49 protein-coding genes (2 of these 49 running past the window's edge) are annotated in these 56676 nt (G+C 65.2%); 29 read left to right on the top strand and 20 right to left on the bottom strand.

Annotation, left to right across the window (positions count from 1 at the left end):
- From AB7G19_RS37785 to AB7G19_RS37775, 3 genes are all read right to left on the bottom strand, one after another.
- Positions 1 to 233, bottom strand: partial view of a DUF2147 domain-containing protein gene (locus AB7G19_RS37785; RefSeq protein WP_085398981.1) — the 5' portion only. It extends 202 nt beyond the left edge of the window; 233 of the gene's 435 nt are visible here — the first part of the coding sequence; it begins with the start codon at positions 231 to 233; the stop codon falls past the left edge of the window.
- Positions 234 to 339: 106 nt separating this feature from the next.
- Positions 340 to 1725, bottom strand: a complete 1386-nt coding sequence (locus tag AB7G19_RS37780) for an MATE family efflux transporter (protein ID WP_085398982.1) — start codon at positions 1723 to 1725, stop codon at positions 340 to 342.
- Between the two features lie 82 nt (positions 1726 to 1807).
- Positions 1808 to 2335: a GNAT family N-acetyltransferase gene (locus AB7G19_RS37775; RefSeq protein ID WP_063985731.1), complete on the bottom strand. Its 528-nt coding sequence runs from the start codon at positions 2333 to 2335 to the stop codon at positions 1808 to 1810.
- Positions 2336 to 2567: 232 nt separating this feature from the next.
- Between AB7G19_RS37775 and AB7G19_RS37770 the strand changes: the two genes are divergently transcribed.
- The 14 genes from AB7G19_RS37770 to AB7G19_RS37705 all read left to right on the top strand — a co-directional run bounded on the left by AB7G19_RS37770 (position 2568) and on the right by AB7G19_RS37705 (position 18702).
- On the top strand, positions 2568 to 3164 hold the full coding sequence (locus tag AB7G19_RS37770) for a superoxide dismutase (protein ID WP_063985730.1): 597 nt from the start codon (positions 2568 to 2570) through the stop codon (positions 3162 to 3164).
- Positions 3165 to 3379: 215 nt separating this feature from the next.
- Complete coding sequence (locus AB7G19_RS37765) at positions 3380 to 3991, top strand: permease (protein WP_085398983.1); 612 nt, start codon at positions 3380 to 3382, stop codon at positions 3989 to 3991.
- Positions 3988 to 4488, top strand: a complete 501-nt coding sequence (locus AB7G19_RS37760) for a hypothetical protein (protein WP_008138982.1) — start codon at positions 3988 to 3990, stop codon at positions 4486 to 4488. The genes AB7G19_RS37765 and AB7G19_RS37760 overlap by 4 nt, the downstream gene beginning before the upstream one ends.
- Positions 4489 to 4532: 44 nt before the next feature.
- The gene (locus tag AB7G19_RS37755; RefSeq protein WP_085398984.1) at positions 4533 to 4769 is read left to right on the top strand and encodes a hypothetical protein; all 237 of its coding nucleotides are present in this window, start codon (positions 4533 to 4535) and stop codon (positions 4767 to 4769) included.
- A 2-nt stretch (positions 4770 to 4771) separates the two neighbouring features.
- Positions 4772 to 5524 (top strand): metal ABC transporter ATP-binding protein, encoded by a 753-nt coding sequence (locus AB7G19_RS37750; protein WP_071909401.1) that lies wholly within the window; start codon positions 4772 to 4774, stop codon positions 5522 to 5524.
- Positions 5525 to 5530: 6 nt separating this feature from the next.
- A complete protein-coding gene (locus AB7G19_RS37745; RefSeq protein WP_085398985.1) occupies positions 5531 to 6400 on the top strand; it encodes a metal ABC transporter permease in 870 nt (289 codons plus the stop codon).
- Positions 6401 to 6402: 2 nt separating this feature from the next.
- The gene (locus tag AB7G19_RS37740) at positions 6403 to 7266 is read left to right on the top strand and encodes a metal ABC transporter solute-binding protein, Zn/Mn family (protein ID WP_085398986.1); all 864 of its coding nucleotides are present in this window, start codon (positions 6403 to 6405) and stop codon (positions 7264 to 7266) included.
- A 54-nt stretch (positions 7267 to 7320) separates the two neighbouring features.
- Positions 7321 to 8364, top strand: a complete 1044-nt coding sequence (locus AB7G19_RS37735) for a CobW family GTP-binding protein (protein ID WP_014491771.1) — start codon at positions 7321 to 7323, stop codon at positions 8362 to 8364.
- On the top strand, positions 8364 to 9383 hold the full coding sequence (locus AB7G19_RS37730; RefSeq protein WP_085398987.1) for a WD40 repeat domain-containing protein: 1020 nt from the start codon (positions 8364 to 8366) through the stop codon (positions 9381 to 9383). Before AB7G19_RS37735 ends, AB7G19_RS37730 begins: the two co-directional genes overlap by 1 nt.
- A gap of 211 nt (positions 9384 to 9594) precedes the next feature.
- Complete coding sequence (locus AB7G19_RS37725) at positions 9595 to 13137, top strand: FG-GAP-like repeat-containing protein (protein WP_135214790.1); 3543 nt, start codon at positions 9595 to 9597, stop codon at positions 13135 to 13137.
- A gap of 321 nt (positions 13138 to 13458) precedes the next feature.
- On the top strand, positions 13459 to 16608 hold the full coding sequence (locus AB7G19_RS37720) for an FG-GAP-like repeat-containing protein (RefSeq protein ID WP_441268776.1): 3150 nt from the start codon (positions 13459 to 13461) through the stop codon (positions 16606 to 16608).
- 108 nt (positions 16609 to 16716) lie between these two features.
- Complete coding sequence (locus AB7G19_RS37715; RefSeq protein ID WP_085398474.1) at positions 16717 to 17433, top strand: MgtC/SapB family protein; 717 nt, start codon at positions 16717 to 16719, stop codon at positions 17431 to 17433.
- 101 nt (positions 17434 to 17534) lie between these two features.
- Positions 17535 to 17867 (top strand): hypothetical protein, encoded by a 333-nt coding sequence (locus AB7G19_RS37710; RefSeq protein ID WP_085398476.1) that lies wholly within the window; start codon positions 17535 to 17537, stop codon positions 17865 to 17867.
- A gap of 94 nt (positions 17868 to 17961) precedes the next feature.
- Complete coding sequence (locus tag AB7G19_RS37705) at positions 17962 to 18702, top strand: acetoacetate decarboxylase (protein ID WP_071909407.1); 741 nt, start codon at positions 17962 to 17964, stop codon at positions 18700 to 18702.
- A 63-nt stretch (positions 18703 to 18765) separates the two neighbouring features.
- Here the strand turns inward: AB7G19_RS37705 and AB7G19_RS37700 are convergent, their stop codons facing one another.
- From AB7G19_RS37700 to AB7G19_RS37680, 5 genes are all read right to left on the bottom strand, one after another.
- Positions 18766 to 20208 carry a homospermidine synthase gene (locus tag AB7G19_RS37700; protein ID WP_041954184.1) on the bottom strand — a complete coding sequence of 481 codons (1443 nt, stop codon included), beginning with the start codon at positions 20206 to 20208 and terminating at the stop codon, positions 18766 to 18768.
- A 48-nt stretch (positions 20209 to 20256) separates the two neighbouring features.
- Entirely contained in the window at positions 20257 to 20646 is a 390-nt protein-coding gene (locus AB7G19_RS37695; RefSeq protein WP_085398473.1) for a RidA family protein, read from the bottom strand.
- Positions 20647 to 20781: 135 nt separating this feature from the next.
- The gene (locus tag AB7G19_RS37690; protein ID WP_085398472.1) at positions 20782 to 21369 is read right to left on the bottom strand and encodes a GNAT family N-acetyltransferase; all 588 of its coding nucleotides are present in this window, start codon (positions 21367 to 21369) and stop codon (positions 20782 to 20784) included.
- A 145-nt stretch (positions 21370 to 21514) separates the two neighbouring features.
- On the bottom strand, positions 21515 to 22657 hold the full coding sequence (locus AB7G19_RS37685; RefSeq protein WP_085398471.1) for a type III PLP-dependent enzyme: 1143 nt from the start codon (positions 22655 to 22657) through the stop codon (positions 21515 to 21517).
- A gap of 675 nt (positions 22658 to 23332) precedes the next feature.
- On the bottom strand, positions 23333 to 23587 hold the full coding sequence (locus tag AB7G19_RS37680) for a hypothetical protein (RefSeq protein ID WP_041954176.1): 255 nt from the start codon (positions 23585 to 23587) through the stop codon (positions 23333 to 23335).
- A 137-nt stretch (positions 23588 to 23724) separates the two neighbouring features.
- Here AB7G19_RS37680 and AB7G19_RS37675 point away from each other — a divergent pair, with 137 nt between their 5' ends.
- From AB7G19_RS37675 to AB7G19_RS37665, 3 genes are read left to right on the top strand one after another with little or no spacing between them, the layout of a single operon-like run.
- Positions 23725 to 25806, top strand: a complete 2082-nt coding sequence (locus AB7G19_RS37675; RefSeq protein WP_441268775.1) for a M3 family metallopeptidase — start codon at positions 23725 to 23727, stop codon at positions 25804 to 25806.
- Positions 25806 to 26444 carry a DUF1007 family protein gene (locus AB7G19_RS37670; protein WP_085398469.1) on the top strand — a complete coding sequence of 213 codons (639 nt, stop codon included), beginning with the start codon at positions 25806 to 25808 and terminating at the stop codon, positions 26442 to 26444. The genes AB7G19_RS37675 and AB7G19_RS37670 overlap by 1 nt, the downstream gene beginning before the upstream one ends.
- The gene (locus tag AB7G19_RS37665; protein ID WP_085398468.1) at positions 26435 to 27574 is read left to right on the top strand and encodes a nickel/cobalt transporter; all 1140 of its coding nucleotides are present in this window, start codon (positions 26435 to 26437) and stop codon (positions 27572 to 27574) included. Before AB7G19_RS37670 ends, AB7G19_RS37665 begins: the two co-directional genes overlap by 10 nt.
- Positions 27575 to 27749: 175 nt before the next feature.
- On the opposite strand, the gene AB7G19_RS37660 is transcribed toward AB7G19_RS37665, so the two are convergent.
- Positions 27750 to 28148, bottom strand: a complete 399-nt coding sequence (locus tag AB7G19_RS37660; RefSeq protein ID WP_085398393.1) for an MAPEG family protein — start codon at positions 28146 to 28148, stop codon at positions 27750 to 27752.
- 82 nt (positions 28149 to 28230) lie between these two features.
- Between AB7G19_RS37660 and hemH the strand changes: the two genes are divergently transcribed.
- From hemH to AB7G19_RS37635, 5 genes are all read left to right on the top strand, one after another.
- Positions 28231 to 29268 carry a ferrochelatase gene (hemH, locus tag AB7G19_RS37655; RefSeq protein WP_085398394.1) on the top strand — a complete coding sequence of 346 codons (1038 nt, stop codon included), beginning with the start codon at positions 28231 to 28233 and terminating at the stop codon, positions 29266 to 29268.
- 11 nt (positions 29269 to 29279) lie between these two features.
- Entirely contained in the window at positions 29280 to 30257 is a 978-nt protein-coding gene (locus AB7G19_RS37650) for an ABC transporter substrate-binding protein (protein ID WP_085398395.1), read from the top strand.
- A gap of 76 nt (positions 30258 to 30333) precedes the next feature.
- Positions 30334 to 30891, top strand: a complete 558-nt coding sequence (locus tag AB7G19_RS37645; protein ID WP_441268774.1) for a hypothetical protein — start codon at positions 30334 to 30336, stop codon at positions 30889 to 30891.
- Positions 30892 to 31086: 195 nt separating this feature from the next.
- Positions 31087 to 32091: an SPFH domain-containing protein gene (locus AB7G19_RS37640; RefSeq protein ID WP_071909416.1), complete on the top strand. Its 1005-nt coding sequence runs from the start codon at positions 31087 to 31089 to the stop codon at positions 32089 to 32091.
- Positions 32092 to 32203: 112 nt separating this feature from the next.
- Positions 32204 to 32647, top strand: a complete 444-nt coding sequence (locus tag AB7G19_RS37635; RefSeq protein ID WP_028148102.1) for an NfeD family protein — start codon at positions 32204 to 32206, stop codon at positions 32645 to 32647.
- A 126-nt stretch (positions 32648 to 32773) separates the two neighbouring features.
- On the opposite strand, the gene AB7G19_RS37630 is transcribed toward AB7G19_RS37635, so the two are convergent.
- The gene (locus tag AB7G19_RS37630) at positions 32774 to 33100 is read right to left on the bottom strand and encodes a winged helix-turn-helix transcriptional regulator (protein WP_085398396.1); all 327 of its coding nucleotides are present in this window, start codon (positions 33098 to 33100) and stop codon (positions 32774 to 32776) included.
- Between the two features lie 72 nt (positions 33101 to 33172).
- On the opposite strand from AB7G19_RS37630, the gene AB7G19_RS37625 reads away from it, so the two are divergent.
- Entirely contained in the window at positions 33173 to 33730 is a 558-nt protein-coding gene (locus tag AB7G19_RS37625) for a carboxymuconolactone decarboxylase family protein (protein ID WP_085398397.1), read from the top strand.
- Positions 33731 to 33839: 109 nt separating this feature from the next.
- Here the strand turns inward: AB7G19_RS37625 and AB7G19_RS37620 are convergent, their stop codons facing one another.
- Positions 33840 to 34847, bottom strand: coding sequence for a KpsF/GutQ family sugar-phosphate isomerase (locus AB7G19_RS37620; RefSeq protein ID WP_085398398.1), 1008 nt, complete (start codon positions 34845 to 34847; stop codon positions 33840 to 33842).
- Between the two features lie 191 nt (positions 34848 to 35038).
- On the opposite strand from AB7G19_RS37620, the gene AB7G19_RS37615 reads away from it, so the two are divergent.
- Entirely contained in the window at positions 35039 to 36781 is a 1743-nt protein-coding gene (locus AB7G19_RS37615) for an outer membrane beta-barrel protein (protein WP_135214792.1), read from the top strand.
- A 180-nt stretch (positions 36782 to 36961) separates the two neighbouring features.
- On the opposite strand, the gene AB7G19_RS37610 is transcribed toward AB7G19_RS37615, so the two are convergent.
- The gene (locus AB7G19_RS37610; RefSeq protein WP_085398400.1) at positions 36962 to 38413 is read right to left on the bottom strand and encodes a glutamate synthase subunit beta; all 1452 of its coding nucleotides are present in this window, start codon (positions 38411 to 38413) and stop codon (positions 36962 to 36964) included.
- A 163-nt stretch (positions 38414 to 38576) separates the two neighbouring features.
- Positions 38577 to 43310, bottom strand: a complete 4734-nt coding sequence (gene gltB / locus AB7G19_RS37605; protein WP_439035598.1) for a glutamate synthase large subunit — start codon at positions 43308 to 43310, stop codon at positions 38577 to 38579.
- 491 nt (positions 43311 to 43801) lie between these two features.
- Between gltB and AB7G19_RS37600 the strand changes: the two genes are divergently transcribed.
- On the top strand, positions 43802 to 44572 hold the full coding sequence (locus AB7G19_RS37600) for a hypothetical protein (RefSeq protein ID WP_085398756.1): 771 nt from the start codon (positions 43802 to 43804) through the stop codon (positions 44570 to 44572).
- Between the two features lie 105 nt (positions 44573 to 44677).
- Here AB7G19_RS37600 and AB7G19_RS37595 read toward each other — a convergent pair whose 3' ends face one another.
- Both AB7G19_RS37595 and AB7G19_RS37590 read right to left on the bottom strand, forming a co-directional pair.
- The gene (locus AB7G19_RS37595) at positions 44678 to 45448 is read right to left on the bottom strand and encodes an alpha/beta fold hydrolase (RefSeq protein WP_085398757.1); all 771 of its coding nucleotides are present in this window, start codon (positions 45446 to 45448) and stop codon (positions 44678 to 44680) included.
- Between the two features lie 154 nt (positions 45449 to 45602).
- Entirely contained in the window at positions 45603 to 46064 is a 462-nt protein-coding gene (locus tag AB7G19_RS37590; protein WP_063985698.1) for an Hsp20 family protein, read from the bottom strand.
- A gap of 207 nt (positions 46065 to 46271) precedes the next feature.
- Between AB7G19_RS37590 and AB7G19_RS37585 the strand changes: the two genes are divergently transcribed.
- A complete protein-coding gene (locus AB7G19_RS37585) occupies positions 46272 to 47219 on the top strand; it encodes an alpha/beta fold hydrolase (RefSeq protein WP_028148092.1) in 948 nt (315 codons plus the stop codon).
- Positions 47220 to 47364: 145 nt separating this feature from the next.
- On the opposite strand, the gene AB7G19_RS37580 is transcribed toward AB7G19_RS37585, so the two are convergent.
- Both AB7G19_RS37580 and AB7G19_RS37575 read right to left on the bottom strand, forming a co-directional pair.
- Complete coding sequence (locus AB7G19_RS37580) at positions 47365 to 50175, bottom strand: di-heme-cytochrome C peroxidase (protein WP_085398758.1); 2811 nt, start codon at positions 50173 to 50175, stop codon at positions 47365 to 47367.
- Between the two features lie 191 nt (positions 50176 to 50366).
- The gene (locus AB7G19_RS37575; protein WP_063985696.1) at positions 50367 to 52163 is read right to left on the bottom strand and encodes an adenylate/guanylate cyclase domain-containing protein; all 1797 of its coding nucleotides are present in this window, start codon (positions 52161 to 52163) and stop codon (positions 50367 to 50369) included.
- 214 nt (positions 52164 to 52377) lie between these two features.
- Between AB7G19_RS37575 and AB7G19_RS37570 the strand changes: the two genes are divergently transcribed.
- Both AB7G19_RS37570 and AB7G19_RS37565 read left to right on the top strand, forming a co-directional pair.
- A complete protein-coding gene (locus tag AB7G19_RS37570; RefSeq protein ID WP_071909427.1) occupies positions 52378 to 53010 on the top strand; it encodes a LysE family translocator in 633 nt (210 codons plus the stop codon).
- A 66-nt stretch (positions 53011 to 53076) separates the two neighbouring features.
- Positions 53077 to 53487 carry a GFA family protein gene (locus AB7G19_RS37565; protein WP_014491803.1) on the top strand — a complete coding sequence of 137 codons (411 nt, stop codon included), beginning with the start codon at positions 53077 to 53079 and terminating at the stop codon, positions 53485 to 53487.
- Positions 53488 to 53490: 3 nt separating this feature from the next.
- Here the strand turns inward: AB7G19_RS37565 and AB7G19_RS37560 are convergent, their stop codons facing one another.
- Positions 53491 to 54243 carry a sulfite exporter TauE/SafE family protein gene (locus tag AB7G19_RS37560; RefSeq protein ID WP_085398759.1) on the bottom strand — a complete coding sequence of 251 codons (753 nt, stop codon included), beginning with the start codon at positions 54241 to 54243 and terminating at the stop codon, positions 53491 to 53493.
- A 92-nt stretch (positions 54244 to 54335) separates the two neighbouring features.
- On the opposite strand from AB7G19_RS37560, the gene AB7G19_RS37555 reads away from it, so the two are divergent.
- A complete protein-coding gene (locus tag AB7G19_RS37555) occupies positions 54336 to 55226 on the top strand; it encodes a LysR substrate-binding domain-containing protein (protein ID WP_135214795.1) in 891 nt (296 codons plus the stop codon).
- Positions 55227 to 55449: 223 nt separating this feature from the next.
- On the opposite strand, the gene AB7G19_RS37550 is transcribed toward AB7G19_RS37555, so the two are convergent.
- Together AB7G19_RS37550 and hisN are read right to left on the bottom strand one after the other, a co-directional pair.
- Entirely contained in the window at positions 55450 to 56415 is a 966-nt protein-coding gene (locus tag AB7G19_RS37550; protein WP_085398761.1) for a Bug family tripartite tricarboxylate transporter substrate binding protein, read from the bottom strand.
- A 33-nt stretch (positions 56416 to 56448) separates the two neighbouring features.
- Positions 56449 to 56676: the 3' end of a histidinol-phosphatase gene (hisN, locus tag AB7G19_RS37545; protein ID WP_014491808.1), read on the bottom strand. 555 nt of this gene lie beyond the right edge of the window; only the last 228 of its 783 coding nucleotides appear in the window; its start codon lies off the right edge, out of view; the stop codon is at positions 56449 to 56451.

The raw sequence follows: 56676 nt of genomic DNA, 5'->3' as shown, positions 1-56676 counted from the left end.
GCGAGCGCGGGATTGGGATTCTTGCTGTCGGTCGCAGGCTGGCCAGTCGCGGTGTCATAGGGCTCGCGCAGCCAGACGATATGGCCGCAGATGCCGCCGCCGCATTTGCTGATCTTGACGCGCGCATCGCCGGCCTGAGTCAGCCAGGTCCCATCGGCGCTCTGCGCGTGGGCGGCAGTCGCACCAAACAGCGTAGTCAGGATGACGGAAAGGATGGCGAATCTGCCGAACATAGAGAGCCCCCGAAAATGGAGGCGCCTCCATAGCAGTCCGGCAGGATAGTGCAACGCTGGATGGAATCACATTCCTGCGTTTATCTGCCCGCTTATTTGCCTGCGCTCATTTGCCCCAGCGGGCGAAGGCGACCGAGGCTGCGGTCGAAAGTCCGAACACGACCATGGCGCCGCCGACCAGTGCGAACAAGGTCCAGGCCGGCGCCTGCGCAGTCATTAGACCGACGCCGCCGATCGCGACGATCAGCAGCCTCGCCGTGGAAGCCAGCACCGGACCGCCGACGCGCGCCGCGCCTTGCGAGGAGAAGTACAGCGACACGCCCATGCCGAAGAACGCGAAGGCCGGGCCGGCCCAGTGGAAATAGCTGTGCGCCGCCGCGGCGACGCCGGGATCCCCGGTGAAGAGCGATACCCACAGCGCCGGATCAAGCGCGATGACGAGGCCGATCAGGCCGACGGTCAATCCCGAAGCCGCGGCTGCGGTCCAGGCGACACGCCGCGCGCGTTTCACATGTCCGGCGCCCATCGCCATGCCGACCATCGGCACCGAGGCGATGCCGAAGGCGAAGGTGATCGGGATCAGCAGGAATTCCAGCCGCGAGCCGATGCCGTAGCCGGCCAGCATCTCGGTGCCGAAGGTCGCGAGGATTTTTGTGAAGATCAGAATCGTGAGCACGGTCTGGAGCGGCGACAGACAGGCGACCGCGCCGACCTTGAGGATGTCCAGGAACATCGCGCGTTCGAAATGGAAGGCGCGGACCTTCAGCGGCAGCCGGCTGCGGCCGGACAGGAGATACCAGAGGAAGAAGATCGCCGCGCAGGTGAAGGCGATCAGCTGGCCGGCGGCGACACCGGGCATGCCGAATTGCTTCACGCCGAACAGGCCGAGCCCCAGCGTGCCGCCGAGCGCGATCTGGAGCGCGCTCGCCCCGATCAGCGTCATTGAAGGCAGGCGCATGTCGCCGGTGCCGCGGATCACCGAGGCCAGCGTGTTGACGAGCCAGATCGCGACCGCGCCGGAGAACAGCATTTGCGAATAGCCGCTGGCTTCCTCGAGCACGCGCTCGCGTCCGCCGAGCAGCGTGAAGAAGCTGCGGCCGAAAGCTAGCATCATCACCGTGAAGAACAGCCCGCCGCAGAGGCCGATGATGGCGGCATGCAGCGCCAGCGTCGCGGCGCGGTCACGATCGCCTGCGCCGAGCGCGCGGCTGATCGCGGACGAAACGCCACCGCCCATTGCGCCCGCGCTCATCATCTGCGTCAGCATCGCGAACGGAAACACTAGCGCGATCGCCGCCAGCGGAATGGTGCCGAGCCGGCCGATATAGGAGGTCTCGGCAATCGCAACCAGCGTGCTGCCGACCATCGCGATCATGTTGGGGATCGCGAGCCGCAGCAGTGTCGGCAGGATCGGCGCCGTCAGCAGGCTCGCAATGGGGGAAGCGACCGGTGCACGTGGCGGCGCGGCGTCTGCGGAGGCGTCGATCGTCATGTTCACCGGGCGGAATATTGGATGACGATCGACATCTTATCGGGCGCAGCATCTTCGCGCCAGTCCTCCCCTCACGCAGGGCTCACCAGGGCAGGCCGCATAGGTCGATGGTGCCCAGCGTCGGCGCGCGGACGATGTTGAAGACGTAGGGCGCCATGTAGTCGAAGCGGATCCGACCCTCCGGCTGCTCGCAATAGACCTCGCCCTTGAAGGGCAGCCAGCTGCGGGCCTCGTAGAACGCAAAATTGTTCGATTCGGAGAACAGCAGCCCGAAACGGACCGCCTCGTTGGCGCGCATGGTGTGGATGGCTGCGTCGATCGCCATGGTCGCGTAGCCGCGGCCGCGCCGGTCCTCGCGGGTGCAGACCCCGCCGATGCCGCCGATGTGAACCTTCTGTCCATTCCAGGTGACGGTACGGAAGTAGATGCCGACGTGGCAGACGAGGCCGTCCTCGGGCGTCTCGATCAGCACGCGAAGGTCGGCATTGGCCCATTTAACGTGGCTCCACGACGGCTTCTCGGCGGCGTCGCGTCCCCAGACCGCACTGAGCAGGGGCTGTGCGATCCGCCACGAAGCGTCGCCGTTCAGGATGTCGATCTCGATGCTCATTGCCTTCTCTTTCGCATCTCCGCGCCGTGGTGCGTTCGTTCTGCCATAAGCGCCTCAAAGGCAATGATATTTTACGGCCTGTCGAAGCGCGCCCCACGATGCGTCGATTTTATGCAATCCGGCCAATCGGCCGCATCACGCAATTTCGCAAATTGGCGGTATTTAACGGCGGTGGAACCTTCTATAAGAGTCCCCGTTAAGCCAGTTCCCCATCAGTCGCGGACAACAACCCATGACCTTTACGCTGCCCCCACTCCCTTACGCCTATGACGCCCTCGGCCAGTTCATGTCGAAGGAGACGCTGGAATTCCACCACGACAAGCATCATCAGGCCTACGTCACCAACGGCAACAACGCGCTTAAGGGCACCGAATGGGAAGGCAAGTCCCTTGAGGAGATCGTCAAGGGCTCGTTCGGCAAGAACCCGGCCGTGTTCAACAATGCCGGCCAGCACTACAACCACATCCACTTCTGGAGCTGGATGAAGCCCAATGGCGGCGGCACCAAGCTGCCGGGCAAGCTCGAGAAGAAGATCAACGAGGACCTCGGCGGCTTCGAGAAGTTCAAGACGGACTTCCAGGCGGCCGGCGTTGGCCAGTTCGGCTCCGGCTGGGCTTGGCTGCAGGTCAAGAACGGCAAGCTCGAGATCGCCAAGACCCCGAACGGCGAGAATCCGCTGGTGCACGGCGCTACCCCGATCCTCGGCGTGGACGTCTGGGAGCACTCCTACTACATCGACTATCGCAACCGCCGTCCGGACTATCTGAAGGCTTTCGTCGAGAACCTCGTGAACTGGGAATACGTCGAGTCCCTGTTCGACAAGGCCTGAGCCATCACACTTTCCGGGTGCGGCGTCGCCGCTCCGGGATGACGAACTCGAAGAGGCGGTCGCATGCGCGGCCGCCTTTTTGCTGTGCGGAATTCGACTGCTGCTTCGCATGGCCCTGCGCGAGATGCGCATCGCTTCCCATCATCGTACTGTTTGCATCGCATGGGCGGCGCCCTTAATCAGGATGGGCATCACCCTCGAGCCCACCGAGCCCGTTGTCAGAGCCTTCCCCGAACAATCCGGCGCCTGCCGAGGACGCGGAGTCCGAGCCGCGGCCGGGGCGTGTGCGCAAGCCGATCGGCTGGTCGACCATCATCATCGCGGTGCTGGTGGCGGTGAGCGCGGGCCTGGTCTGGCGGCGTGATGGCACAGACGGTGTCCTGGAGATTCTCACGCACGACCTCTCGCTGTTCGGCGGCATCCTGCCGCGCGTGCTGGCGGGCTGCCTGCTCGGGGCCTTCATCTCCGAAATCCTGCCGCACGAAAAAGTCTCGCGCTCGCTCGGGCCGAAATCGGGCCTGATGGGCCTTTTGATCGGCACCGCCTTCGGCGCGATCCTGCCGGGCGGACCCTTCACCGCCTATCCGGTGGCGAGCGCGCTGCTCGCTGTCGGCGCCGATTTCGGCGCCACCATCGCCATGGTCGTGAGCTGGACCCTGATCGGGTACGGCCGCGCGGTGGCCTGGGAAATCCCGATCATGGGCACCGACTTCACACTGTGGCGGATCCTGATCTCGCTGCCGCTGCCGGTGCTCGCCGGCGCGCTCGGCCGCTTCGTCTATGTCCGGATCTATCCGCAGCCGGCCGCGAAGGACGACGAGACTTGAGCGCGGCGCTTCTGATCGACATCCTGCTGTGGGGCTCGGTGTTCGGCGTCGGCCTGATCGCCTTCCGCCGCGGCCCACCGGTGTTCAAGGCCTCGCTCCGCGAAGGCTCCATGGACTTCATCAACATCGTGCCGCGCATTGCGCTCGGAGTGATCGGCTCCGGCTACATCGCCGCCATCATCCCGCAGGAGGTGATCACCGGCTGGCTCGGGCCGGACAGCGGCTGGCTCGGGGTTGCGACCGCCGTGGTCGCCGGCGCCGCCACCCCCGGCGGACCCGTGATCGGCTTTTCCATCGGCACGGTAGCGCTGAAGTCGGGCGGTGGGGTGCCGCAGGTGGTCGCCTATGTCGTGGCCTGGGCCCTGTTCGCCTTCCAGCGGGTGATTTTATGGGAAATCCCGTTCATGCCGGCCCGGTTCGTCTGGTTCCGCTGCGCCGTCTCGGTGCCGTTCCCGTTCGTCGCCGCCGCCATCGCGATGGTGATCGGCAAGCCCTGAGCCGGCCGTGGACAGGGGTAATGTTATAATATAACGTCGCTGGCATGGTTCCCGCCGCGTCCCACGCCCATCACCACGACCACGTTCATGACCATTCTCATGGCGACGGGCATTCGCATGGGCACGACCATACCCACGCCCATGTCCATGATGCGGCCTCGCCCCATCCGGCCCAGGACGCGCCTTGGTCGATCCTGCGCATGACCATGGCCGGCCGCCTCGCGGCCGCGCTTGCCGTCTGCGCCGTGCTCTGGGGCGTGGTCTTCCTGGCGATGAGGTGACCATGGCGGCCGTGCACTTCCATAATGTCACGCTCGGCTACGACCGGCATCCGGCCGTGCATCATCTCAACGGCGAGGTCGCCTCCGGTGCGCTGGTCGCCGTGATCGGCCCGAACGGCGCCGGCAAGTCGACGCTGTTGCGCGGCATCGTCGGCATCCTCCGGCCGCTCGACGGCAGCATCCATCTCGGCGGGCTCGATAGCCGCGATATCGCCTATCTGCCGCAGAGCGCGGAGATCGACCGCAGCTTCCCGATCTCGGTGTTCGACTTCGTCGGCACCGGGCTGTGGCGCGACGCGGGCCTGTTCGGGGGCATCGGCAAGGCTGCGCGGGAGAAGATCCTGCGCGCGATCGCCTCCGTCGGCCTCAACGGCTTTGAGAACCGCCCCATCGGCACGCTCTCGGGCGGGCAGATGCAGCGCATCTTGTTCGCGCGCGTGCTGCTCCAGGACGCGCGCCTGATCGTGCTCGACGAGCCCTTCAACGCCATCGACAGCAAGACCACGGCCGATCTGCTCGCGCTGGTGAAGCACTGGCACGGCGAAGGCCGCACCGTGCTCGCCGCGCTGCACGACATGGAAATGGTGCGCAACCATTTCACCGAAACACTGGTGCTGGCGCGCGGCCCCGTGGCCTGGGGACCGACGGCGGAGGTGCTGACGCCGGAAAACCTGCTGGTCGCGATGCGGATGTGCGAGGCTTTTGACGATAGTGCCACGGCTTGCGCCGAGGACGGACACTCGCGGGCGGCGTGATCGCAGATGATCTATGACGCGCTGATCGGCCCGTTCACCGAATTCGAGTTCATGCGGCGCGCGCTCGCCGCCGTGATCGCGCTGTCGCTGGCGGGCGCGCCGATCGGCGTGTTCCTGATGCTGCGGCGGATGAGCCTCGTCGGCGATGCCATGGCGCATGCGATCCTGCCTGGCGCGGCCGTCGGCTTCCTGCTCTCCGGCCTCAATCTGTTCGCGATGACGGCCGGCGGCCTGGTTGCAGGCTTTGCGGTTGCGATCCTCGCCGGCGTGGTCGCGCGTTCGACCGGGCTGAAGGAGGACGCCTCGCTTGCGACCTTCTATCTGGCCTCGCTGGCGCTGGGCGTCACCATCGTCTCGATCAAGGGCACCAACATCGACCTGTTGCACGTGCTGTTCGGCAACATTCTCGCGATGGACGACCAGACCCTGCTGGTGGTGGCCTTCAACGCCACGGTGACGCTGCTGGTGCTCGCGGTGATCTATCGCCCGCTGGTGATCGAGAGCGTCGATCCCCTGTTCCTGCGCACCGTCAGCCGCGCCGGCGGTCCCGCGCATCTCGCCTTCCTCGCGCTCGTCGTGATCAACCTCGTCAATGGCTTTCAGGCGCTGGGCACGCTGCTCGCGGTGGGCCTGATGATCCTGCCGGCGGGCATTGCCCGGTTCTGGTCGCGCGATCTCACTGTGATGATCTGCATCGCCGTCGTCGCTGCCGCCGTCTCGGGCTATGCGGGCCTTGTGCTGTCGTTCCAGACCCGCGTGCCGTCGGGCCCTGCGATCATTCTGCTGGCGACGGTGCTTTACATCGTCTCGGTGCTGTTCGGCCGCGTCGGTGGTATCGTCCGGCAGATGTTTCCCGGCCGGCATCTGGAAGCGTGACGATGCGGCGTCTCCTGCTTTGTGTGCTCCTGCTGATCGCCTCGCCGCTGCATGCGGCCGAGCGGCTCAACGTCGTCGCGAGCTTCTCGATCCTCGGCGATTTCGTCCGGACCGTTGGCGGCGATCGGGTCGACGTCACGACGCTGGTCGGCCCCGACAGCGACGTCCACGTCTACACGCCCGCGCCAAGCGATGCGAAGCGGATTGCGGATGCAAACCTCGTCATCGTCAACGGGCTCGGCCTCGAAGGCTGGCTGCCCCGTCTGGTGCAGTCCGCAGGAAGCAAGGCGCAGGTGGTCACCGTGAGTGCCGGCATCGTACCGCTGAAGCTCGGCTCGGCCGCGGACCCGCATGCCTGGCAGTCCGTCCCCAACGCCAGGATCTATGTGAGCGACATCGCCAATGCGCTGGCCGCGGCCGACCCTGACGACGCCGAGTTCTTCCGCGCCCGGGCAAAGGCCTATCTGGACAAGCTCGAAGCGCTCGACCGCGAGGTGCGGGAGGCCGTGGCGAAAATCCCGCCGGAGCGGCGCAAGGTGATCTCCACCCACGACGCCTTCGGCTATTTCGCCGCCGAATACGGTGTCCAGTTCGTGGCCCCCTTGGGGGTCTCCACGGAGACCGAGCCCAGCGCGCGGGACATCGCCGCCATCATCGGCCAGATCAAGGCCCAAAAGATCCCGGCTGTGTTCCTGGAAAACATCAGTGATGACCGTCTGATCCGGCGGATCGCGGCCGAGACCGGGGCCAAGGTCGGCGGGACCCTGATTTCGGACGGTTTGACCGGCGAAAAGGGGCTTGCACCCACTTACATTGATATGGTCAGGCACAATATAAAGGCCCTGACCAGCGCGCTTGACCACTAGGGCAGGGGGCCACCCCGCCTCGCGTCGCGCGGAAAAGCCCGACCCGGAGTTGTCATGTCTGAAGCGTCCCAAAAAATTCCCGTGACCGTGCTGACCGGCTATCTCGGCGCCGGCAAGACCACGCTGTTGAACCGCATCCTGTCGGAAAACCACGGCAAGAAATACGCCGTCATCGTCAACGAATTCGGCGAGATCGGCATCGACAACGATCTCATCATCGGCGCCGATGAGGAAGTGTTCGAGATGAACAACGGCTGCATCTGCTGCACCGTGCGCGGCGACCTCGTGCGCATCATGGACGGCCTGATGAAGCGCAAGGGCAAGTTCGACGCCATCATCGTCGAGACCACCGGCCTTGCCGATCCCGCGCCTGTCGCCCAGACCTTCTTCGTCGACGAGGACGTGCAGAAGAACGCGCGGCTCGACGCGGTCGTCACGGTCGCCGACGCCAAATGGCTGTCCGACCGGCTCAAGGATGCGCCCGAGGCCAAGAACCAGATCGCGTTCGCCGACGTCATCGTGCTGAACAAGACCGATCTCGTCACCAAGCCGGAGCTTGCCGAGGTCGAGGCCCGCATCCGCGCCATCAACCCCTATGCCAAGCTGCATCGCACCGAGCGCTGCTCGGTCGCCCTGGCGGACGTGCTCGACCGCGGCGCCTTCGACCTCGACCGCATCCTCGACATCGAGCCGGATTTCCTGGAGGCCGATGATCATGACCACGACCATGATCATCACCACCATGGCCACGACCATCACCACCATGATCACGGCCACGGCCTGAAGCACTATCACGACGAGGACATGCAGTCGCTGTCGCTCAAGACCGACAAGCCGCTCGATCCGAACGTGTTCATGCCCTGGCTCCAGAACCTGGTGCAGGTCGAGGGCGGCAAGATCCTGCGCTCGAAGGGGATCCTCGCCTTCCACGACGATGATGACCGCTATGTCTTCCAGGGCGTCCACATGATGCTGGAGGGCAACCACCAGCGGAAGTGGAAGGACGGCGAGCCGCGCGAGAGCCGCCTCGTCTTCATCGGTCGCGAATTGCCGGAAAAGGCCATTCGCGAGGGTTTTGAGAGCTGCATCGTCTCGTGATGAAAGAATTTACGCCGGCCCCCGATTCCGCCTCGATCGTCTCCGTCACCGATCGCGTCAAGCCTGTTACGCTCGGCATGGGCGTGACCTCGGTGTATTTCCTCGGGCCCCGCGCCGCCTTCGTCAGCGGCGAGGAGAATGTCGCGTTCGTCGACGCCAAGGGCGAGATCACGACGGTCGCCGTGCATGGCGGCGGCATTCTGTCGACCGCCTCCGATGGCAAGCGCCTCATCATGGGCGGCGACGACGGCAAGGTCGTGTCGCTCGACGCCAAGGGTGAGGTGACGCTGCTCGCCACCGACCCCAAGCGGCGCTGGATCGACGCGGTGGCGCTGCATCCCGACGGGGCCTATGCCTGGTCGGCCGGCAAGACGGCCACCGTCAAGAGCGGCAAGACCGAGGAGAAGTCGCTCGAGGTGCCCTCGACCGTCGGCGGCCTCGCCTTCGCGCCGAAGGGCCTGCGGCTCGCGATCGCGCATTACAACGGCGCGACGCTGTGGTTTCCGAACATGGAAGGATCCGCCGAATTCCTGCCCTGGGCCGGCTCGCATCTCGGCGTCACCTTCAGCCCCGACAACAAGTTCCTGGTCACCACGATGCACGAGGCGGCGCTGCACGGCTGGCGGCTTGCCGACAACAGGCACATGCGCATGACCGGCTATCCCGGCCGCGTCCGTTCGATGTCCTGGAGCGCGGGCGGCAAAGGGTTGGCGACTTCGGGTGCCGACACCATCATCATCTGGCCGTTCGGCAGCAAGGACGGCCCGATGGGCAAGGAGCCCGCGATGCTCGCGCCGCTGCAGGCGCGCGTGTCGGTGGTCGCCTGCCATCCGAAGAACGACATCCTCGCCGCCGGTTACAGCGACGGCACCGTGCTGATGGTGCGGCTCGAGGACGGCGCCGAGATCCTGGTCCGCCGCAATGGCACCCCTCCGGTCGCAGCGATTGCCTGGAACGCCAAGGGCACGCTGCTGGCCTTCGCCGACGAAAATGGGGACGGCGGTCTGCTGGAGCTATGAGGCCGACTATCCACAGCCTCTCCCTGTTATGTTATTTTTGTTATCATGTAACATAACCGACAAGCAGCCTCTGTAGGGTCGCAGATGTAGAGAGCACGGCGTGCAATTTCGAATTGCTGCCGTGCGATCGAATGTGCCTGGCGCCGGTTTTTCCGGGGCCAGTGTGCATTTCGAATCCTCGCATCAACACGCGCCACCGCAGGGAATTCAGATGCCCGTCATCCCCGATCTTCCGACCATCACCAGCATCACAGCGACCGATCCGACCCAGACCGACGCCGGAACGGTGCACTACACCGTCACGTTCTCGAAGCCTGTTCTTGGCGTCACGATTGATCAGTTCAGCCTTGCAACGAGTGGCAGCATCGGCGGCGCGGGCATCACCGACGTGACACCGGTCGCCGGCAGCAATCTTTCGAGCTATACGGTCACGGTGAATACCGGATTCGGCTCCGGCTCGGTGGCGCTCCAGTTCACGGGAAGCAACGTCCACGATACCAATGGTTACTATGTCGGACCGTACCAATCCGAATCGAAGCTGACCGTAAACAGCCCGACGTCCTTCGCGATCGGCGACGTCAACGGAGACGGGAAGCTGGACGTCGTGATGGGGACAAACTTTTTCGTCAACCCGAGCTACGTCAGCGTGGCGCTGAACGACGGCACCGGTCACTTCTCCTCAGCCTCGAACACCTCGAGCCCAGGCCTATTGCCCTTGCTGGCGCTTGCCGATCTGAATGGCGACGGCAAGCTGGACATCGCACAGGTCACCCTCGACGGTACCGTGACTGTTCGTCTCGGCAACGGTAACGGCACGTTCGGGGCCAACACGAGCTATTCCGCCGGCAGCGGCGTCTATCAAACACCTAAAGTGATCGACGTGACCGGCGATGGCGTGCTCGACATCGTCGTCGGCAGTACGGTCCTGCCAGGAAATGGCAACGGTACGTTTGGGACTGCCATCACCACGAATCTCGGGGTCAGCTCCATCGCCTATGGTGACTTCAATGGAGACGGCAAGCTCGACCTCGTGACGAGGAATTCGACCAATCTGGCAATAGCGCTGAGCTTCGGCAATGGTGACGGCACGTTCCAGGCTCCGTCGTCCCCGGTCGGGACGGCGACATCTGTCCTCACCGGCGATTTCAACGGTGACGGCAAGCTCGACATGGCGGCCGTCAGCAGCGCCACAATCTCGATCCTGCTCGGCAACGGCGACGGCACTTTCACCTCGTCCGGGACGACTCTTCAGGCGGCGGGTACGATCGGATCCGGCGCGGTCGCCGACATCAACGGCGATGGCGTGGCTGATCTCGTGGTCGTCGGAACCAACAACACGCTCTCGACCTTCTTCGGTCACGGCGACGGCACGTTCGGGCAAGTGAGGATCTCGCCGCTCGACAAGACCGCCGGGCAGATCGGCGCCGGTGACCTGAACGGCGACGGCAAGGCCGACGTTCTGGTCGGATATCAATTCGGCACCAATCCTTTCACTCAAAGTTCGGGCACCGATATCCTGCTGACCGGTTCATCCAGCGAGACGGGACCGGCGTACACGATCGTACGGACGTCGCCGGCTCTGACCATCACCGACGGGGACGTCACCCTCGGCGCCGACGGCAACAATTACATCAACGCGGCGCATTTCCATGGTGGGGCGACGACGTTGGCCGGCACCGGCAATGCCGGCGACACCATCTCGGTCACCGACGCCATGACTCACGCAGTCGTCGGCACGGCCACGGTCGGCCAGAACGGCACGTGGAGCCTCGGCGTGTCCGGCCTGCAGGACGGCACCACTTACAGCTATGTCGCGGCTGCGACCGACTCCCACGGCAACAGCAGCGTCGGCCCGGCGTTCACCTTCACGGTCGATGCGACCGCATCGCTCGGGATCACGGGCATCAATTTGTCGGCCGACTCGTCGGTGTCAAACCCGAAGGTCACCCTGCAGGGGACGACCGACGTGCCGGCGCAGGTGACCGTCTCGATCGGAGGGACCGACGTGATCGTCTCCAGCGCGACCGGATCGTGGCAGTTCAATAGCCAGGTCGTGCCATACGGATTGACGACGATCGTGGCTAGATTCTCGGATGCCGCAGGCAATGTCGGCGCCTCGCCGACCTATACGCTCATCAGGGGCAACTATACGCTTGTCTCCAGCACGCAGCTCGCCAACGCGGTGGTTGTCGACAGTTTCTTCACCGTGGATTCCAACGCCGCGGAGACCGGCGCGATCGTTCTCTCTGGCGCGGGCGAAATCGTCCGCGGGACCTCGACCGGGGCAACGATATACAATGGTGGGAGCCAAGGGCTCGAATACGGCACGGCGACCGGGACCCTGGTGCAGGCTGGCGCCACTCAGCTCGTGAGCTTCCAGGGGACCGCCAAGGACACGGTGCTTTATGGCACGCAAACGGTCGGCAACACGGCGATCCACACCACGATCAAGTCGGGCGGACTCCAGAACATCTACGTCAACGGCAGCACCTACGGCACCGTCATCGAGGCTCTTGGCACCCAAAGCACGGCCGGCGCCGACCACGATGCGACTGTCTTCGGTACGCAATATGTGACGGGCAGCAGCGCGAATGCCACGATCGGCTCGGGTGGCAATCAATACGATTACGGCACAGCGACCGGCGCAATGGTCCAGAGCGGCGGCTCCCAACACGTCTATCAGGGCGGCAGTGCCAGCGGCACCACCGTTGCTGCGGGCGGCTATCAGGACGTCTACCAGGGGACGGCCACCAACACCGTGCTCGCCGGCAATCAGCAGGTGCTTGCCGGTGGCCAGGCTGCCGGCACCGTCATCAATGCCGGTGGCCGGCAATATGTCGGCTCCGGTGGCGCGACCACCAATACGACCATCGCGATCGGCGGCTTCCAGTATGTCGACGCCGGCGCCACCGACAGCGGTGCGACCATCGCTGGTGGCCGGCAGTACATCGTCGGGTCAACGACGAGCGCGACCGTTGGCGCAGGCGGCGTTCAGTACGACTACGGGACGTCTATCGCGGTTCTTGTCGAGAGCGGCGGCATCCAGCATGTCTATCAGGGCGGCAGTGCGGATGGCACGACCGTTGCGGCGGGCGGCTATCAGGACGTTTCCCAGGGGACAGTCACCAACACCGTGCTCGACGGTGAGCAGCAGGTGCTCACGGACGGCCATGCCACCGGCACCACCATCAATGCCGGCGGGCGGCAATATGTCGGTTCGGGCGGCGCAACCACCGCCACGACCATCGAGACCGGCGGCTTCCAGTATGTGGACTCCGGCGCCACCGACGGCAGTGCCACGATCAGCGGCGGCTACCAGTTCGTGGCGGGCACGGCGACCGGCGCCACCGTCAGCGGCGGCGGCGAGCAGGATGTCGGCGCAACCGGCATCGCTGCGAATTCGCATCTCGACGGCGGTAGCGAGCATGTCTACGCTGGCGGCCTGCTCCAGAACGTCGATTTCGGCGGCTCGAACGGCGCAACGCTGGTGCTCGACGCGCCGACGGGCCTGTCTGGCGCGATCGCCAATTTCGGCGCTGACGACACCATCGACTTCCGCAACACGGTGGTCAGTAGTGTCGATGTCGACAGCGCGAACAATCTGACGGTCACGACCGACGGCGGCCAGAGCTACTCCTGGGCGCTGCTGGCGCAGTACGCAGCTTCGTCCTTCGTGCTCGCGGCCGACGGCAACGGCGGAACGATGCTGAGCTATGTGCCGCCACAGCAGACCTTGCTCGCGGCCGCTCACTAAGGCAGGCAAAACCAAGACGGACGGGCATTGGCTTCCATAGCGCCGATGCCCGTTCAAATTGACCGCGGCGCAACTCTCGCATGGATCGTCTGTCGATCTTGCGAGGGACCGGTTTCTGCGAGGCACAGGCTCCCTGCGTTATGTTGTTTATCGTTAATGTGTAACATAACCGACAAGCAGTCCCTGTAGGGTCGCAGATGTAGAGAGCACGGCGTGCAATTTCGAATTGCTGCCGCGCGATCAGTTGCGCTTGGCGTCGGCCTGTCCGGAGCCGGCGTGCAATTCGAATCCTCGCATCAAGCGCCACGCCAGGGAATCCCCATGCCACTCATCCCCGTTCTTCCGACGCTCGTCAGCATCACAGGCACCGATCCGTCGTCGACCGACGCGTCCGTCGTGCACTACACCGTCACCTTTCCGAAGCCGGTGTCCGGCGTCACGGTCGATCAGTTCACCCTCGCCACGACGGGGAGCATCAATGGTGCCGGCATCACGGACATCACGCCGGTGGCTGGCAGCAACGGCGCGAGCTACACGGTCACGGTCAACACCGGCTCGGGCAGCGGTTCGCTGGGGCTGCAACTGACCGGCACCAATGTGCACGATTCCAGCGGCTATTATGTCGGGCCGTTCCAGTCCGAAACGCAGATGAGCGGTCCGCGCTTCAGCATCATCAACACGGCGGCGGTCGGCGACGTCAACGGCGATGGCAAGCAGGATATGGTGTACATCCGAACCGTCAGCGCTTCCGCATACTTTCTTGATGTCAGGAACAATGACGGCACGGGCCAGTTCACGCAAACCTCGCTGACCGGCGCCTCGGAGCTGGAATCGTCGATTCGACTCGGCGACGTCAACGGCGACGGCAAGCTGGACGTCCTGATGGGCAACATCTTCACCGGGACCCTGGACGTCAGGCTGGGCAATGGCGACGGCACGTTCGCGGCGGCGACGAAGTATGCGACGGGTGGCAGCACTGGCGGCAATATCAGGGCGTTTGCCGACTTCAACGGCGACGGCAGGGCCGACGTGATCATGTCGAACAACATCGGCACGTCGCTGCTGCTCGGTAACGGCGATGGTTCTTTCGGATCGCCCATTGCCACGAATGCCTCCAACGCCTTCGCGAGCGGAGATTTCAACGGCGATGGAAAGATCGATCTGCTTGTGCAGGACTCGTCAAGTTCGCCGGTTGCCGTGCGGCTTGGCAACGGGGATGGCACGTTCCAATCCCCGATCACGGCCGGCACCTCATCCAGAACGATCAGCGGCGACTTCAACGGCGACGGCAAGCTTGATCTTGCACTCGGAACCAACAACTCGATTGCGATCCTGCTCGGCAACGGCGACGGCACCTTCGCGTCGCCACAGACCTTCCTGACACCGGCGCCCATCTGGAACTTGGCGGCCGCGGACTTCAATGGCGACGGTAAAACGGACCTCGCCGTGGTCGCTAGCAGCAACAATACGCTTTCGACCTTCTACAGTCGCGGTGACGGCACGTTCGGCCCGGCGGTGACGTTGCCGCTCGCTTCGGGCGCCAACGGAATCACCGTCGGTGACCTCAATGGAGACGGAAAAGCCGACGTGGTGGTGGAGTGGACAACGAGCAACTCCTCGACCGGCGAGGATGTTTTCCTCACCGCGCCGAATTCGACCACCACGCAATATACGATCAGCCGCACGCCTCCGGCCCTGACGATCGTCGATGCGGACGTGACGCCGGGTGCGGACGGCAACAATTACATCAACGCGGCGCACTTCCATGGCGGGATGACGACCCTGTCCGGCTCCGGCAATGCCGGAGACACCGTCACGGTCACGAATGCCGGCGACAATTCCGTCGTTGGCGTCACCACGGTTGGCAGCGACGGCAGCTGGAGCCTCGGCGTGTCCGGCCTCCAGGACGGCTCGACCTACAGCTACGCCGCGACCGCCACGGATAGCCTGGGCAACCATAGCAACCCCGGGCCCGCATTCACCTTTACGGTCGATGCGACCGCCCCCGTCCTCGCGATCACGAGCATCGAAAATTCCGATGCAACGCCCTTTTCGATCACCGTCCGGGGCACGCTCGACCTGGCTGACGCGACCTCCGCGCTCACCTTGTCGTTTGGTCCAACGGATCACGCAGTCACCAGCGCCGCCGACGGCACCTGGCGGCTGGACAATCTGTCTCCGGCAACCGGACTTTCCTATGTGACGGCCCGTCTGCGCGACGCCGCCGGCAATACCGGCGTGTCGCAATCGATCCCTCTCGCCTTTGGCTACACGCTAGCGAGCGGCGCCTCACTTGAGAACGCGATCGTCGCGGCGGCCTCCTCGTCCTTCAACCCGAGCCTTGTTGTCCGCGGCACCTCGGTCGGGGCGACCGTCTTGCGCAACGGAATCGAAGAAGACTACGGCATCTCGACCGGATCGGTGGTCAAGAACGGCGGCCAGCAGCATGTTTTTGGCACCGGCACGACCGGCGCGATGATCGAAGCCGGCGGCTATCAGGACATCCGCGCCGGTGGGCGTGCGACAGATACCCTGTTGTACGGTTTCGGGCAGGTCTACGCTAACGGCACCTCGGCCCACACCACGATCAAGGCTGGCGGACAGCAGTCCGTTGCCGCCGGCGGCCGCGACGTCAACTCGACGATCGACGGCGGAACGCAATATCTGAGCGGAACGGCGACGGGCACGACGGTGGGCGCCGGCGGCAATCAATACGATTACGGCACGGCGAATGGCGTCCTCGTCGCGAGTGGCGGCTCCCAACACGTCTATCAGGGCGGTAGCGCCGCCGGAACGACGGTCGCGGCGGGTGGCTACCAGGATGTTTACCAAGGTACCGTCACCGACACCGTGCTCGACGGCAATCAGCAGGTGCTCGGCAATGGCCACGCTGCCGGCACCGTCATCAATGCCGGTGGGCGGCAATATGTCGGCTCCGGTGGCGCGACAACGGGCACGACGATCGCAGCCGGCGGCTTCCAGTACGTGGACGCCGGCGCTACCGACGGCAGCGCGACGATCAATGGCGGCTATCAGTTCGTCGCAGGCGCTGCGACCGCAACGACGGTCAGCGGCGGTGGCGAGCAGGATGTGGGGGCGGGCGGCAACGTCTCAAACGCGCATCTGGATGGCGGCAGCGAGCATGTCTACGCTGGCGGCCTGCTCCAGAACGTCGATTTCGGTGGCTCCGGCGGCGCAACGCTGGTGCTGGACATGCCGGCGGGCCTGGCCGGCTCGATCGCCAATTTCGGCGGCGATGACACCATCGACTTCCGCAACACGGTGGTCAGTAGTGTCGATGTCGACAGCGCGAACAATCTGACGGTCACGACCGACGGCGGCCAGAGCTACTCCTGGGCTCTGCTGGCGCAATACTCGGCCTCGTCCTTCGTGCTCGCCTCCGACGGCAACGGCGGCACCGTGCTGAACTACACGCCGCCCCAGCAGACGTTGCTCGCGGCCGCTCACTAAGGCGGAGAAAACAAGACGACCGGGCATCGGCTTCCACAGCCGGTGCCCGTTCAAATTGACCTCGTCGGCACTCTCGCATAGATCGTTTGCCAACCCGTGCGAGGGACCATGCGGTTTTTGACGACATTCCAGATTGCTGACTTCGCGGACACGCTGGTCAGCCTCTTCACGGCCTTCGTGCTGGGCACGCTGATCGGCGCCGAGCGGCAGTACCGCCAGCGCACCGCGGGCCTGCGCACCAACGTGCTGGTCGCGGTCGGTGCCGCCGCCTTCGTCGATCTCGCCATGCACCTGACCGGCGCCGACGGCGCGGTCCGCGTGATCTCCTATGTCGTCTCAGGCATCGGCTTCCTCGGCGCCGGCGTCATCATGAAGCAGGGCATGGACGTCCGCGGGCTCAACACCGCGGCGACGCTGTGGGCTTCGGCCGCGGTCGGCTCCTGCGCCGGCGCCGACATGGTCGCACAGGCGGCCGCGCTGACCGTGTTCGTCATCGCCGGCAACACCATGCTGCGCCCACTGGTCAACGCCATCAACCGCATTCCGCTGAACGAGAAGGCCTCGGAGGCGACCTACTATTTCAAGCTCGCCGTCGCGGCCGACGCCCTGCCCGACATGCGCGACCGCCTCGTTGAAAAGCTGGAGGCCGCGAAATATCCGGTGGCCGATATCGACGTGGTTGAGATCGGGGATGATATTCTCGAGGTCGTCGCAAAGCTGGTTGCGACCGCAGTCGATCCGAACGAGCTCAACGCGGTGGCGACCAATCTTCAGCACCTGCCGGGCGTGCGCCACGCCACCTGGGAAGTTAACACCTCAGACTGAGCGCGGCGTTTTGGCGCGCGAAGGCACGGTTCCCGCCTCGTCCGCCACGGAACCGCAGTCGGGCAAGTTCGTTGATCCCGCGGATAAAGGCGGTGATCGACATGCCCGGCCCAAATGACAAGCGCAGACTGAAACGTGACCTGATGGTCGCATGCTCGCTGCTCGCAGCAGGCGCCGTGGTGTCAGGCCTCTCGCTGGCGCAGATCCGGGCCGAGAGCCGGATGCAGACGGCGCAGGCGACCCAACCGCTCCAGGGCACGCCATCCGGCGATCAGGATAAGACGCCCGCGGAAGCCAAGCCCGGCGGCGACCGGCCGACCACGCCGGCCCCCGAGCCCGCGCGCCCCGACCCGCAGACGCGGGGTGCGGCGACCAAGCCGGCACTGCCGGCGGCGCCCGCGGAGAAGATCGCGCCGCCGATCAAGGAGAAGTAGCCCGGCGGCCGGCGTATTGTGACGCGCATTTGATCTCGCCTCGGCAACCGGCCCGTTCCATAATCTGTCGCGCCAACGACAGATGGGGCCTCCCATGAAGATCGAAGACGTCCGCCGCACCGCCTATTCGATGCCGCTCACCAACCCGGCATTCCCGCCGGGGCCATATCGCTTCTTCGACCGCGAATATTTCATCATCACCTACAGGACCGATCCCGAAGCCCTCGCCGCCATCGTGCCCGAGCCGCTTGAGGTGGCGGAGCCGGTGGTGAAATACGAGTTCATCCGGATGCCCGACTCGACCGGATTCGGCGACTACACCGAAACCGGGCAGGTGATCCCGGTCCGCTTCAAGGGCGAGGAGGGCGGCTACACCCACGCGATGTATCTGGACGACGAGGCCCCGATCGCCGGCGGCCGCGAGCTGTGGGGCTTTCCGAAGAAGCTCGCAAGGCCCAAGATCGAGATCGAGAGCGACGTCCTGGTCGGCTCGCTGCATTACGGCTCGGTCCTCTGCGCTTCGGCCACGATGGGTTACAAGCACCGCAAGGTCGACCACGACACGGTGCTGAAATCGATGGCGGCGCCGAACTTCATCCTGAAGATCATCCCGCATGTCGACGGCAGCCCGCGGATCTGCGAGCTGGTGCGGTTTCATCTCGATGATGTCGTGCTGAAGGAAGCTTGGACCGGCCCTGCCGCGCTCGGGCTGTTTCCCCACGCACTCTGCGACGTCGCCCGCCTGCCGGTGCGCGAGGTGGTCTCCGCGCTGCATTTCAAAGCGGACCTGACGCTCGGGCTCGGCAGCGTGGCGTTCGATTACTTGGCGAAATAGGTCGGCAAAAAGAAATGCCCGGCACAAGGCCGGGCATCGCTATCGACCGGAAGCGCTGAGAGGTCAACGCACCAGGACATTCCGGAACTGCCAGGGATCGCTCGTGTCGATGTCTTCCGGGAACAGTCCCGGACGATCCGTCAGCGGCGTCCAGTCGGTGTAGAAACCCTTCACCGGGCCGAGATACGGCAGCTGGATCTCCAGCAGACGATCGAAATCCATCTCGTCGGCTTCGACGATGCCTTCGTTCGGGTTTTCCAGCGCCCACACCATGCCGCCGAGCACGGCGGAGGTCACCTGCAGGCCGGTGGCGTTCTGGTAGGGCGCGAGTCTGCGGGTCTCCTCGATGGAGAGCTGCGAGCCGTACCAATAGGCGTTGTTGTCATGGCCGAACAGCAGCACGCCGAGCTCGTCGATGCCGTCGACGATTTCGTTCTCATCGAGGATGTGGTGCTTTTCCTGCATCTTCGCGGCACGGCCGAACATTTCGTGCAGCGACAGCACGGCATCGTCGGCCGGATGGTAGGCGTAGTGGCAGGTCGGCCGGTAGACCGCCGTACCCGATGCGTCGCGCACCGTGAAGTAATCGGAGATCGAGATCGACTCGTTGTGGGTGACGAGGAAGCCATACTGCGCGCCGCGGGTCGGGCACCAGGTGCGCACGCGCGTGTTGGCGCCGGGCTGCATCAGATAGATGGCCGCGCCGCAGCCGGCTTCGTGGGTGCGCGCATTCTCGGGCATCCATTTTTCATGGGTGCCCCAGCCGAGTTCGGACGGCTGCACGCCTTCCGACAGGAAACCTTCCACCGACCAGGTGTTGACGAAGACGTCAGGCTCTTTCGGCGACTTGGAGCGCTGGGTGTCGCGTTCGGCGATGTGGATGCCCTTGATACCGGCCTGCCGCATCAGGTCCGCCCACTCGGCCTTGGTCTTCGGCTTGGGGGCATTGAGCTTCAGATCGGCGGCGACATTGAGCAGCGCCTGCTTGACGAAAAAGGAGACCATGCCGGGATTGGCGCCGCAGCAGGAGACGGCCGTCGTCGAGCCCGCGGGGCGCGCCTTCTTGGCGGCCAGCGTCACTTCGCGCAGCGCGTAGTTGGAACGCGCTTCCGGGCCCTTCGAGGAATCGAAATAGAAGCCGAGCCAGGGCTCGTTGACGGTGTCGATATAGAGCGCGCCGAGCTCGTTGCAGAGCTCCATGATGTCGGTGGAGCCGGTATCGACCGAGAGATTGACGCAAAAACCCTGGCCGCCGCCTTCGGTGAGCAGCGGGGTCAGCAACTCCCGGTAATTGTCCCGGGTCACGGCCTTCTGGATGAAGCGGACGTTCTGCTTCTCGCAATGCGCCTTGCGGCCCTCGTCCTTGGGATCGATCACGGTGACGCGCGACTTGTCGTAGTCGAGATGCCGCTCGATCATCGGCAGCGTGCCTTTGCCGATGGAGCCGAAGCCGACCATGACGATGGGACCAGTGATCTTCGCGTAGATCTGCGAGGGGTGGCTCATGGGATGGTTTCTCCGGAACGTGCTGGCAGACAAAGGGTGGGGGGTGGATCAGGCGCTGCGGCGCTTGGCGGTGACTTCGATCTCGACCTTCATCTCGGGCTTGGCGAGGGCGGAGACGACAAGCAGTGTCGCAGCCGGCCTGATGTCGCCGAGAACCTCGCCGCAGACAGCGAAGTGGGCATCGATGTAGCTGGCGTCGGTGACGTAGTAGGTCGCACGGACGATATCGGCCATCTCGAATCCGCCCTCCTTCAGGGCGGCTTCGATGGTCTTGAAGCAGTTGCGTGACTGGCTCGTGACATCGGCCGGCATCGTCATCGTCGTGTAGTCATAGCCGGTGGTTCCGGCGACGAAGGCGAACTCGCCGTCGATCACGGCGCGGCTGTAGCCGACGGTCTTCTCGAGGGGAGAGCCGGTGGAGATCAGGCGACGGGACATGGTCGTGGGCCTCGACTGAAGGGGGTGTTTGGCGGGTTAAAGGGCGTTTCTCAGGCCCGCGCAACCCTAAAGGAACGGGCCTGCGCGAGCATCGCCGCGGAACGCGGCTTAAGTCGTCGCCATCATGGCAATCCCTTAGGCCGCGTGCGCCTGGAGGGCGCGAACTACCCTCCGTTTGGGCATGGCCGCGCCGGTCGGGACGATCATCCCCTCAACGCCATCCAGCGCACCGGCCTGGAATTCGATCGCCAGCAGACGATCGCGCTCGAACGGGCCGGGCAGCATCAATGCGCCGGTCTTCTCGGGCGAGAAGCCGAAGCGGGCGTAGTAGGGGGCATCGCCGAGCAGGATCACGGCGGCATGCCCGCGTGCCCGGGCGGCGGCCAGCGCTTGTTGCATCAGCGCGGCGCCGATCCCGAGCTCGCGGAAGGCAGGGTCCACCGCCAGCGGTCCGAGGACCAAAGCGGGCCTGCCTCCGGCGCTGACGTGCCACAGCCGCACGGTTCCCACGAGTGTCCCCTCGCGCACAGCCGACAGGGCAAGGCCTGCGGCAGGTGCACGTCCGTCGCGCAGGCGCTGGCAGGTGCGGTCATGGCGGTTCTCGCCAAAGCAGGCATCCAGCAGCGCTTCACGGGCGGCGACGTCGGCAGCACGTTCCGCACGGATCGCGAACGGAGCGGCTTTCGAAGTGAGGGCGACTTGTGGCTTCCGAAAAGCAGTCATGGCGCGTCAGTCCCCGCTTGAACCCGCGTGCGAGAAGCACGCCGGCTCAAGACGTCGTCAGAATGGCAATGTCAGGAAGGGAGCCGGCGGACCGGCTCCCGGGTTCGTCAGGCCTCAGAACGAGAGGCGGATCAGATGCGGCAAATCAGATGTGGTACGTCTTCAGCGGCGGGATGCCGTTGAACGCCACCGACGAGTAGGTCGACGTATAGGCCCCGGTGCCTTCGATCAGCAGCTTGTCGCCGATCTCGAGCGTGACGGGAAGCGGATACGGGGTCTTCTCGTACAGCACGTCGGCGCTGTCGCAGGTCGGGCCCGCGAGCACGCACGGCGTCATGTCCGCGCCGTCATGCGGGGTGCGGATGGCGTAGCGGATCGACTCGTCCATCGTCTCGGCGAGACCGCCGAACTTGCCGATGTCGAGATAGACCCAGCGCACCTCGTCATCGTCGCTCTTCTTCGAGATGAGCACGACCTCGGATTCGATGATGCCGGCGTTGCCCACCATGCCGCGGCCCGGCTCGATGATGGTCTCCGGAATCTGGTTGCCGAAGTGCTTGCGCAGCGCGCGGAAGATCGAGCGGCCGTAGGTCACGACCGGCGGCACGTCCTTCAGGTACTTGGTCGGGAAGCCGCCGCCCATGTTGACCATGGTCAGGTTGATGCCGCGCTCGGCGCAGTCGCGGAATACCTGCGAGGCCATCGCCAGCGCACGGTCCCACGCCTTCACCTTGCGCTGCTGCGAGCCGACATGGAAGGAGATGCCGCACGGCTCCAGGCCCAGGCGCTTGGCAACGTCGAGCACATCGACGGCCATCTCCGGGTCGCAGCCGAACTTGCGCGACAGCGGCCATTCGGCGCCGGCGCAGTCGTAGAGGATGCGGCAGAACACCTTCGCGCCGGGAGCGGCACGGGCGACCTTCTCGACCTCGGGAACGCAGTCGACCGCGAACAGCCGGATGCCGAGCGCGAAGGCGCGCGCGATGTCGCGCTCCTTCTTGATCGTGTTGCCGAAGGAGATGCGGTCGGGCGTCGCACCCGCGGCCAGCGCCATCTCGATCTCGGCGACCGTCGCGGTGTCGAAGCAGGAGCCCATGGAGGCGAGCAGGGACAGCACTTCCGGCGACGGGTTCGCCTTGACGGCATAGAACACGCGGCTGTCGGGCAGCGCCTTGGCAAAGGTCTGGTAATTGTCGCGCACGACCTCGAGGTCGACGACGAGGCAAGGCTCGGTGTCCCGGCCCTCGCTGCGGCGGGTGCGCAGGAATTCCTGAATACGTTCGGTCATAGCACTCTCCCAAACGGCCCAGCGACGGGGATCCGTTCAAAAAATGACGTCGGATAAGAGCGCTCCGGCCAGATCGCGCGATGGAGGCGCGACGAGCCAAAGACTCAAACCAGACTGTGCTGCCGTGGATTGGTTGGGATTGTTCCCGCCCGCACACCTGGCAATGAAGGACAAGCCTTTTCAGTAGCCCGCGCCGGCGTTGGACTGCCGGTAGAGACCAAAAAAGCCCGATCCGTCGTTGCTTTAAGTCGCGTCCCCCGTTGAGAGCGGGGTGCGCCGGTTCGCCTCCGGCTGCCAGTCACGGTTGCAAAAAGTGAAGTCACCTTCGACATGGCATCTCTTTGAGAGAGATGCTGGACGCTCCGGGTTTGCTTCCTCGTCCGACCTTTCGGTCTCGCGACTTCCGCACTTCCGAAGAGCCCCTCGGCTTCTTCACCCCTTGGCGGCTGTCCGGCCTCTTGTCCGGATACCTACCGACTGACACACGACCACAGGCACGTGCGAAATTGGGCAAGAGCGCACATAAGCGTTTTGACTCAGCTTCGCAAGAATTTTTTTAGGCTGAGGACAGAATTGCCTAACATCTGCTTGCGCAGTGTTGCGCGAGCGACGCGGAAGATGAACGCGCGTTAAGTTTTCTCAGCCGTGCGCGCGTCTTGCGCGCGCGAGGAAGCGTCAGCGGCGCTTCGTGAACGGCTCGACGCGCTGAGCCGCGCGGATGAACGCGGTCATCACGAGCACGCCGAGCGCGAACAGCACAGCCTGCAGGATGTGCGTGCCCTGATCACCGAGCCCGAACAGGATCGCGAGCGCCCAGCCGCCGGCGAACGCGGCGCCGAACACCTCGGCGCCGATCAGGATGGCCGCGCTGACGACAGTGATGACGCTTGGCCAGACGATCTGACGGGAAGATGAGGCAGGCGCGTTCATGAGCTTTGGGGTCCGTAGCTTCGAGGGCCGCAATCTCCCCGAAAAGGCGGCCGGGAGCAAGGGCAAATGGCCCAAAAAAGCCCCATCGCGTGCTATAGCTGACCCCAACAATCGAGCCACAAAAACCGGGACTTGCGATGTCAGACCCCCGCCAAACCACGGACCCCGAGACCAACCCGCTGCTGAAGGCCTGGGTGACGCCGTTTGCGACCCCGCCCTTCGACGAGGTCAAGCCCGAGCACTTTCTGCCGGCCTTCGAGCAGGCCTTCGCCGATCACTCCGCCGAGATCGCGGCGATCACCAACGATCCGGCGGCCGCCGACTTCGCCAACACCATCACGGCGCTGGAGCGCTCCGGCAAGCTCCTCACCAAGGTCGCGGCGGTCTTCTACGACCTCGTCTCGGCGCATTCCAACCCGGCCATCCTGGAGATCGACAAGGAGGTCTCCTTGCGGATGGCGCGGCACTGGAATCCGATCATGATGAACGCCGTGCTGTTTGGTCGCATCGCCCATCTGCACGAGAACCGCGCCGGTCTTGGTCTTTCGCCCGAGCAGCTCCGCCTGCTGGAGCGCACCTACACCCGCTTCCACCGTTCCGGCGCCGGCCTCTCCGAAGAGGCCAAGGCGCGGATGGCGGAGATCAACGAGAAGCTCGCCCAACTCGGCACCGGCTTTAGCCACCACCTGCTTGGCGACGAGCAGGAGTGGTTCATGGAGTTGGGGGAGGCCGACCGCGAGGGCCTGCCGGAGAGCTTCGTCGCAGCCGCCAAGGCTGCGGCGGAAGAGCGCGGCATGGACGGCAAGGCCATCGTCACGCTGTCGCGCTCCTCGACCGAGCCGTTCCTGAAGAGCTCGGCCCGCCGCGACCTGCGCGAGAAGGTCTACAAGGCCTTCACGGCGCGCGGCGACAACGGCAATGCCAACGACAACAACGGCACCATCGTCGAGATCCTGCAACTGCGCGAGGAGAGCGCCAAGCTTCTGGGCTATCCGACCTTCGCCGCCTACCGGCTCGAGGATTCCATGGCCAAGACGCCGGATGCGGTGCGCGGCCTGCTGGAGCGGGTCTGGAAGCCGGCGCGTGCGCGTGCGCTCTCCGACCGCGACGAGATGCAGGCGCTGATCACGGAAGAGGGCGGCAATTTCAAGCTCGCGCCCTGGGACTGGCGCTTCTATGCCGAAAAACTCCGCCTCCAGCGCGCCAATTTCGACGACGCCGCGATCAAGCCGTATCTTACGCTCGATCACATGATCGCCGCCGCCTTCGACTGCGCCACCCGCCTGTTCGGCATCACCTTCGAGGAGCGCAAGGACGTGCCGGCCTGGCACCCGGATGTAAGGGTCTGGGAGGTAAAGGGGCCGGACGGCAAGCACAAGGCGCTGTTCTACGGCGACTACTATGCCCGGCCGTCGAAGCGCTCCGGCGCCTGGATGACCTCGCTGCGCGACCAGCAGAAGCTCGACGGCGAGATCGCGCCGCTCGTCATCAATGTCTGCAACTTCGCCAAGGGCGCGAACGGCGAGCCCTCGCTGCTGTCGCCCGACGATGCCCGGACCCTGTTCCATGAGTTCGGCCACGGCCTGCACGGCATGCTCTCCAATGTGACCTATCCGTCACTCTCGGGCACCGCGGTGTTCACCGACTTCGTCGAGCTGCCGTCCCAGCTCTACGAGCACTGGCAGGAGCGGCCCGAGGTGCTGCAGCAGTTCGCCCGCCACTACCAGACCGGCGAGCCGCTGCCGGACGATCTGCTCCAGCGCTTCCTCGCCGCACGAAAGTTCAACCAGGGCTTTGCCACGGTCGAGTTCGTCTCCTCGGCGCTGGTCGATCTCGAATTCCACACCCAGCCGGCTTCCGCCGCGCAGGATGTCCGCGCCTTCGAGAAGAAGGAGCTGGAAAAGATCGGCATGCCCGAGGAGATCTCGCTGCGCCACCGCCCCACCCAGTTCGGCCACATCTTCTCCGGCGACAATTATGCCTCCGGTTACTACAGCTACATGTGGTCGGAGGTGATGGACGCCGACGCCTTCGGCGCCTTCGAGGAGGCCGGCGACATCTTCGATCCTGCAGTGGCAAAGCGCCTGCACGACGACATCTACTCCTCGGGTGGATCGGTCGATCCCGAGGCCGCCTATGAAGCCTTCCGCGGCCGCCCGCCGGAGCCCGACGCGCTGCTCCGCCGGCGCGGCCTGCTCGATGACGCAAAGGCAGCCTGATGGGCATGCGTGCCCTGTTCGGCCTGTTGCTCGCCGCTGCGATGACGTTCGCAGCCGGCGCGGCGCGGGCGCATCCGCATGTCTGGATCACCGCGACTAGCGAGCTGCTCTACGCCGCCGACGGCAGCATCACCGGCGTGCGCCACGCCTGGACTTTTGATGACATGTTTTCGGCCTATGCCCTGCAGGGGCTCGAGAGCAAGACCAAGGGCGCCTATACGCGCGAGGAGCTCGGGCCGCTGGCGCAGACCAATGTCGAGTCGCTGAAGGAATACGCCTACTTCACCTTTGCGCGAGCCGACGGCAAGAAGGAGCGTTTTAACGATCCGGTCGACTACTTCCTCGACTACAAGGATACCGTGCTGACCCTGCACTTCACGCTGCCGCTGAAGAACCCGGTCAAGCCCAAGCAGCTGGTGCTCGAAGTGTTCGACCGCTCCTACTTCATCGACTTCCAGATGGCCAAGGACAATCCGGTCAAGCTGGTCGGCGCGCCCGCCGGCTGCCAGATGAAGCTCGATCGGCCCAGCGACGGCTCCGCCACCGCGCAGAAGCTCAACGAGCAGACCTTCCTGAACGGTGAGAACTCGAATTTCGGCATGATGTTCGCCAACAAGATCACGGTGGATTGCCCTTGATTGGTCGTCTTCGTTCCCCGCTTGTGCGCGGGCTTCTGGCCTGTGCGGCCGTGTTCCTTGTTGTGAGCGTGGCGGACGCCGCGCTTCACGATCTCCTCGCGCAAAATCCGTTCGGTGCACCACGCCCGGCGCAGGCCGCGGAGCCCGAGGCCAGCGGCGTCATTGGCTGGCTGTTGGCAAAGCAGTCGGAATTCTATCGCCAGATGTCGGCGACCATTCGCGCCGCCAAGTCCGACGGCTCGGCGGTGTGGACGCTGCTCTTCATCTCCTTTGCCTATGGCATCTTCCACGCCGCCGGCCCCGGCCACGGCAAGGCGGTAATCGCCTCCTATCTCGTCGCCAACCGCGAGACCGCGCGGCGCGGCATCGCGCTGTCGTTTGCCTCGGCGCTGATGCAGTCGCTGGTGGCGATCCTGATCGTCGGCATCTCGGCCTGGGTGCTGAACGCCACCGCCAAGACCATGTGCAAGGCGGAAGGCGCGATCGAGATCGCGAGCTACGGCCTGATCGCGCTGTTCGGCCTGCGGCTGGTCTGGGTCAAGGGCCGCACCTTCATCCGTGCGCTGCAGGCGGTCCAGCCGGTGCCGGCGATCGCCGGCGTGCCGCATGACCATCACGATCACGGCCATCACCATGATGCCCATGACCATCATGACCACGATCACGGTCATGATCACCATCATCACGACCATGGTCACGCCCACGCCCATCACCACCATGCGCATGACCACGTCCATGACGAGCATTGCGGCCATTCCCACGGTCCGACGCCGAGCGAGCTCGCCGGCCCCGGCGGCTGGCGGCGCGGGTTCGCTGCGATCCTGACAGTCGGCATTCGGCCCTGCTCGGGTGCGATCCTGGTACTGGTGTTCGCGCTGGCGCAGGGCCTGTTCTGGGCCGGCATCGCCGCGACCTTGCTGATGGGGCTCGGCACCGCCATTACGGTCGCGGCCATCGCCGTCGTCGCCGTCTCCGCCAAGGACATCGCCGCCCGCCTCAGCGCCGGGCGCGACGGCGGCGGTGCCCTGTTCATGCGCGGCATCGAATTCGGCGCCGCCGGCCTTGTGCTGCTGTTCGGCGCGGGCCTGCTGTTCGGCTACATCGCCGCCGAACGGACGACGTGTTTCTAAGGTTGCTCTTTCCCTCCCCCCTTGTGGGGGAGGGTGGCTCGCCGCGTAGCGGCGAGACGGGCGAGGGGTATCTCTCCGCGAGCAAACCTCTCACGATTGAATCGTGCGGAGAGATACCCCTCATCCGTCGCGCTACGCGCGCCACCTTCTCCCACAAGGGGAGAAGGAAGAAAGATCACACCGGCAAAAACCGCTTCAGCGCCGGCATGAAGAAGATCCCGAGATTGATCGCAAAACCGATGCTCCAGAGGATCGAGCGCAGCGTCGGGCGGTTGCCGAGATAGGTCAGCACGTAGGCGATCCGCACGATCAGGAACAGCACGGCGAGCTCGTCGATCAGCCGCTGCGGCGAATCCCGGAATTCGGCAAGCAGCACCGCGAAGGCGAAGAACGGAAAGGTCTCGATGCCGTTCTGGTGGGCACCAAGCGCGCGCTGCGCCAGCGCATCCTCGAAGAAGGCGGGGTCGCGCGGCCGGGAATTGTCGAAGATGCGAAACCGCGTCCATTTGATCGAGACGATCGTCGTCAGATAAAGCAGCAGCGCTCCCAATACGCAGAATTCCGCGAGTGTCATCAGCCCCTCCCCGCTTGGGCGCGACCCTAGCGAAATCGACCTCATCTTGACAAGTTCGGAGCAACGCGCGACGCAACTGATCATGACGACAATTGCCCCCATCGCAGCGCAAAAGCCCGCCGTCCGGTCCAGCCTGCGGCGCGTCGGCGTGCTCCTGGTCAATCTCGGCACGCCCGATACGGCCGATGCGCCCGGCGTGCGGGTCTATCTCAAGGAATTCCTCTCGGACGCCCGCGTCATCGAGGACCAGGGGCTCGTCTGGCAGTTCGTGCTCAACGGCATCATCCTGCGCAGCCGTCCCCGCACCAAGGCGCTGGACTATCAGAAGATCTGGAACAATGAGCGGAACGAGTCGCCGCTGAAGACCATCACGCGCTCGCAGAGTGACAAGCTTGCGGCCGCACTGTCTGACAGCGACCACGTTGTCGTGGACTGGGCGATGCGCTACGGCAATCCCTCGATCAAGTCCGGCATCGACGCGCTGATCGCGAAGGGGTGCGACCGCATCCTCGCCGTGCCGCTCTATCCGCAATATTCCGCCTCGACCTCGGCGACGGTCTGCGACGAAGTGTTCCGCGTGCTCGCCCGCTTGCGTAACCAGCCGACGCTGCGGGTGACGCCGCCTTATTACGAGGACGAGGCCTATATCGAGGCGCTCGCGATCTCGATCGAGACGCATCTGGCGACGCTGCCGTTCACGCCGGAGCTGATCGTGGCGTCCTTCCACGGCATGCCGAAATCCTATGTCGACAAGGGCGATCCCTACCAAAGCCACTGCGTCGCCACGACCGAGGCGCTGCGCCGCCGGCTCGGCATGGACGAGACGAAACTGCTGCTGACCTTCCAGTCGCGCTTCGGCAATGACGAGTGGCTCCAGCCCTACACCGACAAGACCATGGAGCGCCTGGCCAAGGAGGGCGTGCGCCGCATCGCGGTGGTGACGCCGGGCTTTTCCGCCGACTGCCTGGAGACGCTGGAGGAGATCGCGCAGGAGAATGCCGAGATCTTCAAGCATAATGGCGGCGAGCAGTTTTCCGCGATCCCCTGTCTCAACGACAGCGATCCGGGCATGGACGTGATCCGCACCCTGGTGCTGCGCGAGCTTCAGGGCTGGATTTGATGGCGTGTCCCATGAACCGCCGCGAGACTTTGGCGCTTCTTGGGACGATCGCCGCGCTGCCGGCCTCGGTGCTGGCGCAGCAGCCGAACGCGACCCGGCGGCTCGGCGTGCTCTCGGTCACGGCCGCGGATGACGCGATCGGGCAGGCCCGCAGCACGATCCTGGTCGAGACGCTCGCCGCTCATGGCTGGAAGGAGCACGACAACCTCAGGATCGATTGGCGCAGCGGCGCCGGCGACCGGGCGCGCATCGCGCGCCTCGCCGACGAACTCGTGGCGCTCAAGCCGGACATCCTGCTCGCGGTCGGCACGCCCTCGGTCGAGGAGTTGCGCCAGCGCACCACGACGATCCCGATCGTGTTCGCCGTCGTGACCGATCCCGTCAGCCAGGGCTTTGTCAAAAACCTCGCCCATCCCGGCGGCAACATCACCGGCTTCACCGATTACGACGGCCCGCTCGCCGGCAAATGGCTGGAGATGCTGACGCAGGTCACGCCAAAAGTGTCCCGCGTCTTCGTCGTCTACAATCCCGCCACCGCGCCGTTCGCGCCCCTGATGCTGCGCACGATCGAGGACGCCGCACGGACGCTTCACGTGACGGTCGAGGCAGCGCCGGTTCAGGACGCCGGCTCGATCGCCGCGCTGGCTTCGCGAAAGGACAGCGGCCACCTGGTGCTGCCTGACTTCTTCACCATGGCCAATCGTTCCCAGCTCCTGGCTGCAATCGGTGAAGCCCGCGTGCCGGCGGTGTTCTGGAGCCGCACCTTCGTCGACGAGGGCGGGCTGATGTCCTACAGCACCGACAGCGCCGAGCAGCTCCGCCGCGCTGCCAACTACATCGATCGCATCCTGAAAGGCGCGCAGGCAGCCGACCTGCCGGTCCAGAACCCCACCAAGTTCGAGCTGGCGATCAACCTGAAGACGGCGAGGGCGCTGGGGTTGACGATGTCGCCCTCGCTGCTTGCGCTCGCCAACACCGTGGTTGAATAGGGGCGCCGAAGCTACCTTCGACTGGTGATTCCGGAATTCCTGGGGCAGAATGACGGTGGGGATGTTGCCGCGAGCGATGCGGCTCGAACGGGGCGGGCGCGATTACATGCGGGGATTGTTGCTTGTAGCCGTCGTGGCCTGCGGACTCGCTGGCTGCAACACGACCGGGGACGTTGCGTCGACCATGTATCCGGAAGCGGTGCGGGCCGGCGGTGCCGTCAAGAGTGATACGGCCATTGTCCTGGTCGCAAACGGCGGCAGCGAGACGATCAACTATCTTCAGTTCGTTCACAACGGTTTTCCCGCGATCAACGCGCGAGGGATCAGCCTTGCTCCGGACGGCTTTGTTGCGATTCCGGTCGCTGTCGGAACGACGGGGCTTGAGCTGCAAAACTATACGACGACGGGTCGCCCGGGCACCTATCTCCCGAATGGCGCGTCGATGGGATTCGTGCCGGGGCATACGCCCAAGATCGATCTTCCCGCCCCCGGACTGTATTACGTTGCGACCGTCTTTCCAGGGCAGCAACGCAGTTTCGAGACAAGGCCGACGGCCGTCCAACTGGCGAAGCTGCGCAAGGAGCGGCCCGAGCTCGCCGCGCTGAAGCCGGTGAATTTTACATGGTCCAACTAGGACACCGGTCGTTGCTAGGTTGCCTCCGTGCCCTTTCAAGGGCTTTCTCACAATACTTATCGGCGATCGTTCCGCCTCCGTACTTCTTGTGGAAATGTCGCCCCGCGCCGACGTAAATGGTGACCGCTGAACCGGTAGGGTTGCGTTCCCGACCAATGACAGCGCGGGAAAGGGCTTTCCCGCCTTGGAGGAAGTATGAGCGGTTTCGATGTTTTCGCGATTGTTCTGGTGTTGCTCGTCATCGTCACGCTGGTCGCCGGCGTGAAGACGGTGCCGCAGGGCTATGACTGGACCATCGAGCGGTTCGGCAAATACACCCAGACGCTGAGCCCCGGGCTCAACCTGATCGTGCCCTATTTCGATCGCGTCGGACGCAAGATCAACATGATGGAGCAGGTGATCGACATTCCCGAGCAGGAGGTCATCACCAAGGACAACGCCACCGTGACGGTGGACGGCGTCGCCTTCTACCAGGTGTTCGATGCCGCCAAGGCGAGCTACGAGGTCTCCAACCTGACCCAGGCCATCACGGTCCTGACCATGACCAACATCCGCTCGGTGATGGGAGCGATGGATCTCGACCAGGTGCTGTCGCATCGCGACGAGATCAACGAGCGCCTGCTTCGCGTCGTCGACGCTGCGGTCTCGCCCTGGGGCCTCAAGGTCAACCGCATCGAGATCAAGGACATCGTGCCGCCCGCCGACCTCGTCGAAGCCATGGGCCGGCAGATGAAGGCCGAGCGCGTCAAGCGCGCCGACATTCTGGCCGCCGAAGGCCAGCGCCAGTCCGAGATCCTGCGCGCCGAGGGCGCCAAGCAGGGGCAGATCCTCCAGGCCGAAGGCCGCAAGGAAGCTGCGTTCCGCGACGCCGAGGCTCGCGAACGTTCCGCGGAGGCCGAGGCCAAGGCGACGCAGATGGTCAGTGAGGCTATCTCCAAGGGAGACGTCGCCGCGCTGAACTATTTCATCGCCGACAAGTATATCAAGGCGTTCGGGCAACTGGCGGACTCGCCGAACCAGAAGGTCATCATGCTTCCGGTCGAAGCGATGAGCATGCTGGGCTCGCTCGCCGGCATCGGCGAGATCGCCAAGGCAACGTTCGGCGAAAGCGCGGCGTCCGCGGCCGCTGCCGCCCGCCGCGGCGGCTCGGTGCCGACGACCGGCCCCACGCCGCCGGCGGTACCGCCGCGACAGGGGTAATCAAAGCGCATGCACTTTCGAAAAGTGCATGCGGCAATTTAAAGCGCATGCCCCGGAAAAGTGGGGACCGGTTTTCCGATCAGGGCATACGCCAGCATAAAGAGGTCGTGTCATGACCGACATGTTCGTATCGCTCGGCACCTGGAATTGGCTGATCTTCGGCTTCATCCTGATGGCGCTGGAGGTGCTGGCGCCGGGCGTGTTCCTGTTCTGGCTCGGCCTCGCCGCGTTGCTGGTTGGCCTGATCTCCTTTGCTGTCGCCGTGTCGTGGCAGATCCAGCTCGTGATGTTCGCAATCTTCGCTGCCGCCGCCGTGCCGGTGTGGCGCCGGCTCGCGCGGCCGAAGCTGGACGCAAGCACCAGCCCCTTCCTGAACAAGCGCAGCGAGGCATTGCTCGGCCGCGAGTTCACGCTGGAGAAACCGATCATCGACGGCAACGGCACCGTGCGCCTCGGCGACACGGTGTGGCGCGTGGCCGGGCCCGATACGCCGGCCGGGACGCGGGTGAAGGTGGTGCAGGTGGACGGTGCGAATTTGACGGTGGCCGCGGCGTGATCCTTTCTTCCCCTCTCCCCTTGCGGGAGAGGGTGGCTCGCCGCGTAGCGGCGAGACGGGTGAGGGGTATCTCTCACCGAACGCGATACTGAGTTTGTGGAGAGAAAGGCAGCGTGCTTGGCTGCTCTACCTCTTCCACCTCTCCGCAAACCGGTGCAGGGGCATGAACGTCTCGCACAGCTCCCGCCCCAGTGCCGTCAGCCCGTAACCTCCACCGTCGCCCAGCTCCACGAACCCTGCGTCGCGCAGCTCCGTCAGCCGCGCCTGCAGCACTGTCGGCGAGGCCTCGTCGCAGGCGGTGCGCAACGCGCGGGAGGTGAGGGCTTGGTCGCGCAATTCCCACAAGATCCGCAGGCTCCAGCGTCGGCCGAGGAGGTCGAGCAGCGCCATGATCGGCCGCCCGGTGCGCGAGCCGCGGACATTGCGGCTCCCTGATGCTGCCTGTTTCGCCATCCCGGCCCTCTTGCGTCGTGCTACAAATAATGTAGCGTATTGCTACGATAATTGTAGCAACGGAGACAGCTGATGTCCCAGGCCACGCCGCGCATCGCGCCGCTCGTCCCGCCTTATCCCCCGGAGATCCAGGCGCAGTTCGACCGCATCATGCGCGGTGCGCCGCCGCTGGTGCTGTTTCGGGTGATGGCGGGCCACGCCCGCGCCTGGGACAAGTTCCGCGCCGGCGGGCTGCTCGATCCCGGCCCGCTGTCATTGCGCCAGCGCGAGATCGTGATCGACCGCACCTGCGCGCTGACCGGATGCGAATATGAATGGGGCGTGCATGTCGCGATCTTCGCCGGGCCGGCGCGGCTCAGCGAGGAGGAGGTGCACGCGACCGTGCGGGGCGATGCGACGTCACCGTGCTGGTCGCCGGCCGAGCAGGCGTTGATCGCCGCCGTCGATGCGCTGTATCACCGCGCGACGTTGGACGACGCTGAATTCGCCGCGCTGTCGGCGCATTACGACGAGGCCCAGATCCTGGAGATCATGCTGCTGTGCGGCTTCTACCGCACGGTGTCGTACCTGGCGAACGGGCTGAAGCTGCCGCTGGAGGAGAGGGCGGTGAGGTTTCCGGCACCGCTCTAACCGCTCGTCATTGCGAGGAGCTCTTGCGACGAAGCAATCCAGACCGTCTCCGCGGAGGCGGTCTGGATTGCTTCGCTGCGCTCGCAATGACGATGTGGAAAGAGCGGCCCTACGCCACGCCCGCCCGCAGCAGATCGTGCAGGTGCACGATGCCCACCACCTTGTCGGCTTCGGTCACCACCAGCGTGGTGATCTTGCGGGTGTTCAGCACCTCGATCATCTCGCTGGCGAGCATCGAGGGCGGCACGGTCTTCGGCTGCCTGGTCATGATGTCGTCGACCGACACCGTCAGCAGGTCCGGCCGCATGTGACGGCGCAAATCGCCGTCGGTGATGATGCCGATGGCCTCGTTCGCGGCGTTGACGATGCAGACGCAGCCAAGCCCCTTGGCCGACATCTCCATCACCGCGTCCGACATCTTGGTGCCTTCAGGTTTCACCGGGATCTCCGCGCCGGTGCGCATGTAGTCGCGGACGAATTTCAGCATCGCGCCCAGCTTGCCGCCCGGGTGGAAATGCGCGAACTCCAGCGCGGTAAAACCGCGGCCTTCGAGCAGCGCGATGGCAATGGCATCGCCGATTGCAGCCTGCATCAGCGTCGAGGTGGTCGGCGCCAGATTGTGCGGGCAGGCCTCGCGCGCCTTCGGCAGCTCGATCACGATGTCGGCGGCCTGGCCCAGCGAGGACGCCGCGTTCGACGTCACCGCGATCATCGGGATCGCGAAGCGCGCCGAATAGTTCACCAGCGTCTTCATCTCCGGCTGCTCGCCGGACCAGGACAGCGCCATGATGACGTCGTCGGCGGTGATCATTCCGAGGTCGCCATGGGCGGCCTCCGCGGTGTGGACGAAGAAGGCCGGCGTGCCGGTCGAGGCCAGCGTCGCAGCGATCTTGCGCGCCATGTGGCCGGACTTGCCAAGCCCGGTGACGATGACGCGGCCCTTGGCGTTGCGGATCAGGTCGACCGCCTTGGCGAAGGTCGCGCCCAGCGGACCGCGCAGGGCAGCGGCGAGCGCGTTGATGCCGCCGCTCTCCGTCTCCAAGGTGCGGAGCGCGGATTCGACGCTGTCGGGGTTGGGGCCGGATGATGGGGTCATCAGGGGTTTCGAGCTCGACATGTTCAGGTCCAGGGAGGAGGGGCGCTCGCCCGTTGGCGCCTGCTTAGCATGGCCAGACCGGCGAGGCGACGAGAGCGCCAGGCCCCGAAACGGGTCATTAACCATAATTGTTTTAACTCCATTAACGATGGTTCCCGCCCGCTGGCGGAGGTCGTCGTGGAAGTCTTTGATTTCGTTGGAGTTCTTACATCGTGGGGGCGCCTCCAGGCACGAGCCGGAGCAAACGCGGGCATTTCCTGCGTGCGGCTTTGCCGTGCCTGGCGCTGACTGCCCTCGGAAGCGCGCCGGCGGCCGCCCAGAGCCTCACGCCCGACCTGTTCAATCCCAATCGCGGCGGCTTTGCCGCGCCCGACACGCTGCCGACGCGCCGCACGGCGGGCGTGCCGCAGGCGCCGTTGGATGCGCTCCCGGCGCTGCCCGATCCCAATGCCGATCCGCGCAAGCGCCAGCAGGCGCCGGCGACCTCGCGCGTCGGCCAGGTGCCGACCTACGGCCTGCCGGCCGCCAACGGCGCCAGCGGCTCCGGCTACGACTCGCTCAACCGCAAGCGGCAGCAGCCAAAGCTCTATCCCGGGCAGCCGAAGCCGAAGCGCCCGGTCGGACCCGGCTCGCCGGTGCCGCCAGCAACGCCGGACCGGACGCTAGGGCCGCCGCGCATCGCGCCGCCACCGTCGGAAACCGCAAACAAGGCGCCGGTGCCGCGGGCGATGGCGGGCACCGTGCCCGGCCAGCCGCTGCGCCGCCGCCTCAAGGCCGACGACGATGCGTTCGGAGCGGTCGGCGACTATGCCGGCAGCTTCCTGATCAAGGGCGGGCTCGAGCTCTCCGCCGGCTACGACACCAATCCGGCGCGCCTGAACAAGCCGGTCGGCTCGCCGGCCTATGTCGTCGCGCCCGATCTTCTCGTGATGTCCGACTGGGAGCGCCACGCGCTGGTCGCCGATCTGCGCGGCTCGTTCTCCGGCTACACCAACAACATGCCGGCGACGATCGACGGCTTTGCCTCGCCGTCGCCGGTCGAGATCGACCGCCCCGATTTCACCGGCCATGTCGACGGTCGTTTTGACGTCAGTCGCGACCTCAAGCTCACCTCGCAGTTCCGGCTGCGGGTCGCGACCGACAATCCCGGCAGCCCGAACGTGCAGGCGGGCCTGCAGAAATATCCGATCTACGCCAGCTATGGCGGCACCTTCGGCTTCGACCAGACCTTCAATCGCTTCCAGGTGGCCGCCGGCGCCACCGTCGATCGCACCGCCTACACCGATTCCAAGCTGACCGACGGCTCGACCTTCAGCAACAACGACCGCGACTTCAACCAGTATGGCGGCATCGGTCGTTTCTCCTACGACCTCAAGCCGGGGCTGAAGCCGTTCGTCGAGATCGAAGGCGACAGTCGCGTGCACGACCAGCCCGCCGACCGCAACGGCTATTTCCGCGATTCATCGGGTGGCTACGCCAAGGTCGGCTCGAGCTTCGAGTTCTCGCGCATCCTGATCGGTGAGATCTCGGTCGGCTATACCGCGCGCAACTATGTCGACCCGCGCCTCAGCCAGCTCGCGGGCTTCCTCACCGCGGGCTCGCTGATCTGGAATGCGAGCGGCCTGACCACGGTGAAATTCGCCACCGACACGCAGATCGCGGAGTCCACGGTCCCCGGCTCCTCCGGCGTGCTGGTGCACACCTACGGGATCGAGGTCGATCACGACTTCCGCCGCTGGCTCACCGCCGTCGGCAAGTTCACCTACGGCACCTACGACTACCAGAACCAGAATCGCAACGACAAAACCTACTCGCTCGAAGGCAATCTGATCTACAAGCTCAACCGCAACATCTGGATCAAGGGCACGCTGCGCCACGACATCCTGAACTCGAACCAGCCGGGGTCGAGCTCGCAGGGGACGGTGATGTTGGTGGGGGTGAGGTTGCAGAACTAGAGGCGGTGAGCACGTGGATTGACGCGCCATCTTGCCGCTTGCTCAACAGTCATGCCCCGGCTTGACCGGGGCATCCAGTACGCCGCGGCCTCTCAGTAGGCGACAGCTGTCTCGGAATACTGGATCGCCCGCTTTCGCGGGCGATGACACCTTTCGTAAATCTGGCAGCGGAGCGAGAACCTACCGCGGCAGATCCGTCTTCCCCATCAGGAACGTATCAATCGACCGCGCGCACAGCCGGCCCTCGCGGATCGCCCACACCACCAGCGACTGGCCGCGGCGCATGTCGCCGGCGGTGAACACGTTCGGGCGCGAGGTCTGGTAGTCGAGCGTGTTGGCCTTGACGTTGCCGCGCGGGTCGAGATCGACCGAGAGCAGCTTGAGCAGGCCCTCGTGCACGGGATGCACGAAACCCATCGCGAGCAGGATGAGCTCGGCATCGAGCTCGAACTCGGTGCCGGCAATCGGCTTGAACTTGTCGTCGACGCGCACGCAGTGCAGCTTCTTGACTTGGCCGTTCTCGCCGGAAAACTTCTGCGTCAGCACGGCGTATTCGCGGATCGCGCCTTCGGCCTGGCTCGACGAGGTGCGCATCTTCAAGGGCCAGTTCGGCCAGGTCAGGCCCTTGTTCTCGCGCTCGGGCGGGGCGGGCATGATCTCGAGCTGGGTGACCGAGAGCGCACCCTGGCGCAGCGAGGTGCCGATGCAGTCAGAGCCGGTGTCGCCACCGCCGATGACGACGACATGCTTGCCGCCGGCCAGGATCTCCTGGACGCCGCCGAGCGGCTCCTCGGAGACGCGGCGGTTCTGCTGCGGCAGGAAGTCCATGGCGTAGTGGATGCCTTGGAGGTCGCGGCCGGGGATCGGCAGGTCGCGCGGGGCTTCTGCGCCGCCGGTCAGCGCGACGGCATCGTAATCGTTGAGCATCTCGCGCGGGTCGACATTGCCGTCAGCGCCGACATGGCTGTTGTAGTGGAAGGTGACGCCTTCGCCTTCCATCTGCTTGACGCGGCGGTCGATGACGCCCTTCTCCATCTTGAAGTCGGGGATGCCGTAGCGCAGCAGGCCGCCGGCCTTGGCGAACTTCTCGAACAGATGCACGTCGTGGCCGGCGCGCGCGAGCTGCTGCGCGCAGGCCATCCCGGCCGGACCCGAGCCGATCACCGCGACCTTCTTGCCGGTCTTGACGGTCGCCACTTCCGGCTTCAGCCAGCCATTGTCCCAGGCGCGGTCGACGATCGCGCATTCGATGGTCTTGATGGTGACGGGGTTGTCGTCGATGTTGAGCGTGCAGGACGCTTCGCACGGCGCCGGGCAGATGCGGCCAGTGAACTCCGGGAAATTGTTGGTCGAGTGCAGGTTGCGCGAGGCCTCTTCCCAATTGCCCTGATAGACGAGGTCGTTGAAGTCGGGGATCTGGTTGTTGACCGGGCAGCCGGGCGTGCCGGGCGCGACCGAGCCGGTGCCGTGGCAATAGGGAATGCCGCAATTCATGCAGCGCGCGGCCTGGTCGCGCGTTTCCTTCTCGGTCAAGGGAACGACGAACTCGTTGTAGTGCTTCACGCGCTCGGCGACCGGGGTGTACTTGCGGTCATGCCGTTCGATTTCGAGAAAACCCGTGATCTTGCCCATTAAACCCGAAGTCCCTGCCGCTTAAATTCGTCTTCTCTCTAACCAGACCCTCATCCTGAGGAGCGGCGCACTGGCGCCGCGTCGCGAAGGATGAAAGGCCCCGCTGGTGACCTCATGGTTCGAGACGCAGCTATCGCGCTCCTCACCATGAGGGCTTATCGCTCTACGCGCCGATCGCGATTTTCGGCTCGGCGTCCGCGTTGGCGGCCATTTCGCGCAGCGCGCGCCGGTATTCGACCGGCATCACCTTGCGGAATTTGGGCAGCCAGTCCTTCCAGTTGGCAAGGATGTCGGCGGCGCGCTTGGAGCCGGTCGCTTTCGCATGGCGCGAGATCAGGACGTGCAGGCGCTCGACATCGGAGTCGAGCAGGTTCTTGAACACGTCGACCCGGCCGTGCGCCTCGAGGTCACCCGAGTGGTTATAGGTGCCGGCGTTGATCAGCTCTTCCGACAGCACCGGCTCGAGCTCGACCATCGACATGTTGCAAAGCTTGTCGAAGTCGCCGGTCTCGTCGAGCACATAGGCGATGCCGCCGGACATGCCGGCCGCGAAGTTGCGCCCGGTCTTGCCGAGCACGACCACGATGCCGCCGGTCATGTATTCACAGCAATGATCGCCGGCGCCTTCGACGACCGCCACCGCACCCGAGTTGCGCACGGCGAAACGCTCGCCGGCGACGCCGCGGAAGTAGCACTCGCCCTGGATGGCGCCATACATCACCGTGTTGCCGACGATGATGCTCTCTTCCGGCACGATGCCGCTGTTGGCGGGGGGCTTGACGATGATCTTGCCGCCCGAGAGGCCCTTGCCGACATAGTCGTTGGCTTCGCCTTCGAGCTCGAAGGTGACGCCTTGCGCCAGCCACGCGCCGAACGCCTGGCCGGCGGTGCCCTTGAGGCCGACATGGATCGTGTCGTGCGGCAGGCCGGCATGACCGTAGATCTTGGCGACCGCGCCCGACAGCATCGCACCCGCGGAGCGGTTGGTGCTGTTGATCCTGGCCTCGATCTTCACCGGCGCGCCGCGGTCGAGCGCAGGCGTCGCCTTCTCGATCAGCGTGCGGTCGAGCACCGCTTCCAGATGATGGTTCTGGCGCTCGGAGTGATAGATCTTCTGGCCCTTCTCTTCCTTCTGCTTGACGAAGAGCTTCGAGAAATCGAGGCCCTTGGCCTTCCAGTGCGCGACCAGCCTGGTCTGGTCGAGCAGCTGAACCTGGCCGATCATCTCGTTGAAGGTGCGGAAGCCGAGCGATGCCATGATCTCGCGGACTTCCTCGGCGACGAAGAAGAAGTAGTTGATCACGTGCTCGGGCTGGCCGGTGAAGCGCTTGCGCAGGACCGGGTCCTGGGTCGCGACGCCGACCGGGCAGGTGTTGAGATGGCACTTGCGCATCATGATGCAGCCGGCCGCGATCAGCGGCGCGGTGGCGAAGCCGAACTCGTCGGCCCCTAAAAGCGCGCCGATCACGACGTCACGGCCGGTGCGGAAGCCGCCGTCGACCTGGACCACGATGCGGCTGCGCAGCCGCTCGCGCACCAAGGTCTGGTGGGTTTCGGCAAGGCCGATCTCCCAGGGCGAGCCGGCGTGCTTGATCGAGGTCAGCGGCGAAGCGCCGGTGCCGCCCTCGAAGCCCGCGATGGTGACATGGTCGGCGCGCGCCTTGGCAACGCCGGCGGCGACCGTGCCGACGCCGATCTCGGAGACCAGTTTGACCGAGACGTCGCCCGTCGGGTTGACGTTCTTGAGGTCGTAGATGAGCTGCGCCAGATCCTCGATCGAGTAGATGTCGTGATGCGGCGGCGGCGAAATCAGGCCGACGCCCGGCGTCGAGTGACGAACCTTGGCGATGGTCGCGTCGACCTTGTGGCCGGGCAGCTGGCCGCCTTCGCCGGGCTTGGCACCCTGCGCCATCTTGATCTGCATCATGTCGGAGTTGACGAGATACTCCGTGGTGACGCCGAAGCGGCCCGAGGCGACCTGCTTGATCGCCGAACGCATGGAATCGCCGTTCGGCATCGGCTTGAAGCGGTCGGCTTCCTCGCCGCCTTCGCCGGTGTTCGACTTGCCGCCGATCCGGTTCATGGCGATCGCGAGCGTGGTGTGCGCCTCGCGCGAGATCGAGCCGAAGCTCATCGCACCGGTGGCGAAGCGCTTGACGATGTCCTTGGCCGACTCAACCTGGTCGATCGGGATCGGCTTGCGCTTCTCCTCGTCCGCGTTCTTGATCCGGAACAGGCCGCGCAGCGTCAACAGCCGCTCCGACTGCTCGTTCAGGATCTTGGCGAAGGCGCGGTAGCGTTCCAGCGAATTGCCGCGGGCGGCGTGCTGGAGCAGCCCGACCGACTCCGCGGTCCATGCATGGTCCTCGCCGCGGCTGCGATAGGCATATTCGCCGCCGACATCGAGCGCGGTCTTGTAGACCTGCGCGTCGCCGAACGCGTCGGCATGACGGCGCACCGCTTCTTCCGCGATCTCGGCAAGGCCGACGCCCTCGACGCGGGTATGGGTGCCGGCGAAGAACTTGCCGACGAAGTCCGCCTTGAGGCCGACGGCGTCGAAGATCTGCGCGCCGCAATAGGATTGGTAGGTCGAGATGCCCATCTTGGACATCACCTTGAGCAGGCCCTTGCCGATCGACTTGATGTAGCGCTTGACGATCTCGTAGTCGTCGAGCGAGCCGGGCAGGCGGTCCTTCATCGCGATGATGGTTTCGAACGCCAGATAGGGATTGATCGCTTCGGCGCCGTAGCCGGCCAGGCAGGCGAAGTGATGCACTTCGCGCGGCTCGCCGGATTCGACGACGAGGCCGACCGAGGTGCGCAGTCCGACGCGGATCAGATGATGATGCACGGCGGCGCAGGCCAGCAGTGCCGGGATCGGCACCCGGTCGCTGCCGACCATGCGGTCGGACAGGATGATGATGTTGACGCCCTCGCGGACGGCGGCTTCCGCACGCGCGCAAAGCTCGTCGAGCACCTGGTCCATGCCGGCAGCACCGAGACCGGCGTGGAAGGTGGTGTCGAGCGTGCGCGACTTGAAGTGCGACTCGGCCACATCGGAGATCGAGCGGATCTTCTCGAGATCCGCATCGGTCAGGATCGGCTGGCGCGCTTCGAGACGCTTGGTGGTGGCGAGGCCCTGCAGGTCGAACAGGTTCGGCCGCGGTCCGATGATGGAGACGAGGCTCATCACCAGCTCCTCGCGGATCGGGTCGATCGGCGGGTTGGTGACCTGCGCGAAGTTCTGCTTGAAATAGGTGAACAGCGGCTTGGCCTTGTCCGACAGCGCCGAGATCGGCGTGTCGTTGCCCATCGAGCCCGCGGCTTCCTCGCCGGTGGAGGCCATCGGCGTCATCAGGATGGAGATGTCTTCCTGGCTGTAGCCGAACGCCTGCTGGCGATCGAGCAGCGACAGGTTGGAGCGCACGCCGGTGGTCGGTACCTTCGGCAGCTCTTCCAGCACGATCTGGGTCCGCTCCAGCCACTCCTTGTAGGGATGGCTCCGGGCGAGCTCGGCCTTGATCTCGTCGTCCGGGATCAGGCGGCCCTGCTCGAGGTCGACCAGCAGCATCTTGCCGGGCTGCAAGCGCCACTTGGTGATGATCTGGTCCTCGGGGATCGTCAGCACGCCCATCTCGGACGCCATCACGATGCGGTCGTCCTTGGTGACGAGATAGCGCGCCGGACGCAGCCCGTTGCGGTCCAGCGTAGCGCCGATCTGGCGACCGTCGGTAAAGGCGATCGCGGCGGGGCCGTCCCACGGCTCCATCAGGGCGGCGTGATATTCGTAGAAGGCGCGGCGCTTCTCATCCATCAGAGGATTGCCGGCCCACGCCTCCGGAATCATCATCATGACGGCGTGAGGCAGCGAGTAGCCGCCCTGCACCAGGAATTCGAGCGCGTTGTCGAAGCAGGCGGTGTCCGACTGGCCTTCGTAGGAGATCGGCCAGAGCCGGTTGATGTCCTTGCCGTAGAGCTCGGAGCTCACGGAAGCCTGGCGCGCCGCCATCCAGTTGGTGTTGCCGCGCAGCGTGTTGATCTCGCCGTTATGCGCGATCATGCGATAGGGATGCGCCAGCGACCAGGCCGGGAAGGTGTTGGTCGAGAAGCGCTGATGCACCAGCGCCAGCGCGCTCTCGAAGTCCGCCTCGTGCAGATCGGGATAGTACTTGCCGAGCTGGTCGGCGAGGAACATGCCCTTGTAGATCACGGTGCGGCACGACATCGAGCAGGGGTAATAGCCCGCAAGGCCGCGGTCGCGACGCTGGTAGATCGCCTGCGAGATCGACTTGCGCAGGATATAGAGCCGGCGCTCGAAATCGTCCTCGGTCTTGGCGGTGCCGTTGCGGCCGATGAACACCTGCATGCAGGCGGGCTCGGTCGGCTTCACGGTGACGCCGAGCGAGGAATTGTCGGTCGGCACGTCGCGCCAGCCAAGCAGGGTCAGGCCCTCTTCCTTGATCTGGTCGGCGATGATGCTCTTGATGACATTGCGCCAGGCGGTGTCGCGCGGCATGAACAGCGCGCCGATGGCATATTCGCCAGGAGCCGGCAACGTGAAGCCGAGCTCCCCGGCCTTGCGGCTGAAGAAGGGGTGCGGGATCTGCACCAGGATGCCGGCGCCGTCACCGGCGCGCGGGTCGGCGCCGACGGCGCCGCGATGCTCGAGGTTGCAGAGGATGCTGAGCGCGTCCGCGACGATCTCGTGGGACTTCTTGCCCTTGATGTTGGCGATGAAGCCGACGCCGCAGGAATCCTTTTCCAGGCTCGGATCGTACAGACCTACGGCCGGCGGACGCGAATTGTGTTCCTGAATCGGATCAGTCGTTTTCGAGGCGACCGTCGCCGACAGTTCTTCTGCCACGATGTTTGCGCGCTCGAATTGCGACCCGTTCATTGTTCCAATCCTCTCCATGCGGCAAGCTGCCTCACCGCTATCTTCGGCGCACCTTGGGCGTTCCGCGGCACCCGCCTCTGGGTCACCGCTCGTCCGCTGCGAGCCGCATTTTCTTAAATTCAGGCCAAGGCGTTCTTCGTCCCCGAGAACGGCTTTGCCTGTTGCCTTCCTGGCGCTCGAAAGCACCGACTTTCGTTGCAATCCGTATGCCGGAACTGCAAGCAAAATTGAGACAGTCTTCCTGTCCTAACCATCACCTTGCCAAATTTTTGTCTATCACACAAGCGCGCGGAAGTCCCGATTCCCAGAGTGTCAATCAGCGCTTTCCGCATGGCACGCGGCCCCGGTTTTGAAGCAAACGCGCCCTGATCCGGCCCTGCCGACGCCGAAATCCCGAATGAAGCTTCGGATCAGCCCTTCGAAAGGCGCGCCACGCCGCAAGAAGCGAAAGAGCGCGAGGCATTCGGGGGCCTGACAGGAGCGTGTCGACCATGAAGTTTTTCACAGGATGTGTGGCCGCTGCCACGCTGGCGCTGGTGGCAACGGCCGTCGAGGCACAAGTTCCGGCCAACGGCGCTGCGCGGGGCGCCTATATCGCGGTCTCGGATTTCGACGGACCCTATGGGCCGCCGGAAGCCGCGCCGCCGCCGCGCTACGGTTACGGCTTTGGCTACGAGGAGCGCGGTCCGGCACCGGCGCTGCTGCCGCCGACCGAGGTCTACGCCGTGCTGCGCGACAACGGCTTCTCTCCGCTTGGCATCCCGCGCCTGCGCGGCGGCGTCTACACCATCGCGGTGATCGACCGCCGCGGCGACGACGGCCGGCTGGTGATCGATGCCCGCGACGGGCGAATTTTGCGCTTCATGCCGGCCGCTGACGCCTTCGGCATGGCCCCCAGTGATGAGGTGCCGACGGTTGCACCTTACCGTCCGCAAAGCGCGCTGCCGCCGCCGACCATGGTCCGCAGCGGCCCGCCGCGTCCGCCGGCCTCGATCCCGCATGTCGCCAGCCGCACCGTGCCGCTGCCGAAGGCCGCCCCGCGCCGCGGCGAGGCGCCTGTCGCCGCCACCAAGCCGGCCGCGCCAGCTCCGCAGCAGGTACAAGCGCCGCAGGCGCAGCCCGCCCAACAGACCGCTGCCGTGCAGGCAAAGCCCGCCGAAGCCGCACCACCGCAAACCGCCGCGCCAACCGTCGGTCAGGCCAAGCCGGCTCCGACTATCATGCCGACGCAGGAGATGCCGGCGGCGCAGGGGCTGGACTAGCGCGCGCTCGCTTGACGCGACTGCGCGCCACGCTCCGGACGGAGACCTGAGCAAAAAAAAGCGCCCGAAAATCGCGGGCGCTTTTTCATTGCGGCAATCGCGCGCTCAGCTGCGCGGATACCCCGCGGCTTCCAGGATCAGATTCGCCACGTCCTTCGGATGCGACACCAGCGAGAGGTGGCCGGCATCGAGCTCGATCGTGGTTGCGTTCATGCGCTTGGCGAGGAAGCGTTCGAAATCGGGATTGATGGTGCCGTCGTTCTTCGATACCGCGTACCAGCTCGGCTTCGTGTGCCATGCAGCTTCCGTGGTGCGGCCGGCGAAGATCGAGGCGGCGGTCGGCCATTGCACGGCGTAGAGCTCCCTGGCCTGCTCCGGCTTCACGCCATTGGCAAAATACTTCAGGAAGGCGTCTTCGGAGAGCTTTGTGTAGCCGTCGCGCTCGACGATGCCGGCGCGGGCCGGGCCTGCCGGAAACTGCTTCGACAGCGCGACGAAGTCTTCGTTCGCATCGGGCGCGCGTGCGGCGACGTAGACGAGGCCGGTGACCTTCGGGTCGTTACCGACCTGGCTGATCACGGTGCCGCCCCAGGAATGCGCGACCAGCACCGTCGGGCCGTCCTGTTCGGCCAGCGCGCGCTTGGTCGCCTCGACGGAGTCCGCAAGCGACGACAGCGGATTTTGCACGGCGGTGACGTGCAGGCCCGCGGCCTGGAGGATCGGGATCACCTCCGACCAGCTCGATCCGTCGGCCCAGGCGCCGTGCACCAGCACGACGTTCTTGGCTTTCACCGTCTGCGGCGTCTGCGCGTGAGCCAGGCTGATGGGGGCCGCCAGCAGGCTCGCGGCGATGAGAAGGCTGCGCCAAAGTGACATGATCGTGCTCCGTATTGTTTTTGCTGCGATGCCCAAAGGACGGAGCGCGTGGTCGCGGCGTTACATGTCCTCACCGTTCTGTGATGCGATGCAAAACGAAAAAAACGCCCCGGGGCACCGGGGCGTTTTCGCAACTTGGTGGCTGTCGACGTGCTTAGGCGGCGACCGAACTCTCGATCACCTGCGCCTTCGGCGCGCCCGCGTTGATGGCGATCTGGCGCGGCTTCTTGGCTTCGGGAATCTCGCGCACAAGGTCGACGTGAAGCAGCCCGTTCTCGAGCGAGGCGTCCTTCACCTGCACGAAGTCGGCAAGCTGGAAGGCGCGCTCGAAGGCACGCGCGGCGATGCCGCGGTAGAGCACTTCGGACTTCGAGTTCTCGTTGGCGACTTTCTCGCCCTTGATCGTCAGCGTGTTTTCCTTCGCGACGAGGGAGAGCTCGTCCTTGGCGAAGCCGGACACCGCAACCGTGATGCGGTAGGTGTTCTCGCCGGTACGCTCGATGTTGTAGGGGGGATAACCGGGGCTGCCGTCCGAACCGGCCTGGTCGAGTAGGCTGAAGAGGCGGTCGAAGCCGACAGTGGAACGGTAAAACGGAGTCAGGTCGTAGGTACGCATGGTCTAGTCCTCCATTGAGCGACTGTTGGTAACCCGCCCGCCAATCGGGCCGGGCTTTAGTCTGTGTGCAGCCTAATGTTCCGGTTCCGAAACACTGGTAGCGGCCTGCACCATGGTGATATGGGTTCAGGGGAACGGCGTTCAAGAGGGCGGCAAGTTGCGCCTTTTCGGCGCTCCAGCCCCTTGATTTGCAGCATTTCTCGCCCAATGACGCTGATCTCGATTCCGTCCAATCCCGTTCCCGAAGACGTCGTCAGCGGCACCATCAAGACGCCCGATGGCGCCGAGCTGCGCTTTGCGCGCTGGGCGCCGCCGGCGAACCGCAAGGGCACGGTCTGCGTCTTCACCGGACGCAGCGAGCAGATCGAGAAATATTTCGAGACCGTGCGCGACCTGCGCGACCGCGGCTTTGCGGTGGCGATGATCGACTGGCGCGGGCAGGGCCACTCCTCGCGCCGCCTGCGCGATCCGCGCAAGGGCTATGTGCGCGACTTCTCCGATTTCGAGATCGACGTCGAGACCTTCGTGCAGCAGGTGGTGCTGCCGGATTGCCCGCCGCCCTTCTTCGCGCTCGCCCATTCCATGGGCGGCACCGTGATGCTGCGGGTGGCGCATGCCGGCAAGCGCTGGTTCGACCGCATGGTGCTGTCGGCGCCGATGATCGACCTGCCCGGCCGCGCCACCTCGTTTCCGGCGCGGGCGCTGCTGAAGACGATGCGCCTGATGGGGATGGGCGGTCGCTATGTCCCCGGCGGCAGCGACCACATCACCGGGCTCAATCCCTTCATCAACAATCCGCTGACCAGCGATCCCGTGCGCTATGCGCGTAATGCCGCGATCCTGGAGGAGGATCCGACGCTCGGGCTCGCGTCACCGACGGTCGCCTGGGCCGATACCGCCTTCCACGCCATGAACACCTTCAAGGGCAAGAACTACCCTTCCCAGATCCGCCAGCCGATCCTGATGCTGGCGGCCTCCAGCGACACCGTGGTCTCGACCGCGGCGATCGAGGAGTTCGCCTATCATTTGCGCGCCGGCTCCCATCTCGTGATCGCCGGCGCCAAGCACGAGATCCTCCAGGAGCAGGACCGCTACCGCTCCCAGTTCTGGGCCGCCTTCGACGCCTTCGTGCCGGGCACGCCGCTGTTCAAGTGACGGGGTGGAAGCTTCCTGAGGACGGCTGATCGTTCCACAATCTCCGTCATGCCCGGGCCTGTCCCGGGCATCCACGCCTTGTTGCGCGATCAAAGAACGTGGATGGCCGGGACAAGCCCGGCCATGACGATGAACCTTCTCTGCCTCACAGCGTCTTCAGATATTCGATCAGATCGTAGCGCTCTTGCTCCTTGAGCACGCGGCCGATGGTGCCGTCCTTGCCGGGGCCCGGCGTGCCATCGAACGAGTGGCCGGCATTGCTGTTGCCGAAGGTCTCGGTGCCATCAGACGCTCGCGTCGAGAAGCGCGACTGCCCGGTCTTGCAGCTCTCGCCGTCGACGACCGCGAAGCCGACCTGCTTCGGATCGTAGTCGCGACCACCACCCATGCAGAACGATTTGGGGCGCTCGGCCGCGGGGCTCAGCATCCAGTAGAGCGAGGGCACCGATCCGTTGTGCAGGTAAGGCGCGGTGGCCCAGACGCCGTTGAGCGGGCGCGCGCGATACCAGGGCGGCGGCTCCTTCGCCTCGGCCGGCTGCGGACCGGGATTCGGGCAGTTTTTGCGCTCGCCCCACCAGGCCTGCTGAACCTTCGGGTCGATCTTCGCATCGTCCATCGCTTTGCGGCTGACGATGTCGACGAGCACCATCAGCCCGACCGAGTACGGCATGTCGGTCGAGGAGATAGCCGGCAGATTGCAGCTCCACCAGGCATTGAGCTTCTGCGTGGGATCGAGCTCGAGAAAGCCCGGGACCTGAACCGTCCGCGTCGCCAGCACACTGGCCTGAGCGGGATCGGTGCCCATGCCTTTGACGCTTTTCTGGACCTCGTTCAGGAATTTGTCTTTGCCGATGGTCTCCCAGCGCGACGAGGACCAGATGCTCTGGTCCGGAAACTCGGTGTCGAACACGGGATCGTTGACCGGCCCGAGATGGCATTCGACGCAGATCTGCGCGTAGAGCTTGCGGCCGTTCTTGACGCGCTCGCCATCGATCTTCCAGGCATTGTCGCCGAAGATGTCGGACGGCCATTTCGGTGATGTCAGTCCGGAGAGCTGCTTTTTCGGATAGGGCGCCGACCCCTTCAGCAGATCCTCGATCCAGTTCAGGTTCTTGATATCCATCGACGAGCGGAACAGCGTGTCCTTGGGGGTATTGTCGGACAGATTGAGCAGCGCCGTCACGCCCAGCGCTTCGCCGGCGTTGCGGATCAGCGGTTGTTCGATGGACGCGTCATATTGCGCGAATTTGAGCCAGGGCACGGTCCAGATCGGCGGGAAGCTGACCGGCGCGTCCTTGGCATGCAGATTCTTTTCGAAGCCGCTGAGGCCGCTGAGCGTCATGTCCTGGGCGAAGACCTGATTGCCGATGCGGTTGAGCGCGTCGAGACGGCCGTATCCTTCCTCGGTGTCCTGCTGCTTCTCTTCCCGCTTCGTCTTCTCGTTGAACCTCGTCTTGCCGTCGATGGTTTTCGCGTAGGTCTTCTCCCAGTCGATCAGGAACGTGCTGATCGTGCGCAGCTTCTGCTTCAGCGCGTCGCGATCCGCATCGCTGGCGGAGGGGCCGAGCACACGGTCGGCGAAGCGCGTAAAGCGACCCGGCACGAGGAGCGTGTAGGCGATCGACAGACCCGTCGTGACCTCGAGCTTCCTCAGGTCGGTCATCGCCGGGCCGCCGTCGAAACGGATGTCGATGCCTTTGTAGTGAATCTGGCCGGTGTGGCAGGCGGCGCAGGTCAGGCCGATCCGGTCGTCGCCGACCTGGCCGGTCGCAGGATCGGGTACGCCGGTCATGCGAGCAAAGCCGACGGGCAGGCCGTCGACGTTTTCAGCCTGGGCGCCCCAGTTAACCGGCGGATCCCAAAGCCGCGCCGGCACCGGCTTGGTCTTGTCGTAGACATTGGCGTAGCCGAACCGGCGCAGCGTGGCGTCGTCGGTGTTGATCGTCTGCGGGCTCGGGATGAAGCCGAAGCGCTGCAGATGGTCGCTGTCATGCAGCATCCCGGGCTTTGCGAAGAAATGAAGCCGCGGCTGCTCGAGCGCCATGAACCAGCTGTAGGGCACCGGGAAGGTCGCGGTGCCCTGGCTGGCGTGATGAAACCAGTGCCGGTCCTCCAGCGCCCAGTTTTGCTCGAGCCAGTACGCGGCCCGCGGTTCGACAAGCTTCGGCAATGGCGGCGCCACGAGGTCACCGAGGATGCCGGGCAGCATCGGCTGGAATTGATCGGGAAAGCGCAGCGCCACGACGCCAAAGACGAGCAGCGCGGCGACTAACCCGCCGGCAACGCGCCATATGAGCGAGGGCGGGGTGACCGGCTGGCTGACGACTCGCTGCGTGATCCTGTCAGGGAATTTGCGCTCGTTGAACAGCGTACGCACGTCGGCGATGGCGAGATAGCGGTTCTCGCCTTCGCCCTTGCCCATGATCTTCAGCAGGATGGGCCATTCGAACTGCATCAAGATCCGATAGTACCAGCGCGCAGTGCTCCCGGCGCGCTTGAGGTTGTCGCGCATGTAAGTTTGTATTTCCGACGCGTTGATGCCGGGCTCGGTGCCGCCGCCGTTCGGATCGGTATAGTCCCTGCCGAAGCTGGCCAGGCGGGCGATCTGATCCTCATTGACCTTGCCGTCGACGCCGAGGATGCGCGAACCGGCGCCGCGCTTGTCCAGGGGGCCGCCGCGCAGGGCATCGAGCTGTGCGCCCGAAAAGATGCTCTTCAGGATGTGACCGAAGCCGTTGGCGATCAGCGCGATGCCGCGGGTCTCGACGCGGGCCACCGTCTTCATCAGCCCCTTGTCGCCGCTCGCATTCGCGATCGTCTGCGATAGCTTGCCGATCGGGACGGTCCCGCCTTCGACGAAGCCTTCGCCGACCAGGCCGCGCAGGAAGGGGCAGGGATTGTCTGGCGAGACCTGGATCGAGGGATCGAAGGGAGGCTTCGAGGCGGGGTCGTTCATGGCCCAAAATCCTGAAAACAGCGAATCGTGAAATGAAGACGCGCCGATAGAGCGCGGAAAGTCCTAACAAACCGACAGCAGCTTATACTACTTCAGCGTGTAAAGAAGTGTGGCTGAATTCACGGTCCTGTCAATAAAAGCCGGCCCGCGTTTTGCGAAGGGGCTGGGTCGAGACCGAGAAGGCCCGCCTGTCAGGACTCGGCCGCGCGTTTGACGTCGCTTTGCACCAGGGTCAGCTTGCTGAGCGGCACGCCCGCGTTCAGAAGCCCCTCGCGGTAATGGGCAAGGTCCTCGGGCCGCTTCCAGTGGAAATTGCGCAAGTGACGATCGACATTCAGCGTCGGGTAGTTGCGCATCAGCACGCCGACGGCCTCGCCAGCCTCATCGTCCCGACCCAACTGTGCCAGCGCCGCGGCACGGATCGCCAGCGCCTGCATGTGGTTCGGGTTGATGTAGAGCTGCTCGCGCGCCCAGGACAGGGTCGCGTCGTATTGCCCCAGCAGATAATGGCTGAAGGCGTTCAGCGCGGCCCATTGGTAGCGCGGGTCGCTGTTGTCGCGCTGCGCGGCCATCGAAAACAGCTCGATCGCCTCGCGGTGCTCGCCGATGACGAAATGGCAGATGCCGAGCACGCCGCGTGCGCCGTTGTCGTAGGGGTTGAGCGCGACCGCGCGCTTGGCGGCGTCCATCGCGGCCTCGTAATGCGCCTCCATGGCATGCGCCCAGGACAGGATCGAGAAGGCGAAGGAGGAGCGCGGGTCGAGCCGGACGCTGGTCTCGGCGAGGGCCATCGCCTCGGCCCACATCTCGCGCGTGCCCTTGACCCACCCGAACTGGATGCTCTGGATCTGGATCGTGGCGAGATAGGCGTGCGCGATCGACAGTTTGGGGTCGAGGCTGATGGCTTCGCGGAACAGGTCGACGGCGGTGGCCAGGTCCTCCTTGGTCTGCCGGTAGTAGTGCGACAGCCCCTTGAGGAAGCGGTCCCAGGCGGTCACGTCGGTGGAGAGCCGCGCCGGCGCCGAGGCCTCGGCACGGACGATCTCGGTGGCGATGGCGGCGGACAGATTGGTGGTGATCTCGTCCTGCATCGCGAACAGTTCGCCGATGTCGCGGTCGTAGCGGCCGGTCCAGAGCTGCTCGCCGGTCTCCGGCGCGACCAGCTCGGCGGTGACGCGGATCTTGGCTCCGGCGCGCCGCACCGAGCCCTGGATCAGATAGGTGGCATCGATCTCGCGCGCGATCAGGCGGGTGCTGGTGTTCTTGCCCTTGAACGCGAAGGTCGAGTTGCGGCTCAGCACGCGATAGAAGGATTGCAGCGACAGCGCGTGGATCAGATCCTCGGTGAGGCCGTCGGAGAAATATTCGTCCTGGGCGTCGCTGAGATTGGCGAAGGGCAGCACGCCGACGATCGCTGTGCGGTACTGCTGCGACAGCACCGACGCCTCCCGGAGCTCGGGCGCGAGCGCCGGCGCACCCTCGGGCATCCAGGTCCAGACCCCGATCGGGTCCTTGATGTTCTTGAAGCGATGGTTGCCGGCATCGACCAGCAGCGCGGTCAGGTGCTTGCTCGCCTCCCGGTAGGCCTTGGCCGAGATGGCGAAGCCGCCGGGGCTCGCCACCGCTTCGAGGCGGACGGCAATGTTGACGTCGTCACCGAATACCTCGTCCTCGTCGGCGATGACGTCGCCCATGTGGATGCCGAGGCGAAACTGCATGGCGCGCTCGGCCGGCAGGTGATGGTTGCGCTCCGCCATCAGCGTCTGCATCGCGATCGCGGCCTCGACAGCGCCGACGATGCTCGGGAACTCCAACAGGAAGCCGTCGCCGGTGTTTTTGACGACGCGGCCGCCATGGTTGAGGATGATGGGATGGATCGCGCTGCGATGGGCCTTGAAGGCGGCATGGGTGCCGGCCTCGTCGCTGCCCATCATGCGCGAATAGCCGGCGACATCGGCGCAGACGATGGCGGCCAGACGTCTTTCCATAATCCGGAGCTCCAAGGGATCGATGACCGGCCCCCGCGTGGCAGTCGCCTCGAATCCCGCATTTCCAAGAACCCTGCCTTTATAGAGCAGATAAGGCCGGGCGAAAGCATGATCCGCATTGCAAATTTGAGGTAAATTCTCCGCAATCCTGGCGGTGGACGGCGGCGGCCGAACCGAATAAGCCCGCCTTTCAAGGCTGACGGGGGCACCTCACATGCTGGGCATTCACGAGATCTGGCTCTTCATCCTGTCGGGCATATTGCTCAACATCACGCCTGGCCCGGACTCGGTCTACGTGATCGGCCGCAGCATGCAGATGGGCTGGCGGGGCGGCGCCGCGGCCGCGCTCGGCATCAGTTTTGGCTGCTTTTTCCACGTCGCGGGCGCGGCAATCGGCCTTTCGGCGCTGCTGATGGCCTCATCGACCGCCTTCTCGATCCTGAAGCTGGTCGGTGCGGCCTATCTCGTCGTGACGGGACTTCAGATGCTGTGGTCGCGCCCGGCGCTGGCCGCAGCCATCGACGAGCCGGAGCGGAGCCCGCTGCGGCGGGTCTTCCTCCAGGGCGTCTTCACCAACGCGCTCAATCCCAAGGTCGCGCTGTTCTTCCTGGCCTTCCTGCCGCAATTCGTCGCAGCCGATTCCCCGCACAAGCCGCTCGCCTTCCTGACGCTCGGCCTGATCTTCATCTTTACGGGAACGTTGTGGTGCCTGGTGCTGGCGGCGTTCGCGGCAAGGGCGGCCCACCGGCTGCGCAAGTCTGAGGGCGCGATCGCCTGGGTGAACCGCGCGCTCGGCGGCCTCTTCATCTATCTCGGCATCCGCGTCGCCATGCTGGAGACGCGATAACTCATTCGAACGGATGACTGGTCCGGCATGCAGTCGGCCCGATAGAGGCCGCGCGGGGAGGTTTCGATGGTTCGTGGAAGCTGCCTATGCGGCGCCGTGCGTTTCGAGATCGATCAGGTGCGTGCGCTCACGCATTGTCATTGCGCCAATTGCCGCAAGCTGACCGGTGCCGCCTTCGCCACCTACGCCCATGTCGATGCCGACAAGTTTCGCTTTGTTGCCGGCGAGGACATGACGGTGGCTTACGAATCCGCGCCGGGGAGCTTCCGCCATCGCTGCAAGACCTGCGGCTGCCTGACGCCGGGCAAGGCGAGTTATCTGCCGACCGTCAGCATTCCCGCCGGCCTGCTCGATGACGATCCCGATGTCAGGCCCCGCCTCCACGTCTTCACCTCGTCGCGCGCACCGTGGTGGACGATCCAGGACGATCTGCCCCAGCACGAAAAATGGGTGCCGGGCTACGAGCCCAAATCGTAGGCCTCAGGCGAACTCCTTCAGCAGCGCGCTGCCGGCGAGATAAATGCCGAGCAGGATCATCGCGATCAGGAACCAGCGGCGAAACGCTTCCGCCGGCATCCGCGCCCGCACCGACTGGCCGACGAACATGCCGGCAAAGGCCATGGCCATGCCCACGGCGCCCGGCACGGCGTTCGCCGGCGTCAGCAAGCCGCCGGCGGTGAGATTGAAGGCGAGCGCCAGCGTCGCGGTCGTGAAGAACACGCCGAGCGCCTGCACCAGTTCGTCCTTCTCCATGCCGATCGCCTGCATGAACGGCATCGAGGGGATCACCTGCACGCCTGTCGAGGCCGAGATCACGCCGGTGATCACGCCGACCACGCCGCCGACCCATTTCTCGTTCTGCGGCGCGACGTGGAACTTGAATTTGCTGAGCCCGATGATCGCGTAGATCACGAGCAGGATTCCGAGCACGATCGTGCCGTAACGGGCATGCGGGCCGGTCAGCGCGCCGGCATTGAGCCAGCATCCGATCACGGTGCCGATCATCAGCGGCCACAGCCGCCTCAGGATGTCGCGCAGATAGGGGCCGGCGAAGGTCTGCCAGATATTGGTGACGATGGCGGGCACGATCACGATGGCGATCGCGCGGCTCGGCGCCATGTTCACCGCGAGCAGGCCCATGGACACGGTCGGCAGGCCGAGCCCGACCACGCCCTTGACGAATCCGGCGATCAGGAAGACGGCGGCGATGAGGATGAGGAGCGGGTCAATCATATCTTGCACATTGACCGAAGCCGCGCGCGGGCACAATCTGAAGGTTACGGAGACAGCCTTCGTTCCTGGCGGAGGCTGAGGAGAATCCGACCATGCGCTTCGACCTCGTCGACCTCCAGCTCTTCATCGCGGTTGCCGACCAGCGCAGCATCACGCGCGGCGCCGAGCGATCGAATCTCGCCTTGGCCTCTGCCAGCGCGCGCATCAAAGGGCTCGAGGACGCGCTCGGCGTCGCGCTGCTCAAGCGTGGGCGGCGCGGTGTCGAGCTGACTGCGGCGGGCGAGAGCCTGCTCGATCATGCACGGGTCGTGATGCACCAGGTCGACGCCCTGCGCGGCGATCTCGCCGGCTTTGCCAGCGGCGTGCGCGCGAGTGTGCATTTTCTCGTCAACACCTCGGGGCTGTCGGAGCATCTGCCGAAGGCGCTGGCGGGTTTCCTGCGCGAGCATCGCGACGTCGCCATCGACATCGAGGAGCGCGAGAGCACCGATATCGCGGCAGCAATCACCGCCGGTGCCGCCGATCTCGGCTTTGCCGCCGAGCACGCGCTGCCTGATCATATCGAGCGTTTCGTCTTCAGCGAGGACCACCTGACATTGGTGACGTCGCGGCGCGGCCCGTTCGCGGGCCGTCGCCAGATCGATTTTCAGGAGACGCGGGATTGCGAATTCGTCGGGCTCACCAGCGCCACTGCACTCCAGATGCACATTTCGAAGCACGCCGCCCGGCTCGGCATGCGTCCGCATTACCGTGCGCGTCTGCGCGATTTCGACGCGATCTGTCAGATGGTCGCCGCTGACGTCGGCATCGCCCTGGTGCCGATATCCGCCGCCCGCCGCTGCGCCAAGCTGATGCCGCTGGCCATGGTCCGCCTGCGTGATGCCTTCGCCAACCGCAAGCTCGTGATCTGCGCCCGCAGCTTCAAGGCGCTGCCAAGGCCGGCCAAGATGCTGGTGGAGCATTTAAGGGCAGAGGCGGCGTGAGGGCGGCTTTTTGATGTGAGCCTACGTTGCGGCGGTGCGCACAACTGCGCTCCCTCCCCCCTTGCGGGGGAGGGAGGGGGAGAGGGGTACCCAGAAAAAGGTGTCTCTGTCGCGAAGAAGAGAGATCGATGGAGTCCCCGTGTGGACCCCTCTCCCTGGCCCTCCCCCGCAAGGGGGGAGGGAACGCACCTGTCGCGTTGTGAGGCCGTTCGCCTACCGCGCGCTACTTCGCCGTCTCGACTCCGGCATCCTTGATCACCTTCGCCCACTTCGCGGTCTCGTCCGCGATGAAGCTGCGAAAATGCTCCGGCTCGTCGCCAATCAGGGTCGCGCCTTGGGCGGCGAGCTTTTCCTTTACGGCCGGATCCGCCATGGCCTTCGTCGCCAGGCCATGCAGCGCGGTGACGATCTCCTTCGGCGTGCCCTTCGGCGCCACCATGCCGTACCAGTTCTCGATACGAAGATCGGCAAAGCCCGCTTCCGCGGTGGTCGGCACGTCGGGCGCGGTCGCGGAGCGCTCGGCCGAGCCGACCGCGATCGGCTTCAACGCGCCCGCCTTGACCTGCGGCAGCAGCACCGGAAGATCCAGGAAGGTCATCTGCACCTGCTGGCCCAGGAGATCGTTCACCGCGGGAGCAGCGCCACGATAGGGCACGTGGACGATGTCGATCTTGGCCGTCAGCTTGAACAATTCGCCGGCGAGGTGCGGCAGGCTGCCGGGGCCGGAGGAGGCGAAATTGAGCTTTCCGGGCTGCGCCTTGGCGAGCGCGATCAGCTCGCCGATGTCCTTTGCGGGCACGTTGGTGGCAACCACCAGCATTTCCGGCACGGTCGCAACCAGCGTCACCGGCGTGAGGTCGCTCGCGGTGTCGTAGGCGACCCGCTCCATGCTCGGGCTGATCGCGAGCGCGCCGGCTGAGGAGATGGCGATGGTGTAGCCGTCGGGCGCGGCCTTGGAGACCGCGTCGGTGCCGAGCACGCCGCCCTGGCCGCCGCGGTTGTCGATCAGCACCGGCTGCCCTGACAGCTCCGACATGCGCTGGCCGATCACGCGGGCAATGATGTCGTTGGGCCCGCCGGCCGGGAACGGCACGATCAGCTTGATCGGTTTTGCGGGGAAATTCTGCGCGGAGGCGAGGGCGGGAAACAGGAGCAGGAATGCAAGGAGGAGCTTAGGCCAGTTGTTCATGCAGGCTCTTTTCATGCACGCTCCTTGGGGCGCTTATCCGTTGAGCAGTTTCAGTGCTTCTTCGTGAACTCTTGCATCGCCGGCCGCGATGATGCGGCCGCCGCCCTGGGCCGGCTTGCCTTCCCAGGTGGTGACGACGCCGCCGGCGCCGGTCACGATCGGGATCAGGGCGGCGATGTCGTAAGGCTTCAGCTCGGTCTCGACCACGAGATCGACGTGACCGGCCGCCAGCATGCAATAGGAGTAGCAGTCGCCGCCATA

This window comes from Bradyrhizobium sp. 215_C5_N1_1 (assembly GCF_052075935.1).
Classification (GTDB): domain Bacteria; phylum Pseudomonadota; class Alphaproteobacteria; order Rhizobiales; family Xanthobacteraceae; genus Bradyrhizobium; species Bradyrhizobium barranii.
Note: the sequence above shows the minus strand (reverse complement) of the source record. Positions and strands in the feature narration are given on the sequence as shown.

What these genes read in the sequence shown, in the direction of transcription:
- AB7G19_RS37640 (WP_071909416.1), top strand. Translation starts at nt 31,087, where the DNA reads ATGAGCGGTTTCGATGTTTTCGCGATTGTTCTGGTGTTGCTCGTCATC.
- AB7G19_RS37675 (WP_441268775.1), top strand. Translation starts at nt 23,725, where the DNA reads ATGTCAGACCCCCGCCAAACCACGGACCCCGAGACCAACCCGCTGCTG.
- AB7G19_RS37555 (WP_135214795.1), top strand. Translation starts at nt 54,336, where the DNA reads ATGCGCTTCGACCTCGTCGACCTCCAGCTCTTCATCGCGGTTGCCGAC.
- AB7G19_RS37650 (WP_085398395.1), top strand. Translation starts at nt 29,280, where the DNA reads ATGAACCGCCGCGAGACTTTGGCGCTTCTTGGGACGATCGCCGCGCTG.
- AB7G19_RS37595 (WP_085398757.1), bottom strand. Translation starts at nt 45,448, where the DNA reads ATGTCACTTTGGCGCAGCCTTCTCATCGCCGCGAGCCTGCTGGCGGCC.
- AB7G19_RS37685 (WP_085398471.1), bottom strand. Translation starts at nt 22,657, where the DNA reads ATGACCGAACGTATTCAGGAATTCCTGCGCACCCGCCGCAGCGAGGGC.
- AB7G19_RS37700 (WP_041954184.1), bottom strand. Translation starts at nt 20,208, where the DNA reads ATGAGCCACCCCTCGCAGATCTACGCGAAGATCACTGGTCCCATCGTC.
- AB7G19_RS37580 (WP_085398758.1), bottom strand. Translation starts at nt 50,175, where the DNA reads ATGAACGACCCCGCCTCGAAGCCTCCCTTCGATCCCTCGATCCAGGTC.
- AB7G19_RS37720 (WP_441268776.1), top strand. Translation starts at nt 13,459, where the DNA reads ATGCCACTCATCCCCGTTCTTCCGACGCTCGTCAGCATCACAGGCACC.
- AB7G19_RS37610 (WP_085398400.1), bottom strand. Translation starts at nt 38,413, where the DNA reads ATGGGCAAGATCACGGGTTTTCTCGAAATCGAACGGCATGACCGCAAG.
- AB7G19_RS37620 (WP_085398398.1), bottom strand. Translation starts at nt 34,847, where the DNA reads ATGTCGAGCTCGAAACCCCTGATGACCCCATCATCCGGCCCCAACCCC.
- AB7G19_RS37780 (WP_085398982.1), bottom strand. Translation starts at nt 1,725, where the DNA reads ATGACGATCGACGCCTCCGCAGACGCCGCGCCGCCACGTGCACCGGTC.
- AB7G19_RS37745 (WP_085398985.1), top strand. Translation starts at nt 5,531, where the DNA reads ATGATCTATGACGCGCTGATCGGCCCGTTCACCGAATTCGAGTTCATG.
- AB7G19_RS37565 (WP_014491803.1), top strand. Translation starts at nt 53,077, where the DNA reads ATGGTTCGTGGAAGCTGCCTATGCGGCGCCGTGCGTTTCGAGATCGAT.
- AB7G19_RS37600 (WP_085398756.1), top strand. Translation starts at nt 43,802, where the DNA reads ATGAAGTTTTTCACAGGATGTGTGGCCGCTGCCACGCTGGCGCTGGTG.
- AB7G19_RS37660 (WP_085398393.1), bottom strand. Translation starts at nt 28,148, where the DNA reads ATGACACTCGCGGAATTCTGCGTATTGGGAGCGCTGCTGCTTTATCTG.
- AB7G19_RS37740 (WP_085398986.1), top strand. Translation starts at nt 6,403, where the DNA reads ATGCGGCGTCTCCTGCTTTGTGTGCTCCTGCTGATCGCCTCGCCGCTG.
- AB7G19_RS37585 (WP_028148092.1), top strand. Translation starts at nt 46,272, where the DNA reads ATGACGCTGATCTCGATTCCGTCCAATCCCGTTCCCGAAGACGTCGTC.
- AB7G19_RS37775 (WP_063985731.1), bottom strand. Translation starts at nt 2,335, where the DNA reads ATGAGCATCGAGATCGACATCCTGAACGGCGACGCTTCGTGGCGGATC.
- AB7G19_RS37770 (WP_063985730.1), top strand. Translation starts at nt 2,568, where the DNA reads ATGACCTTTACGCTGCCCCCACTCCCTTACGCCTATGACGCCCTCGGC.
- AB7G19_RS37715 (WP_085398474.1), top strand. Translation starts at nt 16,717, where the DNA reads ATGCGGTTTTTGACGACATTCCAGATTGCTGACTTCGCGGACACGCTG.
- AB7G19_RS37695 (WP_085398473.1), bottom strand. Translation starts at nt 20,646, where the DNA reads ATGTCCCGTCGCCTGATCTCCACCGGCTCTCCCCTCGAGAAGACCGTC.
- AB7G19_RS37550 (WP_085398761.1), bottom strand. Translation starts at nt 56,415, where the DNA reads ATGAACAACTGGCCTAAGCTCCTCCTTGCATTCCTGCTCCTGTTTCCC.
- AB7G19_RS37735 (WP_014491771.1), top strand. Translation starts at nt 7,321, where the DNA reads ATGTCTGAAGCGTCCCAAAAAATTCCCGTGACCGTGCTGACCGGCTAT.
- AB7G19_RS37690 (WP_085398472.1), bottom strand. Translation starts at nt 21,369, where the DNA reads ATGACTGCTTTTCGGAAGCCACAAGTCGCCCTCACTTCGAAAGCCGCT.
- AB7G19_RS37645 (WP_441268774.1), top strand. Translation starts at nt 30,334, where the DNA reads ATGCGGCTCGAACGGGGCGGGCGCGATTACATGCGGGGATTGTTGCTT.
- AB7G19_RS37725 (WP_135214790.1), top strand. Translation starts at nt 9,595, where the DNA reads ATGCCCGTCATCCCCGATCTTCCGACCATCACCAGCATCACAGCGACC.
- AB7G19_RS37680 (WP_041954176.1), bottom strand. Translation starts at nt 23,587, where the DNA reads ATGAACGCGCCTGCCTCATCTTCCCGTCAGATCGTCTGGCCAAGCGTC.
- AB7G19_RS37755 (WP_085398984.1), top strand. Translation starts at nt 4,533, where the DNA reads ATGGTTCCCGCCGCGTCCCACGCCCATCACCACGACCACGTTCATGAC.
- AB7G19_RS37710 (WP_085398476.1), top strand. Translation starts at nt 17,535, where the DNA reads ATGCCCGGCCCAAATGACAAGCGCAGACTGAAACGTGACCTGATGGTC.
- AB7G19_RS37635 (WP_028148102.1), top strand. Translation starts at nt 32,204, where the DNA reads ATGACCGACATGTTCGTATCGCTCGGCACCTGGAATTGGCTGATCTTC.
- AB7G19_RS37560 (WP_085398759.1), bottom strand. Translation starts at nt 54,243, where the DNA reads ATGATTGACCCGCTCCTCATCCTCATCGCCGCCGTCTTCCTGATCGCC.
- AB7G19_RS37570 (WP_071909427.1), top strand. Translation starts at nt 52,378, where the DNA reads ATGCTGGGCATTCACGAGATCTGGCTCTTCATCCTGTCGGGCATATTG.
- AB7G19_RS37750 (WP_071909401.1), top strand. Translation starts at nt 4,772, where the DNA reads ATGGCGGCCGTGCACTTCCATAATGTCACGCTCGGCTACGACCGGCAT.
- AB7G19_RS37730 (WP_085398987.1), top strand. Translation starts at nt 8,364, where the DNA reads ATGAAAGAATTTACGCCGGCCCCCGATTCCGCCTCGATCGTCTCCGTC.
- AB7G19_RS37575 (WP_063985696.1), bottom strand. Translation starts at nt 52,163, where the DNA reads ATGGAAAGACGTCTGGCCGCCATCGTCTGCGCCGATGTCGCCGGCTAT.
- AB7G19_RS37705 (WP_071909407.1), top strand. Translation starts at nt 17,962, where the DNA reads ATGAAGATCGAAGACGTCCGCCGCACCGCCTATTCGATGCCGCTCACC.
- AB7G19_RS37670 (WP_085398469.1), top strand. Translation starts at nt 25,806, where the DNA reads ATGGGCATGCGTGCCCTGTTCGGCCTGTTGCTCGCCGCTGCGATGACG.
- AB7G19_RS37625 (WP_085398397.1), top strand. Translation starts at nt 33,173, where the DNA reads ATGTCCCAGGCCACGCCGCGCATCGCGCCGCTCGTCCCGCCTTATCCC.
- AB7G19_RS37590 (WP_063985698.1), bottom strand. Translation starts at nt 46,064, where the DNA reads ATGCGTACCTACGACCTGACTCCGTTTTACCGTTCCACTGTCGGCTTC.
- AB7G19_RS37630 (WP_085398396.1), bottom strand. Translation starts at nt 33,100, where the DNA reads ATGGCGAAACAGGCAGCATCAGGGAGCCGCAATGTCCGCGGCTCGCGC.
- gltB (WP_439035598.1), bottom strand. Translation starts at nt 43,310, where the DNA reads ATGAACGGGTCGCAATTCGAGCGCGCAAACATCGTGGCAGAAGAACTG.
- hemH (WP_085398394.1), top strand. Translation starts at nt 28,231, where the DNA reads ATGACGACAATTGCCCCCATCGCAGCGCAAAAGCCCGCCGTCCGGTCC.